The organism is Kluyvera intermedia, assembly GCF_034424175.1.
Lineage (GTDB): Bacteria > Pseudomonadota > Gammaproteobacteria > Enterobacterales > Enterobacteriaceae > Kluyvera > Kluyvera intermedia.
Genome location: NZ_CP139986.1, coordinates 2,933,612 through 2,990,318 on the forward strand (window position 1 = coordinate 2,933,612; position 56,707 = coordinate 2,990,318).

Here is a 56,707-nt window from a genome sequence, read left to right on the forward strand (position 1 = left end):
GATGGCTATCAAGCTTAACGCCTTCTAAATCAACACCACGTATATCCAAATCACCTATTTCGGAATTTGTTAGATCACAGTGGGTCACGTTAGCCGCACGCCAATCGAAGGAGGTAAATTCACCACCGGAGAGATCGGAACCACTGAAGGTGGCCCCGAGAACCTGCGTACCTATCCAGCGGTTTTCCCACAACTCGCACTTTTCGAGCACCACCTTCGAAAAGTTGGCATAGCTTAAATTGCTATTGGTGATATAGGCGCTGCAAAACCAGGTGCGGGTGGTAATCATATTCATGAAACTTGCCCCGCGAAAATCCGCGCCCTGAGCACGGCAGCCGCGAATTTCGATGCCCAGCGCGCTGGCGTTTCTGAAGTCTGCCATCGATAAATCACAATTTTTGAAAATGGCGTCTTTCAGCGTTGCCCGGCTAAAAGTGCATCCTCTCTGGCTTTCACGGTCATAAAACTGACAGTCGATAAATTCCGTTTCACTGAGATCTGCCGCAGAGAAATCACAGTGGTAGAACGTACTGTTCTCAATTTTTGCCCCGGTAAAACGGTTTTTCTCAATCTTTTCGCCAGTGAGCGCTAGAGCTGTCATAACACACCTGTTTTTTTATACAGTCAATTTATCCATGTTATGCGGTCTCGCAGGCAAGCGTCAAACGGTTCGTCCGCTATTAGGTATTTATTTAGAACCTATTTTCTGGTCAATCCGTTTAATCATATACGGGAAGAATGGGTTGGATGAGACACGCATTAATGTATCGAGATCAACCACCAGCACAGAGCGCTCCCCCCGGGCGGCAAAGGTGCCCAGACTGATGCCATATTGATTGCGGGGCTCGGGATAGCGTCCGTATAAGGAATCATTTAGCGGGAAAGGTAACGCAATATGAGAAAGAGAAAAAATATCGGCTGGATAATCGATCCCTAACGGCTCAACGTTCTCATTCACCCCACGTGCAGGAACGGTTCGAGCTTCCGTCCTCGTCGTTTCTGCCGTGATATTCGATACCACCGTCACACTGTAATTTCGCGGTGCAGGCGATAACATCTTTGGCAGCGCAACGGATGCCGACGCCCGGATTAACGGCGTCACGGTCGCCGCCTGGTTCAGGTCGAATAACACGACTTCACTGCCATTTGCCGGGAGCTTATCGTATAAGGCGGTGATCACCGCACGGCTGCTGACCGTAGAATCCACTACCGATTGGAAGGTCAGAACGGGCGGCAGTGCATCCAGCTTATGACGCTGGGAATCAGTCTGAATCTGCTTTTGCAGCGCCTGCGTTAATGCATAAGACTGACGCGCGGCATTCACCGGGAAAGAGTTGTATTTAAACGGATTAAACTCGGGAACAATACCGAGCCATGCGGCTTTGGCAAAAGCGGGAAATATCGCAGGCCATCCGGCAATACCGGTAAATCGCGCAAAGGACGTGATACCAATCATTGGCGAAATTAAAATGACGCGCTGAGGTTTTTCTAAAGCAGGATTATCCAGCGCATCCAGCGCGTATTTCAGTGCCAGCGCACCACCGTTGGAAAACCCCACAATATGTAACGGCAGATTCTTCTGCGTCAGCACTTTGGCTTCGCGTACCGCAAGGCGTGCCGCCGCCAACCAGTCTTGCCATTCCACATCCGTTAACGCGCCGGGTACCGTGCCGTGCGCAGGTAAACGAATACCGATCGCAACATAGCCATGTTGTTGATAATTTTCTGCAATATTATGCAGGCTGTATGGCCCGTCGGTAAGGCCATGAAGTAAAACAACGGCACCTTTCGGTTTCCCCTGCGGTTTCAGAATAAAGGAGCGATTCCAGTTTACTGAAAAATGGTCGGGATAGAGCGGGCTTTTGGCGTAATAACGATTAAGCGGCGTTTGTTGGCTGGGGTCTAACTTATCGGTGACATTCAGGCGAACAGCGTCAAAAATGCGGTCTTCAGCCGCGATATAGTCATTCCAGGTGGCTTTATCTATCTCACTCGTCTGCATTTCCTGCGGAACAAAGGTATGCCAGGGCTCCAGGTCCGGCTTGCGCTGGATATCATAAATCCGCGTCGCCACCACGCCAAGCAGGATGAAAATTGCGAAGTAAAAACACCGTTTAGCCCATTTTTTCAACATCAGTCTTTCTCCGCCCTTTCCGTTTTTCCATGTTAGCGTGCAAGGGAAGCCATGTAATAAACTCCCCCTAGCGCAATCACATTCAATATCACACTGATTATAAAATAGGTTTTAAACGGCTGCTTTTGGGTTTTATGGCGAAAGAGTTGTTGGCCGACAATCGCACCGGGCCAGCCTCCGACAATACCAAACACCAGTAAGGTGGATTCAGGCACTCTGCGCCAGGCCTTGCGCGCCGCCATCTTATCAGCGCCATAAATGATCAGAGTCAGGAGGTTGGCGAGCAGGAACCACATCAACGTGGAATGTAATGTCAACAGGCTGCTAATGGCCGCCAAAGCCAGAAGCAGATAACAAAAACGATTAAGATTCATACCCATAACCACAATTTTTTAGCGCACGTGAAAAACAAATTATACCCATGAAAAGCGACAATTACCCCAGATGCCCTTTGATGGCATCAAGAAACAGGCCAAGCGCGGCATGCTGATGATCGCGTGACTGATAAAGCCCATAAATACCGATCGGTTCAGGTTCGAGTTGCGGCAATACCCGTACTAGTCTGCCGCTGGCTAAAGCAACTCGCGCCTCGATTTCAGGCACCATCGCCAGACCAACATCCGCCTCAGCCATATCGCATAGCAGTGACGATATTCCAGCGCTGAAATTGCCGCGCACGGCCACCGATATCGCCCCTTTATCTTTATCGCGAAAAGACCACGACTGCCCGGAAAAACGGCTGTAATGCAAGCAATTATGCAATGTGAGATCTTCCACGGTGGTAGGCACTCCCGCACGTCGAAGATAGTCCGGTGACGCGCATAACACCGATTGGCATGTTCCGAGATAACGTGCAATTGCGCCCGGTTCTGGATCATTGGTGATACGAATCGCCAGATCGATTCGCTCCCCAACAAGGCTAACCGGATGATTATTAATATCAACCTCGATACGCAATGCCGGATATTGCGCCAGAAAAGAAGGGATAACCGGCCCAAGCAAGTGCGAGGCCGTAAAGTGTGCGCTGGCGATACGTAATGTCCCTGACGGCGTGATTCTGGTGGTATCCCCTTCTATGCCCTGTGATAACAAGGCCAGTTGCCGGGTTTTTTCCAGCGTTTTCTCGCCCGCTGGCGTGATGGTTAATCGCCGGGTTGACCGGTGAATTAGCCGCGCCCCGGCCCACTTTTCCATCTCATCAAGATAGCGGCTCACCATAGGGCGGGAGATACCCAGCGCACGCGCTGCTGCACTCAGGCTGCCAAGTTCACAGATACGATTGTACGTGATTGCCGCCATAATCCTGTCCATTGCATCCCCATCTGATCGTTTTACGAAACTCAGCATGTATTGTTTCAGGAATTCTAGCAGAAGCGCAAATCGGTAGAATACTGATGACACGAAACACACAAAACATTCAGGATTTCCCATGAACATAAAATCTCTCTCACTGGTCTTATCCCTGGCCGCCGCACCGGTATTTGCTGCCCCGCTCCACCTTGAGGTTTACAACCCTCAGGAAAAGGGGATTTTCCCGGTATCATCCACGCTGGTTTCCGGGCCTAAAGAGGCCGTCTTGTTCGATGCCCAGTTCAGCGTCAAAGATGGCGAGAAGCTGGTGCAGATGGTTAAAGCCAGCGGTAAAACGCTCAAAGAGATTGTGATAACCTCCGGCGATCCCGATTTTTATTTCGGTCTTGAGCCGCTGGTGAAAGCTTTCCCGCAGGCAAAAGTCGTAGCATCCCAGGCCGTGGTTGATCATATTAAGGCGACAAAAGACGCCAAGCTGGCCTTCTGGGGGCCGCAAATGAAAGACGGCGCACCGAGTAAAATCATCGTGCCGCAGGCGACAACTGCCACACGCTTTACCGTCGATGGTGAGCCGCTGGAGCTAAAACACGCGGGGGAATATGCCGCGTATGTGTGGATCCCAGCAAACAAAGCGATTCTGGGCGGTACCGGTATTGCGTCCGGTATCCATGTCTGGACGGCAGATACGCAAACGCCGGCGATTCGTCAGGGCTGGATGACGGTGCTGGGCGAAATGCAGTCTCTGAAACCGCAGCAGGTCATTCCGGGTCATTATTTAGGTGAGCGCCCAGCGCAGGATGAGGCTATCACCTTTACTCATCGCTATCTGCAAACGTTTGAGCAGGCACTCAAGAGCACCAAAGGGTCGGCAGGCGTTATCCAGACCATGAAAAAGGCCTACCCGGATCTTGCGGATGAGAGTTCGCTGGAATTGAGCGCAAAGGTCAATACCGGCGAGATGAAGTGGTAAAGCGGGGGCTGTCCTTTTAGTCAGCTTAGCTAAACAATAAGGGGAGATAATCCCCTTATTGATGCGTAAAGGACGAATTCCCAGAGAATTCCTCTCTTAACTTGCAACCTGAAACTGATGCTGAAAAGGGGTTTGACTAACCGCGCAAATCAAAGCGAGATTTTTGAAAGTCGCGGTATACCTCCTGATTAGTGAAGGCTGGAAATGTGGCTTTTTGGGCTGCTGATTTTACCGCTTCGCAATAAACTTTATTACCGTCGCTAGTTGAAATGTTTAAAAGCGTGCCATTCTGCGCAAATTCTAAATGCAACCTACACTTCTTCCCTTTCCAGTTTTGTGGCTCAGTAAGTTGTGCATTTATCGCTGCTCTTATCGCCCGCGCTTGAGTACCCCACTCATCCTGATCATCCCAGTTACCAGAACCGCAACTCCCCCTTGCAGTGGTCTTATGGCATGCGGATGGTTGTAACGGCGCGCACCCCGTTGCCAGAGTAGCCACAAATATCAGCATAAAAATTTTCGTTACCATTTCATTCGCACTCATTCCTTGCACTCTAATCACATTAAATTTGTCATAATAAGTGGCATATTATTCTACCATGACGGGTGCATTTTCAACTGTCTGCCTATAGCAAAGACGACAGTGAACAATCTTAGCGCAGATTTGAGCAAGAAATGGATGTCTTACGGTGTTTTATTGATAGGAAAGCCCTTATAGGTTGTACAATCTATTTTTATTATCTAATAGGTTAATTCCCCTCCTTTCCTCCCGTATAAAGATGCGCTACTCTGATAAAAACGTTCGCGACCAAAATAGTTTGCATCCTATCTGTTTTCTTACTTAATAAAAAACGCGGACCAACATCTAACGTGTAATTTATAACCAAAGGTTAAAAAATGAAAGAAACGCCCCTGGAATATACACCTGTTGACTTATCTCGTTGGGCAAGGAAAGAGCATTTTGAAGTATTTCAGTCATTTGCCCAATGCACATTTAACCAAACTGTCCTGTTAGATATTACCACACTGCAAAAACATATTAAGGAAGTTGGCTGGAAATTTTATCCTACAATTATTTCCCTGATTTCTAAAGCCATAAACAATCATGCGGAATTCCGCATGGCGATAAAAGACGATGAACTTGTCACATGGAATGAAGTTCACCCAAGTTATACAATTTTCCATAATGAAACGGAGACATTTTCATCATTATGGAGTCACTTCGATGGCAATATTCATCACTTCCAGGATGTTTATTCAGAAGACGTTGCACGCTATGGTCATAACCTGTCTTATTGGCCTAAGGGACAGTCTCCGGGAAATATATTTTTTATATCGGCTATTCCCTGGGTAAGTTTTACCAGTTTTAATATCAACGTTGCTAACATGCAGAATTTTTTTGCCCCCATGTTCACAATGGGTAAATACTACAATCAGGATGGAAAAATCTTATTGCCTCTCGCCGTTCAGGTACATCATTCCGTGTGCGATGGTTTCCATGTGGCAAGACTGATCAATGAGTTACAAGAGATGAGTGATGACATACAGCGTCTTTCAGAGGAGGAGTATAGATAAGGGGAAATGTTTCGGTGTATGCCCCTTCAGAATACACCGCAACGCTTAACTCGCGGGCAGGAGGATTACTTTCCTTTTAACCGTATCTGATTTTCCCATCAATATAAGGCTGAGGTTTACCAAAAAGATAACCTTGAATGAAATCACAACCCAGCATCTGAAGATTTTCCAACTGCTCCTGTGTTTCAACACCTTCCGCAATGGCCTTCATATTGAGGGATTTTGCCATGCCGGTAATGAGCTTGATGATATTAAGCGCGTCTTCCTGTGTTGATATCGAATGCACGAAGGACTTGTCGATTTTGATTTTATCGAAGGCAAGTCTGCTGAGGCGCGAAAGCGAAGAATAACCGGTACCAAAATCATCAATGGAGATTTTCACCCCCAAAGCCCGCAGCCTGTTAAGGGTATTCATCGGCGTATCATTCTCATTAAAGAGAGAGGACTCCGTCACTTCCAGTTCAAGACGCTCAGCGGGAAGTCCCGTTTCGTGCAGAATGGACAGCACGATTTCGGCAAAGGCATTGCTGCTAAGCTGCACAGGAGAGACATTGACTGAAATTTTTGCCGGAATCACCCATGAAGCGGCTTCCCGACAGGCAATTTCAAGCACCGATTTCCCCATCTCGTTAATCATTCCTGTTTTTTCAGCCACGGATATAAAGCTGTCTGGCGACAGAAGCCCCTTCAGAGGATGTATCCAACGAATGAGGGCTTCATAGCTGTAAATTTCCTGGCTGAATGAATCGACAATAGGCTGATAATAAACCACAAATTCTTTATTCACTAACGCCTGAGCCATATCATGCTCAAGCGTTCGGCTTTCCTGCAACTTTTCTAACATCCATTGCCGGAACACTTTTATCTTACCCGCACCTTCATTTTTGGCTTCATAAAGGGCCAGATCGGCAAATTTATAGAGATAGTCGGAGCGGCGTTCAGTGTCTGAGATGACGATGCCGACACTGGTGGTGATATGGATAATCGTATTATAAATCGTGTAGGGCTGGTTAATCGCATCGCATATATTTTGAGCTCGCAAAACGGCACAGTTCTCCGTCAGGCCACTTGAGAGAAACGCAAACTCATCCCCGCCTAAACGATAAAGGGTATCGTAAATCAGGCCCATCGAAATCAGACGCTGTGATATCTGGCGTAATAACATATCACCGGCATCATGACCGTACGTATCATTGACCTCCTTGAATCGATCTAAATCAAATAACATCACAGTCACAGCAGAATTGTTTTTTGCTGCGTCTTCGATGGTTTCGTTTAAATTACCCCAAAAAAAATGGCGGTTATTCATCTCTGTCAGAGAGTCATGATAAACGTCATACTCCAGCTTTGCATTCTGGTCTTGCAGCTGTTCTTTAGATTCCTGCAGCGCTTCAGCAAGGCTTTTTACCTGAAGGTGTGCCTTCAAAATATTCCTGTTTTGAAAAAATATCAGCACCCCAAGTATCGCACTCATGATGATCAGCAAAACAGACGTTGCTGAATAAATATAAAACAAGGTTTTAATTTTGAGGTTGGCGTCATTAATCGAGTTGATATCCCTATCCAAAGCACCGGACGACAAACGTCCCAGTTGAGCATCAAGCGCCTGCATTTCTTTCAGATATGACTGAAGTTGTGAGCGGTTCATTTTCTCAAGATGAACATCCAGATACTCAAGTGTCTTTGCAAGCTGTTGAGCCAGTGCGTGGTGGGTTTTACTACTTTCAATGAAATTCTTCAGATCACCTTCTTTCATGAGATCGCTCTGGCTGAGCATAATGTCGAGACGCATGCGTACATCATCCAGCGTGATCGTCTCATCAATAGTGTAAAGACCCAGTAACGCTTCAAACCGGTAATATTCTGAGACCATCTGTGCAGCTGACCACGAAGCAGTGTAGTGAGTCAGTTTCTGTAACTCTTGTTGCCTTTCATGCACGAGGAAAGAGATATATGCGGTAGATATAAAAAGAGAAAAAATGATGCCAGCCAGAATTCTGTTCATGTTGGTCTTGTGACCCCTTACTCAATATTCATTCTGCTGACCTGCCAGGCTGACCTTGAATAATAAATCTGGTTATTCAACTCCGGCAGGCTGTCATAGGGGTAAACAACAAACAATGGGCCTTTATCACGGATACGCATATATTCTCCGTTGATTTTTAAAGCAAGGATAACGTTGTATTTCTTAAAATCACTGAGAGGGATTTCGGTGGTGTAGTCATTGAGCGCAGTAACCTTAACAACAGAACCTTTTGCCCCAACATAATCCATCAGTTTTTGCAGTGGAACCCCCGTAAAAGTCGTGCGCCCGTCATACCAGGGAGAGGTGGTCTGAAAGCTAACCATACCGAGTTTCTCAAGGCTCGCGACATCAAAAACGGCTTTACCACCACCATTTGTATTTTCGATATTACCCGACAGCGTTAAAAGGACTTTACCGGCAGGTCTTGAAAGTTCACCCGCACAGACCAGTGTGGAGAGCGTAAAGCTTAACAGCATGACAATTAACCGCATTCTGACCTCGTATATCAACCGGATGTTAAAGAATTATAATTTAGTTACTGTGCTATTTACATATGCGTCAGAATTATTGTTGACCCCATCATTCCACAACTCAGGAACCCATTTAAAATCAATAAGTTAAAAAATTATTTTCTTTTAATATTGGCGAGATAAAGTCGATAACGATATTTGATATCTACAAAATAACGTTGCATCTGTGCAAAAATAAAGCCATAGATTGCCTCGACTAAAATAAACACACAGTAATATAAAGGTTTATTTTTTCGTAACCCAGCTGGAATTTACGCAAGCAAAGTCTGCTTCTGATACGAAGCAAACCATCTTAGTCTGTTATGATAGAACTGCACATATGCTGAGGATAGAGAACGCTCTTTGCATATGGGCTGTTGATTTCCCATATCATTTATTAGTTTCTCAGCAACAGTTTTGTTAACCTTCCATGCTTATCATCAGAATGGATATCAGGAAATGAGCGAACAGATAAAGATAGATATTCCTCCGCAAGAAGGTGGCGGCTTTTGGGTGGCAAAAGGGCAAACGTTCAGTGTTATTGATCCTGAAGGGCAGCAGGTTGCGGACTTATGGGCAATTTCTATCAATGCCGATGAGATTGACTGGCTAAGCACATCACAGACGAGAGACATAACAGAGCGGTTATTCCCTACAATAGGTGAGTCTTTTTACAGTGAGAATGCCAAACCCTTACTCACATTAGTGCAGGATAACTCACCCTGCCCGCATGATATGCTTTTCCCAGCCTGTAACCGTGGGCTTTACGAACGAGCAGGACTGCCTGACCATCCAAACTGTCGCGACAACATGCTTGGGGCACTTTTGAAAGCAGACATAACTCTTCCCATCGTTCCTGATCCGGTTAATTTTTTCCAACGCTCGGAACCGCAGGCTGACGGTAAGCTTGAGGTATTAGCCTCAAATAATCCACCCGGCGGGAATGTCGTATTACTGGCTGAAACAGACCTCTACGTGGTGGTTACAGCGTGTTCCGTTGACTTCCATCCGACCAATGGAGGCCATTGTACTGGCATCCAGATCATTATCGGCTGACATTTTGACGGTTCGGTGTGGAGTATTCGCCTGCTTACAGGGTAATAGAGAATGGCGGGCGAAATAGAATTATCCTCATCGCCTGCCTATCTTGCTAGATATATTTTATAACAAATATATAATTTGAAAAATCTGCCATAACGACAGATTCTTTTAATTTATAATTAGAGATTCGCAACGTTATGATATACTTTTTGAACATCATCGTCATCTTCAAGGGCATCAACAAGACCTTCAAAGATTTCTAAATCTTCTGGCGAAAGTTCAATTTCCGCTTGCGCAATCATTTCTAATTCTGTGGTTGAGAACTCAGTAATTCCAGCTGCTTTTAACGCTGCAATTCCTTTATGAAGATCGGTTGATTCAGTATAAATAATGATGCTTCCTTCTTCTTCGGTAACATCACGAACATCAACTTCAGCCTCAAGCAAAGTTTCGAAAACCTGGTCAGGGTCAGTACCTTTAAATACAATCACACCGGTATTGTCAAACATATAGCTGACAGAACCTGCCGCACCGATATTCCCGCCTTTTTTATTGAAAATCATGCGGACGTTAGCAATCGTACGGTTAACATTGGATGTCAATGTTTCAGCGATAAGCATTGAGCCATTTGGACCAAATCCTTCATAACGCCCCTGTACGAACGTTTCATCGCCGCCGCCTTTGGCTTTATCAATGGCTTTATCAATAACGTGCTTTGGAACCTGTGCTTGTTTCGCACGTTCAATAACGAATTTTAAAGCTGAGTTTGATTCTGGGTCTGGTTCGCCTTGTTTAGCCGCAGCATAGATCTCTACACCGAACTTTGCATAAACATTAGACGTTGCACCGTCTTTAGCCGTTTTTTTAGCAACAATATTGGCCCATTTACGTCCCACTGGAATGTTCTCCTGGCAAATTCATTTACATTAATGGCAGATGAATAATCCGCACAATTTTCCGCCATATTATATCATGGTATATAAAATCTCGTCTATGAAAATAAAAATCAACCTTTTTATAAAATGTTACTTTAATTTTACCAACAGTTAATATTTTGGATATGTTATCTAAGGTATTTATTCTGATTCTTTTATTTCTATTGTTAATAATTGAACGACAGTAACAATCAGGGTATCGCCTTTCCGCGATACCCGGTGCCCTTTAAATTAACGGCGCATTATGCAAGTACACCCCAGCATGGTGTACTTTTTCGCGGTGAATGGGTTATCAATAGGGTATTCACTCCCGCTAAGCATAAAAATACGTGGGATATCCATTATCCTTTCCTCAACGGTTATCACACTGAGCGCGGACATTGTTCAACCCTGTGGTGTTAATACGGTAGGGCTGCCCGTTAACGGACTTAATCAGTTTTTTAGTTTTGAGTTTTTTAAACACGGCGAGCGTGCAATCGGAAAGTAACAACCCTTCGCGGCTGAAGCATTCAACGGAAGTGACGCGGCCTGAAGTATCGCGAACGTGCGCAATACGTCCACCTTTGGCGAGAACGTGTAAGGTACGTTGTTCCTGACGGGATAAATTCATACTGGAAAACCTGTGTAATCATCATGAGCAAAACGTGCAAACACACAGCGGTGTCCGCATTCGATTTCGGCGCATTGATAATCAGTCCGGCCTGAAAAGGTCGGTAAGCTGATTATCGGATGATTACATTCTCCAGCATCAAAGCCTCGGGTTGAGTTGAAAGGTATTTATGAGGTGGATAGTAACACACAGTTTTTACCTGTGTATTTGAGAGGGAAAAAATGTGACCGGCCTCCAGAATTTGTTCCTGACCGTACGCCGCCTACACCGATGCCCGTTTGTCCCACAGAGGGCCACGCGTCATCAAATTGTCTGCTTATCACAGTATCGCTCGCTGCTCTAAGCAGACATCATCTGAAATCGTCTAGCGCAACAGCACTTTGCCAATAAGATAGGTTGTCGCCTGCCCGCCGATACGCACCCGATCACCCACTAGCTGACAGCGCAAATCACCGCCACGAGCGGACACCTGACGCGCCAGCATCTGCGTTTTATTCAGTTTATCCGCCCAATAGGGAATGAGCATACTGTGTGCAGAACCGGTAACCGGGTCTTCCGCAACCGCTTCGCCTGGACAGAAGAAACGGCTCACAAAGTCGTACTCCCCTTCCCCCGGCGCCGTAACACAGACCATTTTACCCAAAGGGATCATGGCATGAATGTCCGGGCGTAAGGCTTCAACCTGCTGCTGACTTTCCAGAACAACCATATAATCACGCGCCACCCGGACTTGCTGATAGTCGCTGATGCCCAGCCCCTCAAGGAGCAACGGCGGCGGCAAGACGGGTTCGCTATCCCAGCCGGGGAAATCCAGCGTTAGCCAATCACCGCTGCGTGTCACCGCCAGCGGCCCTACGAAACGGGTCTCGAAGCGGATGGTCGTATCCGGATAATCAAGGTATTCAAAAATGACGTGTGCGGCTGCAAGCGTTGCGTGGCCACAGAGATTAATTTCACCCTGCGTGGTAAACCAACGTAGTTCAAAGCCGCTATCAGTCGTGACAAAAAACGCGGTTTCTGACTGATTATGCTGCTGAGACATTTTCAATAAAGTCTCGTCGGGCAACCATTCGATGAGGGGACAAACCGCAGCGGCGTTCCCGCCAAAAGTCTCGGTGCTAAAAGCATCCACCATGTAAAAATCAATTTCTTTCATCACATAACCTTCGCATTTTTCTCGGGATAGCCCTCGCTCTACCATGACATGACAACGCGCAAAGTCGAATGCTTTTATGCACGAATTCCCCACACTCATTCCAAAAACCCTCGAACAGACTTCGTACTGCCGTCTCCATCGTCCATCCCACTCTCCTATTCATACGACGAATTGTGACCCCACACGCATTACCCACATTCACTTTGCGGACATCCCGTCCCATTTGATCGCTATCAAAAATGAACATACCGTCTGGTCGGTATGATCCCCTTATGAACATGGAAGCCCAACACCGCAAAAAAGATCCGGTTCGGTTGCATCAGCAACTGCTGGAGTCGGCCGCAATGATTGCCGGTCGGGATGGTATTGCCGCCCTGTCGCTGAACGCCGTGGCCCGTGAGGCGGGCGTCAGTAAAGGAGGGTTGATACACCACTTCCCCAATAAGCAGGCGCTTATCTTCGCGCTGTTTGCTCGCTTGCTGGCGATTATGGAAGAAGCCATCACCGCATTGATGCGAGATGACGGCGTCAGTTACGGTCGATTTACCCGCGCTTATCTGAACTATCTTGCCGACCTGACGGATACACATGAAAGCCGTCAACTGATGGTGTTGTCGCTGGCGATGCCCGATGAACCGGTGTTACGCCAATGCTGGCGCGACTGGATGCTGGACCATCTGGCGCGGGGAGATGCGCTGGACAACAGCCCAACCGGTACGCTGGTGCGCTATACCGCGGACGGTATCTGGCTATCTGAGTTGACGGAAGGGATAACCATGAGCGCCGAACATCGACAAGCGTTGGTGGTCTCCCTTAATAAGATGACGCTTCCCGCGTGAAGCACACAGGCTGAGGCCGCGATGCGCTACAACATCAATGCCCGTTTTATTTATGACGCCACCGATGGCACGCTGACGCTCCCGGAAAGCACCGAGCCGGATAGCCAACTGTCCATCACCGCCAGCACCCTGCTCTACTTCTTCCTGCGCAATACGGGCATCATCAGCCGGGAGGAAGTATTAAAAAAAGTCTGGGATGACAACGGATTAACATCATCCAACAGCAACCTGAATCAGTATCTGAGCATGCTGCGTAAGACCTTCCGACATTACGGCATCGATAATATTATCGTCACCGTTTCACGCGGTTATTTACAGCTTAACCCAGACGTAAGTATTGAGGCGGTTGATGAATCCCCGCTGCCGGAATCCCCGGAGCCCACGCCCGTGGAGACCATTACCAAACCGCTGCCGGTAGAGGAGAAACAACGCCTCCCGCACACGGCGCATGCTCGCGGTATGTGCTGGTACATTGCCGGTGCCTGTTTGCTCACCATCTCGCTGCTGTTGGTCGCTTTCAGTGTGGTGGGTATTAGCGAATCACACCCAATTGCGCTCACCCAGATAACACACAGCCAGTGTGAACTGCTGGCAAGTGACGACATGCTGCGTTCGGTTAACGCCAGCGCCTACGGTAAAAACTTCGACGAGGTACGCCAACGGTTAAACGTCGCCTGTAAACCGGGCGAACGCTTCCTGTTCTTCTACGGCGATAAGCTGGAAACCAACGGGCTGGGGCGCGTGTTCCTCGCTCACTGCGCGATGCATGAGGACAATCCGTTTAGCTACTGCGACAACTACTTTTACTACTCCTGGAAGCCGTAATGAGACTCGCACCGCGTCCGTTTTTTGCCCTTTGCGTTCTGGTATTCATTGCTGCCGTCGGATTCTGCGCCTGGCATTTGCTGCCAGCGGAAAATGACGGCGTGATGAGTTGCTCGACCAAAGGCATCATGCGTTTTGAAAACATGGATAAAGAGAACGTCAACGGCACCATCCACTTTACCTTTGGTAGCCAGGGTAAAGGGTCGATGGTAGTTGAAGGCTACACCGACTCCGCCGCTGGCTGGCTGTATCTCCAACGCTACGTCAAATTCACCTACAACAGCAAACGCATCTCTGCCACCGAACGCCACTACCTCATCAATAAATGGGAGTCGAGCGCCTCATCCATTGATGAGTCGCCGAACGTCATTTTCGATTACTTTATGCGTGAGATGTCCGATAGCCACGACGGACTGTTCTTAAACGCCCAGAAGCTTAACGAAAAAGCGATCTTACTCAGCTCAATCAATTCGCCGCTGTGGATCTGTACGCTGAAGTCCGGCAGCAAGCTGGATTGACCCATCACCCATCCTAAAAAATACATCCCTGGATAAGGCCGCTCTCGACGGGCGGCTAACCGCTGGGCAAACCTGCCCGCGTGCAGTTCGATGTGATGACCGCACCACGCACGGTGCTGGTTCGCCGATGACAAAGTAAGATGATTGAGTCCGTTAACCTTTCAACGTCAGAAGCTAACGCTCCAGAGTGTGATCTCCCACACACCACCTTTTCCCTCTCCACAAACCCCGCTCAAAAACCGCATCTTTTGCGTTTAGCCTTCACGACAAAACCTGCGCTTGCCCACAGTTAGCGCATCCTCTTGTTACCCGCATTTTGTAATATTTTAGCAATTAAGCAACATTTCAAACCTGCACTGACATCGCCAGAAAAACCACCTTATACAAGTCAAAATCACGCCCGCCACCTCAGCATAAAGAGATAAAAACCAAGTTAAAAAAGGCTAAATCACAGAGTAATAATCTAATTAAGCATCTCTTTCAGATTTAAATTCCACTCAAATTACCACGTCTTATAGTGACCTTCGAACGCCGCTGCCGTGGGTTAACGCCGTGACGCGGACGGTTTTCCTCAAATCCCACAACCTGTCCAAAGGAGAGAACCATGGGTGATGCATTAGGACTTATCGAAACCAAAGGTCTGGTGGCCTGTATTGAAGCCGCGGATGCGATGTGTAAATCCGCCAACGTCGAGCTTATCAGCTACGAGAACATCGGCTCCGGCCTCGTCACCGTGATGGTGAAAGGTGACGTCGGTGCGGTGAAGGCGGCGGTCGATTCCGGCGTTGAATCCGCGCAGCGCATCGGGGAAGTAGTGACGTCGCTGGTGATTGCACGTCCACATAACGACATCAACAAAATCGTCATTAAACACAAGGCGTAAAGGCCAGGAGAACGCAAATGGGTGATGCATTAGGTCTGATTGAAACCAAAGGTCTGGTGGCCTGTATCGAAGCGGCAGATGCGATGTGTAAAGCCGCCAACGTCGAGCTTATCGGTTATGAAAACGTCGGTTCTGGCCTTGTGACCGCAATGGTTAAGGGTGATGTCGGCGCGGTAAAAGCGGCGGTCGATTCCGGCGTCGAATCTGCGCAGCGCATTGGTGAAGTGGTGACGTCGCTGGTGATTGCGCGTCCGCATAACGACATCAGCAAGATTATCTCGCACTACAAAATTATCGAATAACCGGAGAGAACATGATGAAAGAAGCGCTTGGTCTGATTGAAACCAAAGGTCTGGTGGCCTGTATCGAAGCGGCAGATGCGATGTGCAAAGCGGCAAACGTCGAGCTGATTGGCTATGAAAACGTCGGTTCTGGCCTCGTAACCGCGATGGTTAAGGGCGATGTCGGCGCAGTGAATGCGGCGGTGGACTCCGGCGTGGAAGCGGCAAAACGTATCGGTGAAGTGGTGACCTCTCGCGTGATTGCGCGTCCACATAACGACATCGAAAAAATCGCGTCGCAGCACAAAGCATGACTGACCGGGTACGCCCCGTCTGCACTCTTTTAGTCTGATGAAGGATAGACTCATGATTGAACTGGATACCGATTTGCTCTCCCGCCAGAACGCGAGAGAACGGGTGCGCAACGCCAAAAAGGCGCAGGCAATTTTCGCCACCTTTTCGCAGCAGCAAATCGACGCCATCGTGAAGAACGTGGCCCAGGAAGCGGCGCACCACGCCGAATCGCTGGCGAAAATGGCCGCGGAAGAAACCGGCTTTGGCAACTGGCAGGATAAAGTCCTGAAAAACCGTTTTGCCTCGCTGCGCGTTTACGACGCCATCAAAGATATGAAGACCGTCGGCATCATTCATGACGATCAGGAAAAAAAAGTGATGGACGTGGGCGTGCCGCTGGGCGTGATTTGCGCACTGGTACCGTCAACTAACCCGACCTCAACCGTCATCTACAAAACGCTGATTGCGCTAAAAGCCGGTAATGCCATTATCTTCTCCCCGCATCCGGGCGCCCGTCAGTGCAGCTGGAAAGCGATTGAGATTGTTAAACGTGCGGCTGAAGCCGCGGGCGCACCGGCAGGGATTGTCGATGGCCTTACCGAACTGACGCTGGAAGCCACCTCTGAACTGATGCACAGCAAAGATGTGTCGCTGATTCTGGCGACTGGCGGTGAAGGTATGGTGCGCGCAGCCTATGCCTCCGGTACGCCAACCATCAGCGGCGGCCCGGGTAACGGCCCGGCGTTTATTGAACGCAGTGCTGATATCCACCACGCGGTGAAAGACATCATCACCAGCAAAACCTTCGATAATGGCGTCATTTGCGCATCTGAACAGTCGATCATCGTCGAACGTTGCATTTACGATGAAGTCTATCGCGAGCTCGAAGCCCAGGGCGCGCACTTTATGAGTGAAGGTGAAGCGGCGAAGATGGCGGCGTTGTTGCTGCGTCCAAACGGCACCATCAACCCAAAAGTGGTGGGCAAAAACGCGCTTTATTTAAGTCAGATGGCAGGTTTTTGTGTCCCAGCCAGCACCCGTGTGCTGATTGCGGAGCAGACCACCGTGTCATCGAAAAACCCCTACTCCCGCGAAAAACTGTGTCCAATCCTTGGCCTGTATGTCGAGGAAGACTGGAAAGCCGCCTGCCACCGCGTGGTGGAGCTGCTGACCAACGAAGGCCTTGGCCATACGCTGGTGATCCACACCCGTAACCAGGACGTTATCCGCCAGTTTTGCCTCGAAAAACCAGTTAACCGCATTCTGATTAATACCCCCGCAGCCCTTGGCGGCATTGGTGCCACCACCAATATCACGCCTGCGTTAACGCTCGGTTGCGGCGCGGTGGGCGGCGGTTCTAGCTCCGATAACGTCGGGCCGATGAACCTGCTGAATATCCGCAAGGTGGGTTACGGCGTGCGTTCCATTGACGAACTGCGGGCGCCAGGCAGCCGCGTAGAGCCGCAGCCTGTTATCACCGAACCCGCCGCCGATCCGCATCGCAGCATTCTTGAAGATGCCCGTTTCAACTCCCCAACACCGGCAAGCCACGCTGACGACCGCTTTGCAGCAACCGCCGAGGCCTGCGCAGAAGGTGAGATAAGCGAGCAGAACGTGGAGCGCGTCATCCGTCAGGTGCTGGAACGTCTTGGTAAGTAACACATTGATATAAGGCGATAAAAACAATGATTCTCGCAAAGGTAGTCGGACATGTCGTCGCCACGCAAAAGTGCGATGAGCTACGCGGAAGCAACCTGCTGCTTATCTGCAAGTTAGATGATAACCAGCAGCCGATGCAAAACCAGACCTGGGTCGCCGTCGATAGCGTGGGTGCGGGCATGCACGACATCGTCCTGGCCGAGGAGTATCTGGCGCTCAACAAAGACCGCTACAAGGCGATGTCGGTGGTTGCCATTGTCGAGAACGTGTTTCGGGACGCTTAGGAGTGAATAACCCAATGAGTGAATTTTTACTAAAACCGCGGATCCGCTTTGGTCAGGATGCCCTGTCAGTGCTTGCCGAGGTGCCCGCTCAAAACGTACTGCTGGTGACCGATCAGGCGATGGTCAAATTCGGCCTCGCCTCTCGTGTCACGCAGATCCTGCGCCAGCGCGGTGTCGCTTTTCAGGTCTGGGACGATGTGGTTGCTGACCCGGATATCGCCACCGTGGTGCGCGGAATGAAGCAGATGGATAGCCACTATCCCGATCTGGTGATCGCACTCGGCGGCGGTTCGGTGATTGATGCCGCCAAAGCAGTTATTTTCGCCCTGGCGCAAACCCGTCCGGACGATAGCCGCAAGCGCCCTTGCTTTGTGGCTATTCCGACCACCAGCGGCACCGGTTCCGAAGTGACCAGTTTCTCAGTGGTGAAAGCCCACGCCGAAAAACTGGTGCTGGTTGACCCGTCGCTGCTGCCGGATATCGCCATTCTCGACCCTACGCTGGTGGCCTCTGTGCCACCCGCGATTACCGCAGACACCGGGATGGATGTGCTGTGCCATGCGCTGGAAGCCTACGTTTCCCGTGCCGCCAGCGATTTTTCCGATGCGCTGGCTGAAAAGGTGGTGCAGCAGGTATTTCGCTATCTGCCGACCTGCTGGCGCGACGGTCAGGATCTGCTGGCGCGCGAAAAAATGCACAACGCATCCTGTATGGCGGGCATGGCCTTCACCAACGCGTCACTCGGTATCACCCATAGTCTGGCGCATGCGCTTGGCGGCGTGTTCCGCGTACCGCACGGTCGCGCTAACGCCCTGCTGATGGCGGAAGTGGTGGCGTGGAATGCGGATTATCAAGGGCTGTGCGATACCGACGCGGCACGCAAATATGCCCGCTTAGCCCATCTGCTGGATTTGCCGGCGCACACCCCGCGTGAAGGCGTCGCTAGCCTGCTGGTCGCCATTGTGACGTTAAAAGATGAAATGCAGATGCCTGGGGGAATTATCGATACCGGCGTAGACGCCGCCGATTTTGACCGCCGACTGCCGGAAATGGTGGGCCAGGCGCTACGTGACGGCTGTACCCCAACCAACCCACGCACACCGGACGCACAGTCATTAACCGAACTCTATCGCCAGGCATGGAGCGGCAGCGCCGCACACCGCCACGGATAACAAGAACTGGAGAAACCTTACCTATGGCACACTACAGCTTAACGCCGCGCGTCAAAGTGTTGGCAGAACGTTTACTCTCACAAAAAAGCACCCTGTGTACTGAACACGCGACGGTATTGAGCGCCCTTGATGGCGATATCGCGGGCATTCCCGCCGCCGTCAAACCGGCGCGCCGTTTCTATGAGCTGATGCGCCAGTTGCCGCTGACCATCAGCGCTGACGAACTGATCGTCGGCAACCAGACCCGCAAACCACACGGGGCGATTTTCCACGACGAAAGCGCCGCCCTGCGTCCGTCCGCATTCCAGTTCCTTAACCTCAATAGCGCTCTCGATTCACCGGACTACAAACTGGTGGTCGAAAAAGGCGTGCTGGCGATTAAACACCAGCTTGAAGAGAAAACCCGCGCTCTGGGCAGCGCCGTCAGCCGCAGCGGCATGGACGAAGTCAACGGCTGCCGCGCCGCCATTTACGCCTGCGACGCGCTGATGGCGCTGGCGCAAAATCTGGCAAACAGTGCCGAAACGCTTGCCGCTGCTGAAACCAATGCTTACCGCAAAAGCGAACTGCTAGACAGTGCAGCGATCTTACACCACGTTCCAGCGCACCCGGCGCGCAGCTTTAAAGAAGCCTGCCAGGCATTCTACCTGTTCCAGCTGGCACTCCAGTTGGATAACGGCAGCTACGCGGTGAACCCGGAAGGGGCAGATAAAGCGCTGCTGCCTTACTACCAGCACGATATCGCCAACGGCACATTGACCGATGCACAGGCCTATGAAATCGTCGAGTGCCTGTGGTTCAAACTGGCAGAACTGAGCGAAGTCCGCGCCGCCTGCACCATCGACGGCTACCCGATGTTCGATGCCCTGCTCCACGGTACAAGCCTTGAGAACGCCCGCATCAACGAACTCTCTGACATGTTCCTCTGCGCCCAGCAAAATCTCAGCGCCCTGCACCTGCCAGTCCGTCTGTTCAGCGGGGCAAAACCCGTATCTGTCGCGCCGTTTGCCGCCTGTAGCGAAACGCCAACCGCCGAGGGGTTAACCCCGCGTATGCAGCGCCTGCGCAACCACTACCTGACCGTGCGCCCAAGCGTTTCTATTTACCGTGCGCTGGCCTTTACCGAAGTAGTGAAAGCCAACCCAGGCATGCCAACCATTCTGCTGCGCGCCAAAGCGTTCCGTCACGCCTGCGAAACCGCACCAATTCTGATTCAGGATGATGAGCTGATCGTCGGCCATCCATGCGGCAAACCGCGTGCGGGTGCGTTCTCACCGGATATCGCCTGGCGCTGGGTCCGCGACGAACTCGACACCATGAGCACCCGTCCACAGGATCCGTTTGAAATCAGCGAAGCCGATAAAAAAACCATCCGCGAAGAGATCGTGCCGTTCTGGGAAGGCCGCTCGCTGGATGAGATCTGTGAAGCGCAGTACCGTGAAGCAGGCGTGTGGGCTTTTAGCGGCGAAACCTTCGTCAGCGACCTCTCCTATCACCAGATCAACGGCGGCGGCGACACCTGCCCGGGCTACGACGTGTTGCTGTTCACCAAAGGGATGAATGGGATTAAGGCCGACGCCGAGGCGCATCTCGCCAGCCTGAGCATGGAAAACCCGGAAGATATCGACCGCATTTACTACTACAAAGCGGCGATTGAAACCTGCGAAGGGGTGGTGAGCTACGCCCACCGCATCGCCGCGCGCGCCCGTGAACTGGCAGCTACTGAGCAGAATGCCCAGCGTCGCGCCGAGCTGCTGACCATCGCCGAAGTGAACCAAAACGTTCCAGCGAACCCACCGAAGACTTTGCAGGAAGCACTGCAAAGTATCTGGACCGTCGAATCGCTGTTTGAAATTGAAGAGAACCAGACCGGTCTGTCGCTGGGTCGCGTTGACCAGTACTGCTACCCGATGTTTGAAGCCGATATCCGCGAAGGCCGTCTGACGCACGACGCCGCGCTGGAGATGATGCAGGCCTTTATCATCAAATGTGCCGAACTGATGTGGATGTCCAGCGAACTGGGCGCGAAATATTTCGCTGGTTATCAGCCATTTATCAACCTGACCGTCGGCGGTCAGAAGCGTTCCGGCGGCGATGCCTGTAACGATCTGACCTACCTGATTATGGACGCCGTGCGCTTTGTGAAGGTTTACCAGCCGTCGCTGGCCTGCCGTATTCACAACCAGTCGCCGCAGAAGTACATGGAAAAAATCGTCGATGTGGTGAAAGCGGGCATGGGCTTCCCGGCCTGTCACTTCGATGACTCGCATATCAAGATGATGCTGCGCAAAGGCTTTGATTTTGAAGACGCGCGCGACTACTGCCTGATGGGCTGCGTGGAGCCACAGAAATCCGGCCGCATCTACCAGTGGACTTCTACCGGTTATACCCAGTGGCCGATTGCCATCGAGTTCGTCTTAAACCGTGGTCGCATGGTGCTGTTTGACAGCTATCAGGGGCTGGATACCGGCGACCTGCGCGACCTGCATACCTTCGAAGAGTTCGATGCGGCGGTGAAAAAGCAAATTGCCCATATTGTTCGCCTGTCGGCTATCGGTACGGTGATAAGCCAACGCGTGCATCGCGACGTCGCGCCAAAACCGCTGATGTCGCTGCTGGTGGAAGGCTGTATGGAGCAAGGTAAAGACGTCGCTGCCGGTGGCGCGATGGTCAACCACGGGCCGGGGCTGATCTTCTCCGGGCTGGCAACCTACGTCGACTCCCTGGCTGCCATCCGTAAACTGGTGTTTGAAGATAAAAAATACACCCTTGAGCAGATGCGCGATGCGATGCTGGCCAACTTCGAAGGCTTTGAAGGTCTGCGTCGCGACTGCCTGAACGCGCCGAAATACGGTAACGATGATAACTACGTTGACCAGTACGCGCTGGATATCACCGAGTGGACCGAGCGCGAGTGCCGCAAGTACAAGATGCTCTACTCCACCTTAAGCCACGGCACCCTGTCTATCTCCAACAACACGCCAATCGGTGAGCTGACCAACGCCACGCCGAACGGTCGTCTGGCGTGGATGCCGCTTTCTGACGGTATCAGCCCAACCCAGGGCGCAGATAAACAAGGCCCAACCGCCATCATCAAGTCGGTGAGCAAGATGAACGTGGAGACCATGAACATCGGCATGGTGCACAACTTCAAGTTCCTCAAAGGGCTGCTGGATACCCCGGAAGGACGCTACGGCCTGATTACCTTACTGCGCACCGCCTCGATTCTCGGCAACGGCCAGATGCAGTTCAGCTATGTCGATAACGAAGTGCTGAAAAAAGCCCAGCAGGAGCCGGAAAAATACCGCGACCTGATCGTTCGCGTCGCGGGCTACAGCGCCTACTTCGTGGAACTGTGCAAAGAAGTTCAGGACGAAATCATCAGCCGTACGGTGATTGAGAAGTTCTGATAGACGGACCGCAATGGGACAAGGACGTCCGCAGTTTTCAGGAGGCAAGCGTGATAAGCAACACACAAGAATTAACCGGACGCATTTTCAATATTCAGAAGTACTCGATCTACGACGGTGATGGCATTCGCACGCTGGTATTTTTCAAAGGCTGCAATATTCGCTGCCCGTGGTGCGCCAACCCGGAAGGGCTAAATAGCCAGTTTCAGGTGATGTTCTCGCAGGATAAATGCATTAACTGTGGCGATTGCGTCAACGTCTGTCCGGCGGGTATTCATTATCGCGCAGAAGAAAACGGCGAAATGAAGCACTTCGTTAACCGCAATAAAGACTGCATTGGCTGCCGCAAGTGCGAAGAAATCTGTACCCAGAGCGCCCTGGATATTATGGGTAAAGACGTCACCGTCAGCGAGCTGATGGAGATCATCATGCAGGATTATGATTTTTACATTTCCTCCGGCGGCGGCGTGACCATCGGCGGCGGCGAAATGAGCCTGCAAACCGATTTTGCCGTCGCGTTATTTAGTGAATGCAAAAAGATGATGCTCAACACCGCCGTGGAAACTCAGGGCACCACCCCACTGGCGAACTACCAGAAGCTGGCGCCGGTCACCGACACCTTCTTATTCGATATCAAACAGATCGACAGCGACCACCATAAAGCACTGTTTGGTATCGGTAATGAAGGCGTTCGCCGCAATCTGGAATGGCTGGTGGATTCAGGCGCTAACGTGATTGTGCGTATGCCGCTGGTACGCGGTTACAACGATTCGTGGGAAGCCATTACCGGAGCCATTGACTACGTCCAGAAGCTGGCGAAGCGCGGCAATATTCGCCGCATCGACATGCTGCCGTACCACCAGCTAGGGCGTAAGAAATATGAGCGACTGGAAATGCCTTATCCGATCTTAAAAGACCCGACCTACAGCGTGGAAGAGCTGGACAAGCTGGAAACCTTTTTCACGCAATTTGATTTTGATATTCGCTTAGTTCGTCACTAAAGGAGCCGATTATGAAAAGTTTAGGCGTCATTGAAACGCGAGGGTTAGTCGCCGCCATTCAGGCCGTGGATGCAGCTTGTAAAGCCGCGGGCGTCACCTGCATCGGCTATCGTAAGGTCGGTTCGGGGCTGGTCAGCGTCTGTTTTGAAGGGGAAATTAGCGCCATTCACACCGCCATTGAACGCGGTGTTGCGGTCGCCTCAGCTACCGACACGCAGGTTCACTCGCTGGTGATTGCCCGCCCGGAACGCTGCATCGTCGATGCACTCAGTAATCTGAAGGGGCATCCACCACGGGCAAAAGCGCCGGTCGACGTCGCGTTGGAGACCGTTGTCGACGCACCGATTGTCGAACCCGCTCTCGCACCGCTGCCCCCCGCCCCGGTCAGCGATGACAAAAACGCCACGCACAAAAAAGGGAAAAAGGCATGATTGACACCCTGCTACAGGAAAAAATCACCGCCCGACTGAGCGAAGCGGCACCGGCGATCCCGGTCGGCATCTCTAACCGCCACGTACATCTGGCACAGCAGGACGTGGAAGCGCTGTTTGGCAAAGGCTACACCTTAACGCCGCTGAAGCCGTTGCGTCAGCCGGGGCAGTTTGCCGCCGAGGAGTGCGTGACCATCGTCGGGCCCAAAGGCTCGCTGAAAAACGTCCGCGTACTGGGGCCAACCCGGCCTGTTACGCAGCTTGAGGTGTCGCGCGCCGACTGCTTTACGCTGGGGATCAAGGCACCGGTTCGCGAATCAGGACAGTTAGAAAAAGCCGGCGATGCGCTACTGGTCGGCCCGAAAGGTCATGTCGATTTGCATTCGCAGGTGATCTGCGCCTGGCGGCATATTCATCTGTCGCCGCAGGACGCCCGCCGGTTAAACGTAATCAATGGGCAAAAGGTGAGCGTTCGCAGCACCGGCGAGCGTCAGCTCACCTTTGATGAAGTGGTGGTGCGGGTTCGCGATGATTTCGCCCTCGAGTTCCATATCGATACCGAAGAAGCAAACGCCGCCGGGCTGAAAAATGGCGCGCAGGTGACGCTCGTTCGCTAAGGGAGGCCAGCATGACCGATGCACAGACAGACCGCCTGGTCACATTGATTCTTGCACGTTTACAGCCGCCGGTATTGGTGATGGTGACGCCCGCAAAGGGGTATCGCCATGCCATTCGCCAACGGCTAGCAGGCTGCGGCGAGCGGCTGCATCTGGCGCTGGATAGCGGTATTGATGACGGTGAACAGTGGCAAGCTCTCGGTGATACGCAGCCTGACTGGCAGCACGCGCTACCGCAAGCACCCTATAAAGCGCTGCTGCTGCCGTTTCTTGATTACCCGCTGGCGGCAGAGGTGGTGAACGGTACGCTGCAAAGCCCGGTGGCATGTCGGCTACACGATGCGCTGCTGGCCGGTATTCCGGTACTGGCTTTGCGCTATCACGCTGACCCGCACAGCGAGTTAAACCAGCTGTGCGGTACAGTTGGCGACAGCCAGTATGCTGCGCATGTTAAGGCCACGCTTGTGCGGCTTGCGGATCTGGGCGTAACACTTTGCACCATGAATGAAATGCTGGAAAAACTGGCGCTGGGCGCAGGCATAAGTCCCCCGCACGCCTCCATGACGTCTCGTCGTTATCTGACTGTCACAGATATCGTCAATAATCCGTCGCTGGCCGGGGCGCCCGACGCCGTATTGACCGATGCCGCCGTCGATTTTATCAAAGCACAGAAAAAGAACTGACCTCGATAATTAACCCTGGAGTTTAGATTATGTCTTCTAAAACAAAATGCTGGCTATGGATGCTGCTGGTTATCGTCTCTGAAACCTCTGCGACGTCCACTCTCAAGATGTTTGGTAGCAGTGAGGGAATGACCAAAATGCTGCTGTTGGCGTTGTTGGTTGTCCTGTATTGCACTTGCTACTACTCGCTTTCACGCGCGGTAAAAGATATTCCGGTCGGTCTGGCGTACGCCACATGGTCTGGTACCGGTATTCTGGTTGTCTCGACGTTAGGTATGGCCTTTTACGATCAACATCCTGACACCGCCGCCGTTATCGGCATGGTCATTATTGCCAGCGGCATCGTCATCATGAATCTGTTCTCAAAAATGGGCAGCGAAGAAGCGGAAGAAACCCCGCCGACGCCGGTTTCCACCCTCGATAAAAAAATCGCCAACTAACGGACAAGGAATAGCATATGTTTAATCTCGGATTTTTATGGCTGGCGCTGTCTATCGGTTCCGAAATCACCGGCACCTCAATGATTAAAAAAACCAACGGTTTTAGCCGACTGTGGCCATCGGTGCTGGTGGTGTGCGCCTATTCGCTGTGCTACTTCGCGCTAACCCGTGCAATGAGCACCATTCCGGTGGGCGTCGCCTACTCGCTGTGGTGCGGCTTTGGCATCGTTGGCGTGACGATCTGTTCAATGATCCTCTACAAGCAAAAGCCAGACTTACCGGCTATTTTCGCGATGGTTTTGATTATTAGCGGCGGCATTATCATGAACGTCTTCTCAGGGATGTAAGCCTGGCGCCCCCTTTCTCATCGTTCAAGGGAGAGGGGGTAATTAGCATGAATACACTGTTTTAAAAGACCATTTCCTCACTTCATTCCCCCGTCAACTTCCATCACCAACATTTATATTAACGTTACTAATAAATATTATGATTAATGCATAACTGATTATTTTTGTTTTATTTTTAATGAAACAAAAATAAGTGACACCACTCACATCACCGACCATTCCATTTGCTTTTTTTTATCAAAAACCCGAACCCAGCAACACTTTTGAAACACCGTACCATTTTTAAAGTTATCATTTCGTTTTTTGTGAAGAACATCATCGCAATAACTTGTTACACCTATTAACCTAGCCCGGTAACATCGTTAAAGTCACTGTTCACCGTCTTCTCACCCGGGCGGTTATTACTCTGAATATGATTTTCATTAATGGATATTAATAAGTGTCTGGAGACGGAAAAATGAAATTGACGAAGACCCTGTTAAGCTTGTGTATTGGTACCACCCTATTACTGAGTGCCCAGGCAACCGTGGCACAAACGCTTCGCGCCGCCGACGTCCATCCTGCTGATTACCCTAACGTTGTCGCCGTCAAACATATGGGTGAAAAACTCAACACCGCCACCGAAGGTCGCCTGGATATCAAAACCTTCCCCGGGGGCGTGCTGGGTGATGAAAAACAGATGATCGAGCAGGCCCAGCTTGGCGCCATCGATATCATTCGCGTTTCAATGGCCCCGGTGGCGGCGATTTTGCCGGAGATCAACATCTTTACCCTGCCCTATATCTTCCGCGATGAAACGCATATGCACCACGTACTGGACGGTATGATTGGCCAGGAAATCGGTGACCGACTGACCGGTAACAGCAAGTCCCGCTTGGTCTTCCTCGGCTGGATGGATGCCGGTACCCGTAACCTCATTACCAAACAACCGGTGATAAAACCTGAAGACCTGAAGGGCATGAAAATTCGTGTCCAGACCAGCCCGGTTGCGCTAGATACCCTAAAAGCAATGGGCGCAAATGCTATCGCCATGGGCACCAGTGAAGTGTTCAGCGGCATGCAAACCGGCGTCATTGACGGCACCGAAAATAACCCGCCAACCTTTGTTGCCCACAACTATTTACCGGTGGCAAAAAACTTTACCTGGAGTAAACACTTCATCATGCCTGAACTGTTCCTGTTTTCTAAACCAAAATGGGACAAGCTGAAAAAAGAAGATCAGCAGTTAATTCTAAAACTGGCTAAAGAAGCACAGGTTGAACAGCGTACATTATGGGAAGCCTATAATGCTAAAGCCCTCGAAACCATGAAGGCCAACGGCGTTCAGTTCCATGATATCGATACCAAACCTTATTATAATGCCACCCAATCCGTGCGTGATAAATACGGCAAAGACCACCAGGACTTAATTAAAAAAATTCAGGATGTGAAGTAATACTTTAGTTGGGCGAATTAATTCGCCCAACCAAGTCTTCGTATTAATTCGAGGTCATTATTATGGATGAACGCTATTCGTCAGTCATGGATATTATCTACCGGATCTCCATGTGGATTGCCGGAATTGCATTGTTAGTGATGGTGGCGGTTATTCCCGTCGGTATTTTCGCCCGTTATGTGATGAACAGCGCGCTCTCCTGGCCCGAGCCGGTGGCTATTTTATGTATGGTGACATTCACCTTTATCGGCGCCGCCGTAAGCTACCGTGCGGGTTCCCATATCGCGGTCAGCATGGTGACCGACCGCCTAAGCGAAGGTTCTCGCCGCCTTTGTTTAATTCTGGCTGACATCACGATGATGGCCATCAGCCTGTTTATTCTCTGGTACGGCAGTCTGCTGTGCTATGAGCTGTGGGAGCAACCGGTCGCCGAATTTCCGCTGTTAACCGCCGGAGAAAACTACCTTCCGCTGCCTATCGGTTCTGCTATCACCGTACTTTTCATCATCGAAAAGCTCTGGCGTGGTCCGCAGTACCAACGTCCTGTCGTGATGCTGGGTTCCACCAGTTAACCCCCTATTTTTGAGAAAAGGAAAGCAGATGGACGCATTTATTCTCGTCTTTACGCTGGCAATTATGCTGGCGATTGGGGTGCCGGTGGCCTTCGCGGTCGGCATTAGCGCCATTGTCGGTGCCTGGTATATTGATATCCCGCTGGAAGCAGTCATGATCCAACTCACCAACGGGGTCAACAAATTCTCACTGCTCGCTATTCCGTTCTTTATTCTGGCTGGGGCAATTATGGCGGAGGGCGGTATTGCCCGCAGATTGGTGAACTTTGCCTATATCTTTGTCGGGTTTATTCGCGGCGGGCTATCACTGGTCAATATCGTGGCCTCCACCTTCTTTGGCGCCATTTCCGGGTCGTCGGTCGCCGATACCGCGTCCATTGGCTCGGTGATGATCCCGGAGATGGATAAAAAAGGCTATCCACGCGACTTTGCCGCCGCCGTCACCGCCAGCGGTTCCGTCCAGGCCATCCTCACCCCACCTAGCCATAACTCGGTGATTTACTCGCTAGCGACGGGCGGTACGGTTTCCATCGCCGCGCTGTTTATTGCCGGAATTCTGCCAGGATTGCTGCTGAGTTTTTCACTGATGGTGATGTGCGTATGTTTCGCCCACAAACGCGGCTATCCGAAAGGTGAACGCGTGCCATTCCGTCAGGCGCTGAAGATTTTCGTCGATACCCTGTGGGGGCTGATGACCGTGGTCATCATCATGGGCGGGATCTTATCCGGCATCTTTACCGCCACCGAATCGGCTGCCATCGCCTGTCTGTGGTCGTTCTTTGTCACCATGTTTATCTATCGCGATTACAAATGGTCTGAACTGCCGAAACTGATGTACCGCACGGTAAAAACCGTCACCATCGTGATGATTCTGATCGGCTTTGCCGCCGCGTTTGGCGCCATCATGACCTACATGCAGTTGCCGATGCGTATCACCGAAGCCTTCACCAGCATCTCTGATAATAAGTATGTGATCCTGATGTGCATTAACATCATGCTGCTGCTTATCGGCACGCTGATGGACATGGCGCCGCTTATCCTGATCCTCACCCCGGTACTGCTGCCCGTCACCAACGCGTTGGGTATCGACCCGGTACACTTCGGCATGATTATGCTGGTTAACCTCGGCATTGGTTTGATTACCCCGCCGGTCGGTTCCGTGCTGTTTGTCGCCAGTGCCGTCAGTAAGCAGAAAATTGAGCAGGTGGTGAAGGCGATGCTGCCGTTCTACGCCGTGCTGTTCCTGGTATTGTTGCTGGTTACCTATATCCCTGCTATCTCGCTGTTCCTGCCGAAATTCTTCGGCGTGCTCTGACAGCCCTCATCGCCCCTTTAGTTAATTCTGAAGGGGCGTTTTTTGCACAATGACAATTCGAAAAGTCTGATAATAGGTATAATCTTTATGTTGATATAGCCTGAGGGTTTACTCAGGGATATAATTTGTTTCCCAGTTTTTCCCACCCTGCTCAATGCTTTTGTTAAGGATTATTGATGACGACACAGCGCCTGGTGAGACTTATCACATGCGTGCTGATTGTCTCGATCCTTCTGCCTATTCTTCTCAGCCTGTGGCTGGCTCACCGCCAGGCCAATCAGCTCTTCAATCAGGAAATGGACGGCTATGCCGAACGGGTGCTGGCACGCACGCAGCGTGTCAAAGATCAAACCCGTACCGCGCTTGACGAGGTAAACCGTTTTAACGGGGAACCCTGTAGTGTGGAACATCTGCGGCAGATCCAGAAAGTGTCTTATATTCACCCGTATATTCAGGGCATCTTTTATCTGGATAACGCCAACACGTCCTGCGACTTGTTAAGAAATACGCTATCGAAGAAAGTCCCTGACTCAGAATTCGTCACCCCCGGCGGCTACCGCGTGTGGTTAACATCACGCTACGATCTCCAGACCGATGACAATAAGATTGCCGTAAGCCACGGTAATTATATGGTGATGATTGATCCAGACTCGATGATTGACGTGCTCCCCCACCCCGCTTACCCCATTTATGCGGCCATTATCAGCACCCGTAGCTATCAGGTGATTGCCACTAATCATGACATTGACCGGGACATCTGGCACAACGTCCTGCAAACCTTCAAGCCCACTCTGGAGCGTGATGGCGTGGTGTATAAACAGCAGCTTTTGCCACCGGTTGGCGGCATCCTGTTAACCTGGTCTACGACGAAACCGATTGATGACAGTTGGTTTCACCAATTGCTCATTTGGCTACCGGTAGGACTGGCTCTTAGCGTACTGGCGACGTTCCTGATGCTACGGATTTTGCGCCAGCTCCGGTCGTCCCACTACCGTATTCTGGACGCAATAAAGGCCGGTGAAATTACCGTTCACTATCAACCTATCGTGACGCTGGAAAATGGTCGAATTATCGGTGCCGAGGCGCTGGCCCGCTGGCAACAACCCGATGGACACTGGCTGCCACCAGATATTTTCATCCCTCTCGCGGAACAGACAGGGGTTATTACCCAACTTACCGAATATATTGTCAGAAGCGTCTTTGATGAGATGGGGCGCTGGCTGGCGCAAAATCCAGAGCAACATATTTCCATTAATATTGCCGCAAGCGACCTTTATTCACCTACATTGCCGACATTAATTAAACAGCAGTGCGCACACTGGGGAGTGGAACCCAAACAAATTGCTATTGAGTTAACCGAACGCGTTCTGGTCGCCCCCGAAAAAGCGATGCCGGTACTCCAGGCTTACCGCCAATTAGGTCATTCCATTTATATTGATGACTTTGGTGTCGGTTATTCCAGCCTGAGTTACCTGCAAGAGCTGGAGGTGGATACGCTCAAAATCGACAAATCCTTCGTTGATTCACTGGCGTGTAATCCGGTGACCGCCCATATTATTGAGATTGCCAAATCGCTTAATTTGTCGATGGTGGCTGAAGGCATTGAAACCGAGTGCCAGCGCGACTGGCTGCTCGCGCACGGCGTGCAATCGGGGCAAGGCTGGCTGTTTAGCCAGTCATTGCCGAAAAAAGCGTTTATTGCCTGGGCCCAGGATAATTTGCGTCAGACAGAGGTCGAACGATAGTAAGGTATGGACCGCACATTGACCGGGTTTTCCGACAGTTTTTGGCAGTGCCGTAGGTTTTTCTCACCAACATAACGGAACAGAAACTCATCGGAACTGCTTTGATGAATAAGCAGATCGCCGTTAATAAATTTCACCAGTTCCATGCCATTATGTGAGCGATGTCCAGCGCCCACTTCAAAGTGACCGTTCCACAACTCAGAAACATGGCCATAGACATGCAGGGTGATTTCCACGATGCCCCGCGATGGGCAATTTAAGCGCAAATACGTTGAGGTAAAGTTCAATGCCCAACCGGGCGCAGAAAGAAAAGCTAGCAGGAGTAGTGCGTATTTCATTATTTCAGGTAAATCCGTCATTCAACTTTGACGATGACTATACCAGATTGAGACATATTTTTTTTGCGTCAACACAATAATAATAAATGATGTTCAGATAGTGTACTCTCAACCCGGAATAACAACTTCCGCATCGAAGCGCCAGCAAGGTAAATAAGGGAAACGATACTCCCCTCCTGTCAACTTATAAGGCGCTGCGCTACCGCTATAATGTCGCGACACGTCAGGAAAATCGCAGTTTCATTTATCGTATATTTTTTCCGCCAGCCAAATGGTATGACCGGCACACTCAGGGTCTTCTGGCTTCATCTCTACCACCGCAAAACCGTGTGTCGCCAGTAACGCCCGGTACTCCTGCGGCGCAAGGCTTGCGTGAAACAGCGGTTCGCCTTCAAACTGCCCCATGGCAATGCCATCTGCGGGACCACTGGTGAACATCAACGCACTGCCGACTTTACTGTGGCGAGCAAAAATCCCAAACATGCTGCGCTGGTCGTCCTGAGTAAGGTGAAAAAAACTGTCCCAGGCAATCAGGCCCTCAAAGGTTTCGTCCAGCGCCAGTTGGCGCATGTCCTGTTGGATCCAGCGCTGATCTGGCAAATGCGCCCGGGCATGCTCGAGCATCGCAGGCGTGCCATCCACACCCGTCACCTGAAGCCCCTGGTCAATAAAATACGCCGCTATTGGCTGACCGGTACCGCAGCCGATATCCAGAATATGTCCCGGTTTGCCGGCGATTCGTATGAATTTGTCGAGCCACGCTTTTTCGAATAATGAGCAGGAGCGCAGGCGGGCAAAAGCCTCGGTATGACGCTGGTAGAGCGACAAAATCTGCTGGGCAGCTGGGTTATCCATAGGGCCTCACGATTGCTTACTTATCTCAGTGAATGAAAAGGTTAGGGTAATTTAGCCCCCGCACCACTCTGCGAAAATTGTATGTTTTCTGTCACGGCGGGCGACCCGTCACTGTAGGCCGGATAAGGCGCAACCGCCATCCGGCAATCAGCACCGTTGTGCCTGACGCGCGCAGCGTTAAGGCCTACACGTAAAAGCGTCTACGCCAATGTCTCACTTAAACAATCAATCAATGGAACGCTAATAGTTTCAGTATTGAATTGATAAGCATTATCACTTTTTATATCGTCGCCAGCTCTCTCCAGGATATTGGATATCTTGCAGTTTTCGCCACGGAACGGGCGGGAGGTCTTTTGACTTTACCGTGTTCCATAAGGTTATCCAATGAATTCCAGCCTTGACTCCAGCGTGCAATCTGATGCGCTGACTATTACGAGTCGCTATCGCCAGATAGTCGTGCAGCGTTATCTGCTGGCCGCTGCGGTGCTGTTTTGCATTCTCTGCTCGCTGCTGCTCGATTTTACCCTCGGCCCCTCTGGTCTTTCCGTCCAGACGCTATGGCATACCCTGTTCCACGCGGCCTCAGCGGATGCAGGCACTCGGGTGATCGTCTGGGATCTGCGCCTGCCCTTTGCCCTGATGGCTATCATGGTCGGTATGGCGCTGGGACTGGCGGGAGCAGAAATGCAAACAATCCTCAATAACCCGCTCGCCAGCCCGTTTACGCTGGGTGTTTCGTCTGCCGCATCAGTTGGTGCTGCGCTGGCGATTATCCTCGGGTTAGGCATCCCCGGCGTGCCAGACCAATGGTTTATCTCGGTCAACGCCTTCGTCTTTGCCCTGATGGCCTGTTTTGTTCTCGACGGTATCAGCCGCTGGACGCGCGTCGCCACCTCCGGGGTGGTGCTGTTTGGCATCGCACTGGTCTTCACGTTCAACGCGCTGATTTCCATTTTGCAGTTTGTCGCCAGCGAAGACACCTTGCAGGGGCTGGTATTCTGGACCATGGGCAGCCTGGCGCGCGCATCGTGGGACAAGCTGGCTATTCTGGCGGTGGCGCTGCTGATTATCGTGCCGCTCTCGCTAAAAAATGCCTGGAAACTCACCGCCTTGCGTCTGGGTGAAGACCGCGCCGTTAGCTTCGGTATTAACGTGCGCAAGCTGAGGCTGGCATCTCTGTTGCGGATTAGCATTATCTCGGCGCTGACCGTGGCGTTCGTCGGCCCTATCGGCTTTATCGGTCTTGTGGCCCCCCATATTTCACGCATGATGTTTGGCGAAGATCACCGCTTTTACCTGCCGGGCAGTATGTTGATTGGCGCGTTGGTGCTGTCACTGGCTTCGGTGGTCTCCAAAAATATCGTTCCCGGCGTCATCATTCCGGTGGGCATTGTCACCTCGCTGGTCGGTGTGCCGTTCTTCCTGAGCATTATTATTCGCCATCGAGGGACGCTGTAATGGACGGGCTTGTCATTCGCGATCTCCACACCGGTTATCGCCACAAGAAGATCATTGACGGCTTAACCACGCCTCAGCTGCCTCGCGGCCAAATTACCGCCCTGCTCGGGCCAAACGGTTCGGGAAAATCCACGCTGCTACGCGCGTTGGCAGACCTTAACCCCGCGCAGGGTTCCATCAGGTTAAACGGTGAAGAACTGACGACCCTGCCCTCAGTCAAGCGCGCGCAAAAGGTGGTTTATCTGCCGCAGTCACTGCCTGCTGGTGTCCATTTACATGCGCTGGAATCGGTGATTGTTGCCCGCCGCGCCAGCGGTAACAGCCACGGTGATGCCCAGACAGAGGCTTTGGCGATACTTGAAAAACTCGGCGTCGGCCATCTGGCGATGCACTACCTCGATCAGCTCTCCGGCGGCCAGAAACAGCTGATTGGCCTCGCCCAGTCTCTGATTCGCCAGCCTGACCTGCTGCTGCTCGATGAACCGCTAAGCGCCCTCGACCTCAACTACCAGTTCCACGTGATGGATATCGTCGCCCGCGAAACCCGGCTGCGCAATATCGTCACCGTGGTGGTGATCCACGATATCAACATCGCCCTGCGCCATGCGCAGTACGCCGTCATGTTAAAAACAGGCGCGCTGATTGCCAGCGGTATACCTGACGAGGTGGTAACCCCGCCAAATCTGGCGACGGTCTACGGCGTGCGCGGGCGTGTCGAGCGCTGTTCACAAGGGCTGCCCCACGTGGTGGTCGATGGTTTAACAACATAACGATAAAAGGTAAGACGGGGAAAAATGACGATGAAGAAGGCAATACTGGGCGCGGCTTTGCTGCTGTCACCGCTGCTGGCGCTGGCGCAGAACTGGCCGGTGACGGTGAAAGATCTGGATAATCGCACCATCACCATTGAACAAGAGCCACAGCGCATTATCTTGCAGGACGGGCGCGATATTCTCACTCTGGCGGTGCTGGAACGCGAAAATCCGTTCGCCAAAGTGGTGGCGTGGAATAACCTGCCGAAGAGACAGGACACGCAAACCTGGAACGTGTTGAAAAAGAAATGGCCCGAGGCGGATAAGATCCTCGACATGAAGTTTTCCGACCAGGGTAATGTCGACCTGGAGACGGTGCTCTCACGCCATCCCGATTTAATGATAGCCCAACTGCGTGCCAAACCTTCTTTGGTGCAAAGTGGCGTACTCGCACAGCTTGAAGCATTGCATATCCCGGTGGTTTTTGTTGATTACGAACTGCATCCGGTAGAAAACACGCGGCCAAGCATCGCCCTGTTGGGCAAAGTACTGGGCCAAAACCAACGCGCGCAGGCTTACCTCGACTTTTATCAACAGCGCCTGGATACCCTCCACCAGCGCCTGGCAGACGAGAAGAAAAAACCGTTAGTGTTTATTGAACCCATTGCCGGGGTCGCCGGTCTGGATAACGGTTGCTGCTTTACCCATGCGCGAAACGGTTGGGGTGGGCTGGTGGAAGCCGCAGGCGGCGTGAATATCGGTTCACAACTGCTGCCGGGCGCCACCGGGAATATTGCGGTCGAGAAGATAATCTCGATGAACCCGGATTACTACCTGATGACCGGCTCAAAACGTCCGGGCAAAGGCACGGCGATCATTCCGTTTGGCTATAACGTTGAGGAACATGAGGTGGCGAGCGCCTTTAATGCCTTACTGGGCCGCCAGGGTGTGAGCAGTATTCCGGCAGTGGTCGCGGGACATACAGGCGCGCTCTACCACCACTTTTACAATAATCCGTATAATATTATCGCGATTGAAACGTTGAGTAAGATGTTCTATCCAAACGCATTTAAAGACGTTAATCCATTGGCGGATTACCATACTTTAATTACCCGCTTTACCGATATTCCGGATGATAAGGTGATTCTTAGCTATACCCCATCCAAGTAGAGTCTGACACTCGCCGGGTCATGCTTTGACCCGGCAAATCCACGTAATTTCTCCTGCTATTCGCCAGCCCCTTCACAAAAAGGTATGATGTCCGGAAAATATCGGATAACAGGCGATAGATAGCCCTGGGCATCACGCTAGAATGATGACCATGCTCTACTTTTGTTTTATGAAATTAATATTGAACTTACCATGGCAACATTGTTGAGTCGCTCCCTGACCAATGTCAGGGATATACACATTATGGCTAATATGCCGTGCGTATTTAATTCATATATCATTATAAAAAAGACGCCATAACACGCCATGGCTTTCACCAGTAGATGACAGACCTTCGTTGATGAAATTTACAATTAACATTATCGACTGGCAGGCGATGGCCCCAGGATTGAGCGATACAACCCAATGGCTGGCATGGGCCCAGCAACCGTATGCTATCGATCCTACCGCTCCACAGGCGAAGCTTACCGAGCTTCCAATGATGACCGCTCGCCGTTTGAGTTCCGGCAGTAAACTGGCCGTCGAATGCGGGCTAGCGTTGTTGCGTCGCCATGAGATTGATGCCGTCCTCTACACCAGCCGCCACGGTGAGCTGGAGCGTAATTTCCGTATTTTGCAGGCGCTGGCAACCGAGCAAGCCGTTTCGCCCACCGATTTTGCTTTATCCGTACATAATGCCGCCGTCGGGAACCTGACCATCGCCGCCAAACAGCCGATAGTCTCCTCCTCCTTGTCCGCTGGCAGAGATAGCTTCCAGCAGGGTTTATGTGAAGTGATGGGTATGCTGCAAGCAGGTTTTCAGCGGGTGTTAATGGTGGATTTCGACGGCGCACTGCCTGCGTTTTATCATCCGCACCTTCCCCCTGAAATGCCGGTCTGGCCCTATGCTGTCGCGCTGGTGATTGAGCGCGGCTTTACGTTGTGCTGCGAAACCCAGCCGCTGCCCTCCCAACAGGAAACCGCACTGCCGCAAAGCCTGCTGTTTTTACAGCACTACCTGCAAGGTGCCGCGACGTTTACCCTGCCCGGTGAGCGCGTTGCATGGCAGTGGAGCCAGCCATGAATACCGTATTCTCAAAGCTGAACCGCTTATGGCGAGGGGCCATGACCGGTTTTTGCTTCTCCCTGTTTGGCTTAGGCGGACTCTTTCTGTCGGTTGTCTGGTTTAACCTGTTACTTTTGGTGATACGCGATAAACCCCGTCGCCGTCGCATGGCACGCCGCTCGATTTCGGCCAGTTTTCGTCTTTTTCTGAGCGTAGTAAGACGCGTCGGTGTGCTCGATTACCATATTGATAATCAAGATATTTTACGTCAGGAACGCGGATGTCTGGTGGTCGCCAATCATCCCAGCCTGATTGATTACGTGATGCTGGCTTCGGTGATGCCTGAAACCGACTGCATGGTGAAAAGCACACTGCTGAAAAATCCTTTTCTCAGCGGTGTTATCCGCGCCGCTGACTACTTAATAAACGACAGTGCCGATGCCCTGCTCTCAACCTGTCGGCAACGTTTACAACAAGGTGACACCGTCTTGATTTTCCCCGAGGGCACCCGTAGTGTTCCCGGCGAAAAAATGACGCTTCAGCGCGGCGCAGCCAATATTGCGGTGCGCTGCGGCAGCGATTTGCGGATCGTGGTGATTCGCTGTACCGAACATATGCTGGGTAAACACAGCCAATGGTACAACCCGCCCCTCACCAAACCTCATTTCACCGTCACGGTGGGTGAACGGGTCAAAATAGCCCCCTTTTACGATGCAAAGACACAAGAACCGGCGCTGGCTGCACGCCAATTAAACCGGCATCTTTTACATCAATTACAATCAGGTTCTACCCCTGGCACAGGAATTAATGATGCAAGCGCTCTGCCTTGAAATAAAAAATCTCATCATCTCGACATTGAATCTGGATGAACTGTCTGCGGATGATATTGATACCGACGCGCCGCTGTTTGGCGACGGTTTAGGACTGGACTCCATTGATGCGCTGGAACTTGGGCTGGCGGTAAAAAATCAGTACGGCATTGTGCTGTCGGCTGAAAGCGAAGAGATGCGCCAGCACTTCTTTTCCGTCGCCACATTAGCCGCCTATATCCAATCTCAGCGCGCCTGAGGGAGTCCGTTATGACCGATCAAAACGCCATTTATCAAGAAGTCTCTGCCCTGCTGGTGAAGTTGTTTGAACTCGACCCGCAGGATATTCATCCCCAGGCGCGTCTGTATGAAGACCTGGAGCTGGACAGCATCGATGCCATCGACATGATTGTGCATCTGCAAAAGAAAACCGGCACCAAGATAAAGCCTGAGGAATTTAAAGCCGTGCGCACCGTGCAGGATGTCGTTGATGCCGTTGAACGCCTGATCAAAGAGGCCTGATTCGGCGTGTCGGGCATTCGCTCACGATCCTTAATCCCCCTGTTAACAGGGCTGTTACTGCTGACCTGGCCGATTCTGATTTGGTTTGGTCTGCGGCATAACGGCTTGCAGGTGTTGTTACCGCTGCTGGCTCTGGTGCTGTTGCTGCGCTTACAGCAGACCCGGCGACTGGCAGGGCCGCTGCGTGGCGTGACCCAAGTGGTGGCGGCGGTAGGCATCACGCTATGTACTGCCAGCTACTTGCTTAAAACGCATCAACTGCTGCTATTTTATCCGGTGGTGATTAACATCGTGATGCTGGCCGTGTTTGGCGGTTCGCTGTGGTCAGCGATGCCGATTGTCGAACGTCTGGCACGTTTGCAAGAACCCGATCTCAACGACGCCGCCATACGCTACACCCGACGGGTGACGCAGATCTGGTGCGCCTTTTTCATCGTCAACGGCAGCATTGCGTTATTGACCGCACTGTATGGCGACATGGCGCTTTGGACACTGTGGAACGGAATGGTGGCTTATCTGCTGATGGGCACATTAATGGCCGTCGAATGGCTGGTACGCCAACGGGTAAAGAGACAACATAACCGATGACTCCACCGCTCACGCTCGCCAGGTGGCTAACTGCCCCGCGCCCCGCCTCTACGCCCATTGCGTGGCAGGATGACTGCATCTGGACACTGGGCCATCTGCGCCATGATGTCGCCCGGTTGATTCCTCAGTTACAGCAGCACGAAGGCTCGCGCTGGGCGCTGTGTCTTGAGAACAGCTATCTGTTTCTCGTCGCGCTGCTGGCAACGCTGCATGCGGGCAAAACGCCGGTGTTGCCGGGACACAGCCGTCAATCCTTGCTCAGTGAGCAGCGTGCGCTGTTCGACGGAGTCATCAGCGATAGCGCACTAGACGGGTCATGGCCGCAGCTGATTATCACCTCCGCCATGACGATAGCCCCACACACTCCCCCGCTGCTTGCACTTCGCGATGATGCAACGATTGAACTCTACACCTCCGGCACCACCGGTCAGCCTAAGCGGGTGATAAAAACCGTGCGCCATCTGGACTGCGAAGCCGCCCTGTTGGCCGACCGTTTTGCCACGCGGCTGGCAGGAACGCGCGTGGTGAGTTCCGTGACACATCAGCATTTATATGGTCTGACGTTTCGCATCATTCTGCCCATGGCGCTAGGGTTACCGCTGCATGCGGGGATGCTCTGGTACAGCGAACAGTTGGCGGCGTTAGCGGCTGAGGAACGTTATACCTTTGTCAGCAGCCCGGCGTTTTTAAAACGCCTCGATCTACAGTTGCCTGCCCCGCCGATGGCGATGATCGTCTCCACCGGTGGCGAGTTAAGCTTGCAGAGCGCGGCGCAAACTGCCGCATGGCTGAAAGTCTGGCCGGATGAGATCTATGGCAGCAGCGAAACCGGCATTGTCGCTTGGCGACAGCGGCAGTCTGAAGAGACTCACTGGCAACCGTTTCCCGGGATCTCATTTCGTGAGGAAGAGGCGGAAGTTCGCGTCTTTTCTCCGCTGTTCGCCGATGATCTTGGCCTGGTGCTTGATGACAGGCTCGAGTTTGACGCCAACGGTCACTTCCGTTTGCGAGGACGCCGTGACCGGGTGGTCAAAATTGAAGAGAAGCGAATTTCACTGCACGAAGTCGAACAGCGTCTGCTGGCGCTCACCGGCGTTCGCGAGGCCGCCGCCGTGCCGCTGTTACGCGGCGACAGGACGGCAATAGGCGTGCTACTGGTTCTCGACGACGCAGCGCGTGCCAGTTGGGGGAAAAACCAGGAGCGGACGTGGCGACGGACGCTGCGTGCATGGCTTGAACCCGTTGCTATTCCTCGCCACTGGCGCGTGGTGGATGCCATCCCGGTCAACAGCATGAACAAGCGTATTGATGCACAATTACAGGAGTTGTTCGATGAAACCCCGCGAAACTGAGCGCCGGCATACCGAGTCTCAGCAGCTTGACGTGGTGCTCTGCCTGGATCCTGACTTGTTGTGGTTTCGCGGACATTTTGCCGTGCAACCCCTGCTGCCCGGCGTCGCGCAGATCGATTGGGTGATGCACTATGCCACCACCATCCTGCTCCCCGGCTGGCGTTTTCAGCAGCTTCAGAACGTAAAATTTCAGTCGCCGCTGTTGCCCGGCGCCACGGTTACGCTGACGCTGAACTGGCACGCAGAACGTCAGATACTCAGCTTCAGCTATCATCGCCACGACGGCGATGCCCGGCATATTGCCAGCAGTGGAAAAATCCGTCTATGTAGCTGACCTTTGCCCCTTGCGTACTGATCCCCTGCTACAACCACGGTGCAATGATGGCGGGCGTGCTGGCACGCCTCCAGCCGTTTGGCCTGCCCTGTATTGTGGTGGACGATGGCAGCGACACCGCCACGCGAGCGGCGCTGGCCTCTCTGGCCGCAGAACATTCGCATCTGACCTTAATTCGCCTGCCGGAGAATATGGGCAAAGGGGCGGCGGTGATCGCGGGTTTACAGGCCGCAGCAGAGGCCGGTTTTAGTCATGCCGTACAGGTGGATGCCGACGGGCAGCACGCCATTGAAGATATCCCGGCGCTGCTTGCGCTTTCGCAAAAACATCCGGATGCGCTGATTTCCGGACAGCCGATTTATGATGACTCCATTCCCCGTTCGCGTCTTTACGGACGCTGGGTCACTCACGTCTGGGTATGGATTGAAACGCTTTCACTACAGCTTAAAGACAGCATGTGCGGTTTTCGCGTCTATCCCGTTGAGCCCACGCGACAACTGGCGGAGCGCGTGGCGCTTGGCAAACGGATGGATTTTGATACCGAAGTGATGGTGCGCCTCTACTGGCAGGGCAATAACAGCTATTTTGTGCCAACCCGCGTCACCTATCCGCCCGACGGACTCTCGCACTTTGATGCGCTAAAAGACAATCTGCGAATTTCATGGATGCACACACGGCTATTTATGGGAATGCTGCCACGCATTCCGTCGCTGCTGTTGCGCCGTACCTCATCGCACTGGGCACGTCAGCGGGAAGTCAAAGGGTTGTGGGGGATGCGTCTGATGCTGTGGGTGTGGCGGTTACTTGGCCGCCGGGCCTTTTCCCTGCTGCTCTACCCCGTGGTGGGCGTTTACTGGCTGACGGCGGCTACCGCCCGCAAGGCTTCGCAAAACTGGATTGTCCGGGTACGTGCGCAACTCAACGCCCGCCATCAGCCAGTGCCGGAAAACCTGACCAGCTATCAGCACTTCCTGCGTTTTGGTCATGCCATGCTGGATAAAATCGCCGGTTGGCGCGGTGAGCTACGCTTAGGTCGCGATGTGATGTTTGCCCCTGGTGCTGAGGCAGCGCTTAACGTCAACTCGCCACGCGGCAAGCTGCTGCTGGCCTCACACCTGGGCGATGTTGAAACCTGCCGGGCGCTGGCTCAGTTGCAAGGCAGTAAAACCATCAACGCGCTGGTGTTTAGCGACAATGCCCAGCGCTTTAAACAAATTATGCAGGAGATGGCTCCGCAGGCGGGATTAAACCTGCTGCCGGTGACCGATATCGGCCCGGATACTGCCATCTTACTAAAAGAGAAACTGGATCGCGGCGAGTGGATCGCTATCGTCGGCGACCGAATTGCCGTGAATCCGCAGCGCGGCGGCGAATGGCGCGTCTGCTGGAGCCGCTTTATGGGGCAACCCGCGCCGTTCCCACAGGGGCCGTTTATTCTCGCCTCAATTTTACGCTGCCCGGTGGATCTCCTTTTCGCCCTGCGCCAACAGGGAAAGCTGCATATTCACTGCGAGCCGTTCGCAGAAGTGCTGCTGTTGCCACGCGCTGAGCGGCAACAAGCGTTACAGCAAACCATCGACCGTTATGCCGAACGTCTGGAGCACTACGCGCTACAGTCACCGCTCGACTGGTTTAATTTTTTCGATTTCTGGCAACTGCCGGATACCAAAGACAAGGAGTAAGGGTGCTTAACGATCCCCGCTTTACGGCTGAAGTCGAGCTAACCATTGCGTTCCACGACGTCGATATGATGGGCGTGGTGTGGCACGGAAACTACTTCCGCTATTTCGAGATTGCGCGTGAAGCGCTGTTGAATCAGTTTGACTACGGTTATCGCCAGATGAAGGAATCCGGCTATCTGTGGCCGGTGGTCGATACCCGCGTGAAGTACCGTCACGCCCTGACTTTTGAGCAGCGTATTCGCGTGCGCGCCCGCATTGAGGAGTTCTAAAATCGCCTGCGTATAGGCTACGAAATCTTCGACGCGGAAAGCGGCAAGCGCGCCACCACCGGCTATACCATCCAGGTGGCGGTGGAAGAAAAAAGCCGCGAAATGTGCTTTGTCAGCCCGGATATTTTGTTTGCCCGCATGGGGGTGACGCCATGAGATGGCTGCCGCTCCTGATGCTGCTGTTAAGCCCACTGGTCAGCGCGCTAACGCTTGACGACGTCCAGCAGCGTTTTACCGAACAACCGGTGGTTCGCGCCCACTTCGCGCAAAGCCGCACGATCAAGGATCTGCCGCAGCCGCTGCTGTCTCAGGGCAACATGTTGATCGCCCGCGATCGAGGTTTGCTGTGGGATCAAACCGCCCCTTTCCCGATGCAGTTACTGCTCGACGACAAGCGGATGGTACAGGCCGTCAATGGTCAGCCACCGCAAACCATCACCGCGGATAACAATCCGCAGATGTTCCAGTTTAATCATTTGCTGCGCGCGCTCTTTCAGGCTGACCGTAAAGTGCTGGAACAGAACTTCCGCGTGGAGTTTGCCGACAAAGGCGAAGGTCGCTGGACGCTGCGTCTGACGCCGACCACCACGCCGCTGGATAAAATTTTTGCCACCATTGATCTGGCGGGAAAAACCTATCTGGAGACGATTCAACTCAACGATAAACAGGGCGACCGCACCGATATCACCCTTTCCCAACACCAATTGACGCCCGCACAGCTGACCGATGACGAACGCCAACGTTTTGCCGCCCAGTAAGCGCCCCGCGCTGTTATGGGCTATTGCCTGCCTGCTGATGCTGGGCGTGTTGCTGACGCTGCTGCCACAGGCGCGGCTGAACAGTAGCGTGCTGGCGATGCTGCCTAAACAAACGTTGGGCGCCATTCCGCCGAGCCTTAACGACGGATTTATGCAGCGCCTCGACCGTCAGATGGTCTGGCTGGTCAGCCCCGGGAAACAGCCGGATCCGACGGTCGCCCGCGACTGGCTGACGCTACTGCAAAAATCGCAGGCGCTGGCAGAAGTGAAAGGCCCAATGGATGCGGAAAGCCAACAGGCCTGGGGCACTTTCTTCTGGCAGCACCGCAACGGGTTAGTTGACGATGTCACCCGCACCCGTCTGCAAAACGGCGGCGAGGCACAGGCGCAGTGGATCCTCTCCCAGCTTTATTCTGCCTTCTCCGGGGTCAGCGGCAAGGAGTTGCAAAACGATCCGCTGATGCTGATGCGGGGATCGCAGTTGGCGATGGCGAAAAATGGTCAGCGCCTGCGCTTGATGGACGGCTGGCTGGTGACCCAGGACCAGCAGGGTAACTACTGGTATCTGCTGCACGGCGAGCTAGCCGGTTCGTCGTTTGATATGCAGCAAACGCACACGCTGGTGACCACCCTCGGCACCCTTGAAAAGACGCTCAAATCGCACCATCCGCACGCTCAGCTACTCTCTCGCGGTACGGCGTTCTATAGCGATTACGCCAGCCAGCAGGCCAAACGGGATATCTCCACCCTCGGCGTTGCCACCCTGCTGGGGGTGATTTTGCTGATTGTGGCAGTGTTCCGCTCACTGCGCCCGCTGCTGCTGTGCGTGCTGTCGATTGGCACCGGCGCGCTGGCGGGTACGGTGGTGACGCTGTTGGTATTTGGCGAACTGCATCTGATGACGCTGGTGATGAGCATGAGCATTATCGGCATTTCCGCCGACTATACGCTCTACTATCTGACGGAACGAATGGTGCATGGCGAGGCAACATCACCATGGCAAAGCCTGACTAAAGTGCGCAACGCCCTACTGCTGGCGCTGCTCACCACCGTGGCTGCGTACCTGATTTTGATGCTCGCGCCCTTCCCCAGCATCCGCCAAATGGCGCTGTTCGCCGCCGTTGGCCTGAGCGCCTCCTGCCTGACGGTGATTTTCTGGCATCCGTGGCTGTGTCGTGGCCTGCCGGTGCGCCCGGTTCCGGCGATGGTGCTGATGCTGCGCTGGCTTGCCGCCTGGCGACGCAATAAAAAGCTTTCCGTGGGCCTACCGGTGGCGCTGGCGCTGTTCTCACTGGCGGGGCTTGCTACGCTGCGGGTGGACGATGATATTTCGCAGCTCCAGGCACTGCCTCAGCACATTCTGGCGCAGGAAAAAGCGATTACTGCATTGACCGGGCAAAGCGTCGATCAGAAGTGGTTTGTGGTATACGGCAAGTCTGCACAGCAAACGCTGGCGCGGCTGGAACGGTTTACCCCCGCGCTGGAACAGGCGAAAAAAGAGGGATGGCTCGGCGGGTATCGCACCATTCCATTGAATTCACTCGCCCGCCAGCAGCAAGATTTAGCGTTACTGAAAAATGCTGCTCCTGCGGTGGCTAAAGCGTTACAAAACGCCGGAATAACAACGATAAATCCTGACCTCAGCGCCATGCCGGTGACGGTCGATGACTGGCTTGCCAGCCCGGCCAGCGAAGGCTGGCGGCTGCTGTGGCTCACCCTGGCCGATGGCGAAAGCGGCGTGCTGGTACCGGCTGAAGCGGTGAAAAACAGTGCTGCATTAAACGCGCTCAGCACGAAATACACCGGCGTCGCGTGGGTGGATCGTAAGAGCAGCTTCGACGAACTGTTCGCGCTGTATCGCCATATCCTCACCGGCCTGCTGTTGGTAGCGCTGGCGGTGATTGCCTGCGGCGCAGTCGTGCGTCTGGGCTGGCGCAAAGGATTAATCAGCCTGGTTCCTTCAGTGTTATCGCTAGGCTGCGGGCTGGCGGTACTGTCACTTGGCGGTCATACGGTCAACCTGTTCTCGCTGCTGGCGCTGGTGCTGGTGCTTGGGATTGGCATTAACTACACGCTATTTTTCAGCAATCCGCGCGGGACGCCATTAACCTCATTTTTAGCGATTACGCTGGCAATGCTGACCACCTTGTTGACCCTCGGCATGCTGGTTTTCAGCGCCACCCAGGCCATCAGCAGTTTTGGCATTGTGCTGGTCAGCGGCATTTTCACCGCCTTCCTGCTGTCACCGCTGGCGATGCCCGGTAAAAAGAGAAAAAAACGATGAGTAAATCGATACTTCGTGGGTTGAGTAGCCTTTTGCCGGATGGCGGCGTTGCCTTATCCGGCCTACGCCAGCACATCAATTGTAGGCCGGATAAGCGCAGCGCCATCCGGCGGTGTCTGCTGGTTGCCACGTTGCTGCTAGCCGGTTGTAGCCATTCGCAGCCGGAACAAAAAGGTCGCCCACAGGCGTGGCTGGAGCCAGGCGCACGGGTCACGCTACCGGCGCCGGGCATCTCTCCGACGGTCAGTTCCCAGCAGCTTCTTACCGGCAGTTTTAACGGCAAAACGCAGTCGCTGCTGGTGATGCTCAATGCCGACGATAAGAAACTCACCCTGGCCGGGCTGTCATCCGTCGGTATCCGCCTGTTCCTTGTGACCTACGATGAAAAAGGGCTGCACGCCGAACAATCGATCGTGGTGCCGCAACTGCCGCCAGCCAGCCAGGTGCTGGCAGACGTGATGCTCAGCCACTGGCCGATTAGCGCCTGGCAGCCACAGTTACCGAAGGACTGGGCGCTCACCGACCGTGGCGACAAGCGCGAACTGCGCAATGCCCGCGGCAAACTGGTCACCGAAATCACCTATCTGAACCGTAAAGGCAAGCGCGAGCCCATCAGCATCGAACAGCACGTGTTTAAATACCACATCACCATTCAATATCTGGGTGACTGAGATGATCTACATTTCTGCCGTTGGCATGATTAACGCGCTGGGCAACAACCAGGATGAGATTGCCGCCAACCTGACGCGCGGCGAAGCCCCCGGAATGCGTCCGCGCACCGGCTGGCTTCAGGGCCACCCGCACGCAGTATTAGCCGGTGTGGATGGCGAACTGCCGACGATCCCCGATGAATTTAGCGCCCACCGTTCACGCAATAATCAACTGCTGCTGGCGGCACTGGCGCAAATCCAGCCGCAGGTGGATGACGCTATTGCACAATTTGGTCGCGATCGCGTTGCGATCGTGCTCGGCACCAGCACCTCCGGGCTGGACGAAGGTGACGCGCATGTTGATCTCACGCTTAACGGCAATACGAGCAGCGCCTGGCAGTATCCGCAACAGGAGCTGGGCGACCCGTCGCGCTTTCTCAGCCACTGGCTGGCATTAGATGGCCCAGCATTTACGCTCTCTACTGCCTGCTCCTCCAGCGCTCGCGCGATCATGAGCGGACGCCGCCTGATTGAATCCGGGCTGGCGGACGTAGCGATTGTCGGCGGGGCGGACACGCTCAGCCGGATGCCCATCAACGGCTTTCACAGCCTGGAGTCGCTCTCGCTGACGCGCTGCCAGCCATTCGGCCGCGACCGCTGCGGCATTACCATCGGCGAAGGGGCTGCGCTGATGCTGCTGACCCGCGAGCCGCAGCCAATTGCGCTGCTGGGCGTCGGTGAATCCAGCGATGCATACCATATTTCGGCCCCGCATCCGCAGGGTGAAGGGGCGATTCGCGCCATTCAGCAGGCGCTGAACGACGCAGGAGTCACCCCGGATCAGGTGGGCTATATCAATCTGCACGGCACCGCCACGCCGCTGAATGACCAGATCGAATCCCATGTGGTGAGCGAGCTGTTTGGCGAGCGCGTGCCATGCAGCTCTACCAAGCACTTGACCGGACACACGCTGGGTGCCGCGGGGATTACTGAAGCCGCCATCAGCATGCTGATTTTGCAGCGAAACCTGCCGCTGCCGCCGCAGGATTTTAGCACCTCGCCGCGCGATGAAACGCTGCCCGCCTGCGGGATCATCGCGTGCACGCAGCCGTTGGCGCGCCCGGTTATCCTGTCCAACTCATTTGCCTTTGGCGGCAATAACGCCAGCATCCTGCTCGGGAGAATGTCATGAGCTGTTATTTAACACCCGGTGATTATCTGCCGCACGATGCACCGATGCTGCTGCTGGAAGAGGTAATAAGCGTGACGGACGACACCGCCACCTGTCGCGTCACGGTATCGCCCGATGGCGTATTGGCTCCGTTTCTCGATGCCCAGGGCAATCTGCCCGCTTGGTTCGCCCTTGAACTGATGGCGCAAACCGTGGGCGTATGGTCAGGCTGGCACCGCGTTGCACATCAACAAGAGAGCCTTTCCCTAGGCATGGTGCTAGGTGCGCGTGAATTAGTCTGCGCGACAGGCAGGCTGGCTGGCGGGCTGACGCTATCGATTACCGTCACATTGCTGATGCAGGACGCACGCTTCGGCAGCTTTGAATGCATCATCGAGGCCAACGGCGAGACGGTATCAAGCGGTCGCATAAACACTTTCCAACCCACATCGGAAGAACTTAACACCCTATTTCAACAAGGAGCGTCTGCATGAGTCGTTCAGTTTTAGTGACCGGCGCCAGTAAGGGCATCGGTCGTGCCATCGCCTGCCAGCTGGCAGCGGATGGTTTTGTGGTCGGCGTCCATTATCACCAGGATGCCCAAGGGGCACAGCAGACGTTAGATTCCATCGTTGCCGCAGGCGGCGCGGGACGTTTACTGACGTTTGACGTCGGCAACCGCGAGCAATGCCGTGAGGTGCTGGCGCAAGATAACGATGCACACGGCGCGTGGTACGGTATCGTCAGCAACGCCGGGATCACCCGCGACGCGGCCTTTCCGGCACTCAGCGACAACGACTGGGATGCGGTGATCCACACCAATCTCGACAGCTTCTACAATGTGATTCAGCCCTGCATGATGCCGATGATTAGCGCCCGCCAGGGTGGGCGAATTATCACCTTATCATCGGTTTCCGGCGTGATGGGTAATCGTGGCCAGGTCAATTACAGCGCCGCCAAGGCGGGCATTATCGGTGCCACCAAAGCGCTGGCAATTGAGCTGGCAAAACGCAAAATCACCGTCAACTGTATCGCACCGGGGCTTATCGACACCGGGATGATTGAGATGGAAGAGACTGCGCTCAAAGAAGCGATGTCGATAATCCCGATGAAACGAATGGGCCAGGCCGAGGAAGTGGCCGGGCTTGCCAGCTATTTGATGTCTGATATTGCAGGCTATGTCACCCGTCAGGTGATTTCTATCAATGGGGGAATGCTATGACTCGCCGCGTAGTCATCACCGGCATGGGCGGCGTGACCGCTTTTGGTGAAAATTGGCAGGCGGTGTCTGCTCGGCTTCTGGCGTATGAAAATGCGGTGCGCCAGATGCCAGAATGGCAGGTTTATGCGGGGCTGCACACGCTGCTCGGGGCTCCCATCGACGATTTCACCCTCCCGGAACACTATACCCGCAAGCGTATTCGCGCCATGGGCCGCGTCTCACGGCTGTCGACCCGCGCCACCGAACTGGCGCTGGAACAGGCCGGGCTTATCGGCGATGCGGTGCTGACCAACGGGGAAACCGGTATTGCCTACGGTTCGTCAACCGGCAGCACCGATTCGGTGAGCGAGTTCGCCACCATGCTGACCGAAAAGCACACCAATAATATTACCGGCACCACTTATGTGCAGATGATGCCGCACACTGCCGCCGTCAATACTGGCCTGTTCTTTGGTCTGCGGGGGCGAGTTATCCCTACCTCCAGCGCCTGCACCTCAGGCAGCCAGGCGATCGGTTACGCGTGGGAAGCCATTCGCCATGGTTATCAAACGGTGATGGTCGCAGGTGGTGCAGAAGAACTCTGCCCATCGGAGGCAGCGGTGTTTGATACCCTGTTCGCCACCAGCCAACGTAACGATGCTCCCAAAACCACCCCTGCCCCGTTCGATGTCAATCGTGACGGTTTGGTGATTGGTGAAGGTGCAGGCACGTTGATTCTGGAAGAGCTTGAGCACGCGAAAGCGCGCGGCGCGACCATTTACGGTGAGATTGTCGGTTTTGCGACCAACTGCGATGCGGCCCATATCACCCAACCACAGCGCGAGACGATGCAAATTTGCATGGAACAGTCGCTGAAAATGGCGGGAATAAGCGCGCGGGACATCAGCTATATCTCCGCCCACGGCACGGCGACCGAGCGCGGTGATATTGCGGAAAGTCAGGCTACCGCAGCGATTTACGGCGAAAGCGTGCCGATCTCCTCGCTGAAAAGTTATTTTGGTCACACGCTCGGTGCCTGCGGTGCGCTGGAAGCGTGGATGAGTTTGCAGATGATGCGCGAAGGCTGGTTTGCCCCGACGCTAAACCTGCAACAGCCGGATGGCAACTGCGGCGCACTGGATTACATCATGGGTGAAGCGCGCAAAATTGAGGGTGAGTTCCTGCAAAGCAATAACTTTGCTTTTGGCGGAATCAACACCTCAATAATCATTAAGCGCTGGCCGTAGCATGTATCGGCTGCTTTTGGGGAAAGTGTCGGAATTAAGCGCGCAGTCGCTGCCCTGCGCCTTAATCAAGCACGCCCCAGAGGGTGCCCGACGCGCACGCTGGCTGGCCGGTCGCGTGCTGCTTTCTTATGCCCTGTCACCGCTGCCGGAGATCGTCTACAGCGCACAGGGCAAACCGGCTTTCGCCGCTGGCCTGTCGCTTTGGTTCAACCTAAGCCATAGCGGTGACCATATTGCGCTCCTGCTGAGTGACGAAGGTGAAGTGGGATGTGATATTGAAGTCATACGCCCGCGTAAAAACTGGCCCGCTTTGGTAGACAAGATTTTCAGCATGGGCGAACAGGCAGAAATCACCTGTGTCGGGGAAGAACAAAAGCTAACAAGCTTTTGGCAAATCTGGACACGTAAAGAGGCTATCATCAAGCAACGTGGGGGTAACGTCTGGGAAATGGCCTCGGTTGATAGCACACACTTTACCGACGGTTTTATCGCCCATTACCAGCGCGGTGCGCTGAGTCTTTCCCTCTGCACGCCTACGCCTTCTCCCCATATCGAGATTATTTTTGCGGCGGTAAACAATCAGGGCGAGTTGATGTTCACCCGCTCGCCCGATTAGCCCCCTTTCCGCACGCTACGGCCGTGGGCCAAACATGTCTATTAGCTGTTTCTCATCCGGCATGCCCACCACCTGCTGTAGCTCATTACGTTCGTTCATGTAATAGATAGCTGGCGTGGCATTCGCCCCAAGAGAGTCCATCAGCGTTTGGTGATGTTGCAGGAGATTAAAGGTTTCCCGCGGCGTTGCACCATCAAAGCGCGGCAGTTTTTTCCCGCCCGATAACTCATATTCACGCCAGGCACTTACCGGATCAGGCGCATTAAGGATCGCCGTGGCATTGCGCCCACTTTTCGGGTTTAAAAATGCCACCATCAGAGTATTAAGCTGCACCTTACCCGCAGCGACCCACGGCTGTGCCTCCGACCAGAATGCTTTACAGTACGGGCAGAACGGGTCGGCGAAGACGAACACTTTGCGCGGTGCAGTATCAGCGCCCTCTTTAAGCGGTTTGGTCTTGTTGAGGGTCTGCCACATTTCCCGGCCAAGGGGGATGTAAATCTGTTGGGTGAAATAGCCTTCGCTGAGGTTTTTCCCCTTATCGTCATATAAATAGCCCGAGATTACGTGTTTACCGTCTGGGGTTAAAAACAGATTTACCCCCATATCCTGGTACTGACCGACCCAGCTTTTCACGCCGCCGGGCGCCTCAACGGGTTTCAGATTGGTGATATTTTGCTGCTCGCCAAAGCGTTTAACGATATCGGGAATGGTGTCCTGAGCGGAGGCCAGAACGGGTACCATCAATAGAGCAGATAAAAGAATACGTTTCATCGTCGCCTCTTGTTAGACGGGGGATCGCTCCCCCGAATGCCGGTTTACTGTTTTTTCAGCGCGTCGCTGACCATAGCATCAAATTGTTCGAAGGGGACCCAGCCGGAAAGCATTTCGTTGCCGATAAGCGTTGCTGGAGTGCCCTGAATTCCTAGCTCTTGCGCCAGCGCGAGGCTCTTCTTCAGCGTCTGCATGCTCTGGTCATCCGGCTTGTTTACCGTCACTCCGGCTTTCTTTTTCGCCTCTGCAATGCTGGCATCATCGTGATAGCCCTTTTTTGCCATCAGGATATCGTTAAATTTCATAAATTGTTCCGGGTGTTCCCGCCAGATGGTCAGCGCGTCACGTGCGGACGTCACCGAACTTTCCGAACGGTACGGCAGGAATTTGAACTGCACCGCCACATCAGGATATTTGGCGACGATCTTTTCCAGGTACGGATCAAATTTCTTGCAGTACGGACAGTTGTAGTCGGTAAACACCACCAGCGTCAGCCGCGGATGTGTTGCGCCAATACGCGGGGAGTTGGGATCGCGAAACAGAAAATCGGCGTTTTGTGCAATCACTTTGTCCAGCTGTTGCTGGTTGGCTTGCGCATCCTGTTGATCAAGTTTTTCAGCTGCCGCCGCCAGGATTTCCGGGTGCTTTAGCAACGTCTCTTGTACCAATTCCTGCACGCGGGCTTCCTGTGCCGCCGTAAGGGCGGGCGCGGCTAACACCGGGGTACAAAGTGAAAACAAAATCAGGGTGAGTAGTGTCTTTTTCATAGTGAGTTAACCTTTAGCATTCTTTAGGGCAGTCAGGACGGTGTGCTGAGTCAGTAGCGGCGGTAATATTTCGCCGTCAGTCAGTGCGGGGCCATAAACCTGATTAAAAGGGATCGCGTAGCTGTGACGTTTTTGCAAAAACGCGGTGATAAGATCGGACGGTTTACTCCAGTCGCCGCGCAGGGCGACAACGTCAGGCTGGTTAAGCGCCGCAATGATCTCTGGTTGATTTAACACCCGGTGCTCGTTCACCTTGCAGGTCACACACCAGTCGGCAGAGATATCAACGAACACCCGTTTGCCGTCCGCCAGCGCACGCGTGATGGCCTCTTCGCTGAGCGGTTGCCAGGCAATGTGCTGGCCGCTCTCGACGGTTGATGCCGCGGTATCATCATCCTGCACAACGCCGCGTATTTGGTATCCACCAAAGGCCGCAAGCGTAATCACCACCAGCCAGAATGCAGTTCCTGTGCGCTTTCCGGTACGGATAAACGCGATCAGCGCGATGACCGTCAACACCAGCGTCACCAGACTACTGAGCATGTTACCAAGGTGCTGATTAAGCAGTGTCGCCAACCATAGGCTGGAGGCCAGCATCATCAGGGCCAGAATCACTTTTAAGGTATTCATCCAGCGGCCGGGACGCGGCAGCAGCTGCGCTGTTTTCGGGATCAGCGCGACAAACAGCCAGGGTAGCGCCATACCCAGTCCTAATAGCATGAAGATGAGCCACAATTCCCCAAGCGGAGCCGCCAGCGCGAAGGCCACGGCGGTGCCGAGGAACGGCGCGGAGCACGGGGTCGCTAATAGCGTGGCAAACACACCTTCGCAGAAGCTCCCCACCAGCCCATTTCCGCCAGCCGTTGCCATACGTCCGGTCATTGATGACGGCAACAACATCTCAAAAGCGCCGAACAGATTGAGGGCGAAGATAAAGGTGACGACAACCATCAGGCCGATAAACCACGGATTTTGGAACTGAATTCCCCATCCTAAGGATGCGCCGGTCAGTTTCAGTACGGTTATCATCGCCGCTAACAGAGCAAACGAGGTCAGAATACCGGCGCTGGTGGCCAGAAAACGTAGCCGGATACGGGCACTGTCGGTACCGCAATGCAGCACCGAATTAAGCTTCATCCCCATCACCGGCAGGACGCACGGCATCAGGTTTAAGATAAGCCCGCCCAGCAGGGCAAACAGCAGCATTTGACCGACGTTGACCGGCGAGGTATCAGGCACGGGTGATGCCGTTTTATCAGCGCCAACCGTGAGCGTCGTTTGCTGCGCTTTACCGTGATTGGTGAGGACAAAGGAGAGTGTTTTCCCCGCCAGACTTGCAGGTTTTTCACCCCACTCATCGGTGACTGGCGCGGTGATAACCACCGTTTCCCCACGACTTTTGATCTGCGGATCGCCGGGGATGATGCCGCCTTCCAGCGGATCAAAGTAAATCTGCGCGTCGCGCCACTCGCCCGCCGTGGTGCCGGTCAGCACCAGATTACTGCCGACAAGGTGCGCCGACAGATCGTCGGAAATGCCGCTATCAGCCGGGATGGCACGCATTGCCTGCTCAAACGCATCCTGGAAACCGCTATCCACCGGCTGATTGAAATCCAGATGCAGCGGGTAATCCGTCAACAGACAGACGTTGCTACAGGTGGACAGCGTCAACGTCCCTTCAAGGACATCGCCCGGGTTCCCGGTGATAATCATCGGGATGACCACTTTTTTATGGTAGCCCTGAGTGGTCAGCCCTGAAATCTCAAACCGCGAGGGAACCGGCCAGTACCACTGCGCCTTCTCACCATTTTTCCAGGTAATTTCCGGCGCAACACCGCCTTCTCCCGGCGAGCGCCAGTAGGTTTTCCATCCCGATTGCAGCTCAACGGTGAGTAGCCCATAGAGATGATTCTGACTCTTTTCCGCCTGGAAGCGTATCCGGGCGTGATCGTTTTGCGGGGCGGTCAGCCACTCGCTATCTGCCGCATGAGCCACGCTCATGCACGACAGCAACAGGAGGACGAATCCCCTGAAGATTTTCAACATTTGTTTTCTCCGTAAATTGAATAATAAATCGTACTAACGACGATTATTCATTCACGGAAGACGCAGTTTTTGAGATGGATGCGAAGCGTGGGTGGCCTGACGGGGGTATCCCGAAAGACGAAAGTACGTACCGCCGTCAGCAGTTGCAGCAGAGCCAGAAAGAGAATAACGGCGGGCAGCGCGCCATCAAAGAAGACGGGTTGCGCACAGAGCAGTGAATTGGCGCTGAGCTGACACGGTGACGGGCCAACCGGCGCGTCATCGGGTGCTGGGGAAGAGAGAATCTGAACCGGGCTGGCAGCTTCTTGTAAAAAATGGTGCAGATAGACCGTCCGCTGAGCCAGGCAGATAACCATAGCAAAGCAGGCCAGTATCAAAAACCATTTCGCGAGAAGCTGACGATTACGCATAATTTACCAGACGATTCAGAACAGCCGAATCATAAACAATACAAATCATTGTGCAAGTCTTTGCATGTAATGATTTGTCTGCACGCATCGTGTGGAGAGAGCGTCGGCTTGAATCTATAGTTAGAGCATCTCCCACTTTGAGGCTGCACCTCCGATGATTGCAGCAATGCCCCGCCTCACCTGTCTGATTGCCGCCGCGTTAACGTTCAGCCTTGATGCCTGGGCGGCGGACGGCCATCGCATTAAACAACGCGCAGATGCCGTAATGACATTGATGAGCTTTATGATTGTGCCGGATATTACCGCCAGCGATCTGAATATTGGCTCCGGTACGGATGATAAAAGCGAGCTGGCGATCACCCAGTTTGGCGGCGGCGCGACAATGGGCGAATCCTTCCCGCTGTATCTGGAGGGGGCGTTGGGGTATAGCCGCTACGATCCGCAATTTGTGATAAGCGATGGTGACCAGAGCCGACGTATTCCGACCAAGTGGAACAGCCTGACGACCACCGGCGGTATTGGTTGGGACTTTAGCCTTCACCGTGACCGCTGGGGCGGTAATCTGGTGCTGCGGCCTATCGCTAACGTCATGCTGGGTACGATGGCCAGCGACCTACGCATCGGGGCATGGGCGCTGGAACGGCATAAGAATGCCGACTACGACTTTCTTGATGGCGGTAGACTCAACGCCTATGGGCTGGGAGGGTCGTTGATGCTCGATTATGAGCTGCTGTCTAAAAGTCAGGATATTGATATTGAGCTACGGTATACCGGCATGAGCCTGCAAACCTTCGGCAATACCTCAAGCGCCGTGGCCGGTAGCGCGACCGCGCAAAACCTGGGGCTGTATCTGCGCCGCCGAGCGCCAATTTTTGACTGGACGCTCTTAAAAAGCCCGGTGCGCTATGTGCTGGAGGGCGCGCATACCGAATATCTTGGCGATCAGCGCGGTAAACTCGGCTTCGACAGTCTGAGCTCGGTGGGCATGGGGATTGAAATGGACAGCAGCAAGTATCCGGTGTTTATCACTCGTACACGCCTGGTGGCGCGCTATATGTTTGGCAACAGCACCAGCGGGTATGGCGTGGGGTTAGCGATGAGCTTTTGAAATACCGGCAGCGAGGTGGGTTGCCGGATGGCGGCGTAAACGCCTTATCCGGCCTACGTCTACGACAATTTTATGTAGCCCGGGCAAGGCGCTAGCCGCCCCCGGGGAAGTTCGGTGCGAACCCCGGCGGCGCTGCGCTTGGCCGGGCTACAGGGTTTACGGCGCGGTGCTCTGAATTTCGGCGACGCGTTTACGTACGCCATACCAGCCAGCCACCAGCAGGATGGCAATCAGCGGTAACGAACCGATGGTGAAGGTGCCGTTCGGGTAATCAAAGGCCATCAGCACCAGCACGCTCAGTAAGAACAGCAGCGTCAGCCACGAAGTAAACGGCGCGCCCGGCAGCTTGAAGCTGACGTCGGCAGCCTGTCCGGCTTTGATAGCCTTGCGCAAACGCAGCTGGCAAACCATGATAAATGCCCAGGATGCAATAATCCCCAGCGACGCAAAGTTGAGAACAATTTCAAACACCTGCGCAGGCACCAGATAGTTGAGGAACACCCCAACCACATACACCACCAGCGTCGCCATGATCCCCGCGTACGGGACGTGCTGACGGCTCATCTTACTCATGAATTTCGGTGCGGAACCGCCCATCGCCATGGATCGTAAAATACGGCCAGTGCAATAGAGCCCCGAGTTCAGGCTGGAGAGCGCCGCAGTCAGTACCACGATATTCATAATGCTACCGATATACGGCATGCCCAGCTTCGAGAAGAAGGTGACAAACGGGCTCTGCCCTGCCTGGTAAGCATTCCACGGCAGCAGCAGTACCAGCAGTACCACGGAGCCCACGTAGAACAGGCCAATACGCCAGATAACGCTATTAATCGCTTTTGGCACCATAGTCTGCGGATCTTTACATTCCCCCGCCGCCGTGCCGACCAGTTCGATAGAAGCAAAAGCAAAGACCACGCCCTGAACCAGCACCAGCGCAGGCAGCAGGCCGTGCGGGAAGAAACCGCCGTTATCGGTGATCAGGTGAAAACCGGTGGCGTTACCATCCAGCGGTTTGCCGCTGCCCAGATAGACCGTCCCGACCACGAGGAAGACAACAATCGCCAGCACCTTGATAAGCGCAAACCAGAACTCCATTTCGGCAAACCATTTCACGCCGATCATGTTCATGGTGCCGACAATCGCCAGCGCCCCTAGCGCAAACACCCACTGTGGTACATCGCCAAAGGCGCCCCAGTAGTGCATATACAGCGCCACGGCGGTGATATCCACGATCCCGGTCATCGCCCAGTTGATGAAATACATCCAGCCCGCCACGTAGGCGGCTTTTTCACCGAGGAATTCACGTGCATAGGAGACAAAGCTGCCGCTGGAAGGCCGGTGTAAAACCAGCTCGCCAAGCGCGCGGAGGATAAAGAAGGAGAAGATACCGCAGACCAGATAGACCAGCGCCAGCGCCGGACCCGCCATCTGTAAGCGCGCACCGGCGCCTAAGAACAGCCCGGTACCAATAGCGCCACCAATG

The 56,707-nt window shown here is 53.4% G+C and carries 60 protein-coding genes and 1 pseudogene (2 of these 61 cut by a window edge); 44 read left to right on the top strand and 17 right to left on the bottom strand.

What is annotated here, in order from left to right:
* The 4 genes from U0026_RS14265 to U0026_RS14280 all read right to left on the bottom strand — a co-directional run.
* Positions 1-601: the 5' portion of a Qnr family pentapeptide repeat protein gene (locus tag U0026_RS14265; RefSeq protein ID WP_062778357.1), read on the bottom strand. Its footprint begins 47 nt before the window's first position; 601 of the gene's 648 nt are visible here — the first part of the coding sequence; it begins with the start codon at positions 599-601; its stop codon lies off the left edge, out of view.
* A gap of 87 nt (positions 602-688) precedes the next feature.
* The gene (locus tag U0026_RS14270) at positions 689-2,134 is read right to left on the bottom strand and encodes an alpha/beta hydrolase (RefSeq protein ID WP_062778359.1); all 1,446 of its coding nucleotides are present in this window, start codon (positions 2,132-2,134) and stop codon (positions 689-691) included.
* Positions 2,135-2,166: 32 nt separating this feature from the next.
* Positions 2,167-2,508: a DUF1294 domain-containing protein gene (locus U0026_RS14275; protein ID WP_062778361.1), complete on the bottom strand. Its 342-nt coding sequence runs from the start codon at positions 2,506-2,508 to the stop codon at positions 2,167-2,169.
* Between the two features lie 61 nt (positions 2,509-2,569).
* Positions 2,570-3,445: a LysR family transcriptional regulator gene (locus tag U0026_RS14280; protein ID WP_062778363.1), complete on the bottom strand. Its 876-nt coding sequence runs from the start codon at positions 3,443-3,445 to the stop codon at positions 2,570-2,572.
* Between the two features lie 118 nt (positions 3,446-3,563).
* Here U0026_RS14280 and U0026_RS14285 point away from each other — a divergent pair, with 118 nt between their 5' ends.
* Positions 3,564-4,415: a Vmh family MBL fold metallo-hydrolase gene (locus U0026_RS14285; protein WP_062778365.1), complete on the top strand. Its 852-nt coding sequence runs from the start codon at positions 3,564-3,566 to the stop codon at positions 4,413-4,415.
* A gap of 136 nt (positions 4,416-4,551) precedes the next feature.
* On the opposite strand, the gene U0026_RS14290 is transcribed toward U0026_RS14285, so the two are convergent.
* Positions 4,552-4,944, bottom strand: coding sequence for a cell envelope integrity TolA C-terminal domain-containing protein (locus U0026_RS14290; RefSeq protein ID WP_228552216.1), 393 nt, complete (start codon positions 4,942-4,944; stop codon positions 4,552-4,554).
* A gap of 368 nt (positions 4,945-5,312) precedes the next feature.
* Here U0026_RS14290 and catA point away from each other — a divergent pair, with 368 nt between their 5' ends.
* Positions 5,313-5,990: a type A chloramphenicol O-acetyltransferase gene (gene catA, locus U0026_RS14295; protein WP_062778367.1), complete on the top strand. Its 678-nt coding sequence runs from the start codon at positions 5,313-5,315 to the stop codon at positions 5,988-5,990.
* A gap of 76 nt (positions 5,991-6,066) precedes the next feature.
* Here the strand turns inward: catA and U0026_RS14300 are convergent, their stop codons facing one another.
* Positions 6,067-7,995, bottom strand: coding sequence for a putative bifunctional diguanylate cyclase/phosphodiesterase (locus tag U0026_RS14300; protein WP_062778369.1), 1,929 nt, complete (start codon positions 7,993-7,995; stop codon positions 6,067-6,069).
* A 17-nt stretch (positions 7,996-8,012) separates the two neighbouring features.
* Positions 8,013-8,507, bottom strand: coding sequence for a putative pterin-binding protein (locus U0026_RS14305; RefSeq protein WP_062778371.1), 495 nt, complete (start codon positions 8,505-8,507; stop codon positions 8,013-8,015).
* Between the two features lie 477 nt (positions 8,508-8,984).
* Between U0026_RS14305 and U0026_RS14310 the strand changes: the two genes are divergently transcribed.
* Positions 8,985-9,581 (top strand): DUF1989 domain-containing protein, encoded by a 597-nt coding sequence (locus tag U0026_RS14310; protein ID WP_073971210.1) that lies wholly within the window; start codon positions 8,985-8,987, stop codon positions 9,579-9,581.
* Positions 9,582-9,745: 164 nt separating this feature from the next.
* Here U0026_RS14310 and U0026_RS14315 read toward each other — a convergent pair whose 3' ends face one another.
* The 3 genes from U0026_RS14315 to U0026_RS14330 all read right to left on the bottom strand — a co-directional run bounded on the left by U0026_RS14315 (position 9,746) and on the right by U0026_RS14330 (position 12,267).
* Complete coding sequence (locus U0026_RS14315; protein ID WP_062778373.1) at positions 9,746-10,462, bottom strand: YebC/PmpR family DNA-binding transcriptional regulator; 717 nt, start codon at positions 10,460-10,462, stop codon at positions 9,746-9,748.
* A gap of 391 nt (positions 10,463-10,853) precedes the next feature.
* A complete protein-coding gene (locus U0026_RS14325; RefSeq protein ID WP_062778375.1) occupies positions 10,854-11,111 on the bottom strand; it encodes a YjhX family toxin in 258 nt (85 codons plus the stop codon).
* Positions 11,112-11,475: 364 nt separating this feature from the next.
* Complete coding sequence (locus tag U0026_RS14330; RefSeq protein WP_062778377.1) at positions 11,476-12,267, bottom strand: PhzF family phenazine biosynthesis protein; 792 nt, start codon at positions 12,265-12,267, stop codon at positions 11,476-11,478.
* 272 nt (positions 12,268-12,539) lie between these two features.
* Between U0026_RS14330 and U0026_RS14335 the strand changes: the two genes are divergently transcribed.
* The 20 genes from U0026_RS14335 to U0026_RS14430 all read left to right on the top strand — a co-directional run bounded on the left by U0026_RS14335 (position 12,540) and on the right by U0026_RS14430 (position 31,018).
* Complete coding sequence (locus tag U0026_RS14335) at positions 12,540-13,106, top strand: TetR/AcrR family transcriptional regulator (RefSeq protein WP_062778379.1); 567 nt, start codon at positions 12,540-12,542, stop codon at positions 13,104-13,106.
* A 21-nt stretch (positions 13,107-13,127) separates the two neighbouring features.
* Positions 13,128-13,931, top strand: coding sequence for a winged helix-turn-helix domain-containing protein (locus tag U0026_RS14340; protein ID WP_062778380.1), 804 nt, complete (start codon positions 13,128-13,130; stop codon positions 13,929-13,931).
* Positions 13,931-14,449: a FidL-like protein gene (locus tag U0026_RS14345; RefSeq protein WP_062778382.1), complete on the top strand. Its 519-nt coding sequence runs from the start codon at positions 13,931-13,933 to the stop codon at positions 14,447-14,449. Before U0026_RS14340 ends, U0026_RS14345 begins: the two co-directional genes overlap by 1 nt.
* 604 nt (positions 14,450-15,053) lie before the next feature.
* Positions 15,054-15,332 (top strand): BMC domain-containing protein, encoded by a 279-nt coding sequence (locus U0026_RS14350; RefSeq protein WP_010634659.1) that lies wholly within the window; start codon positions 15,054-15,056, stop codon positions 15,330-15,332.
* Between the two features lie 17 nt (positions 15,333-15,349).
* Positions 15,350-15,634 (top strand): BMC domain-containing protein, encoded by a 285-nt coding sequence (locus U0026_RS14355; RefSeq protein WP_062778384.1) that lies wholly within the window; start codon positions 15,350-15,352, stop codon positions 15,632-15,634.
* A gap of 14 nt (positions 15,635-15,648) precedes the next feature.
* Complete coding sequence (locus tag U0026_RS14360; protein ID WP_015585230.1) at positions 15,649-15,927, top strand: BMC domain-containing protein; 279 nt, start codon at positions 15,649-15,651, stop codon at positions 15,925-15,927.
* Between the two features lie 52 nt (positions 15,928-15,979).
* On the top strand, positions 15,980-17,566 hold the full coding sequence (locus U0026_RS14365) for an acetaldehyde dehydrogenase (acetylating) (RefSeq protein WP_062778386.1): 1,587 nt from the start codon (positions 15,980-15,982) through the stop codon (positions 17,564-17,566).
* Positions 17,567-17,592: 26 nt separating this feature from the next.
* Positions 17,593-17,850 (top strand): EutN/CcmL family microcompartment protein, encoded by a 258-nt coding sequence (locus tag U0026_RS14370; protein ID WP_062778387.1) that lies wholly within the window; start codon positions 17,593-17,595, stop codon positions 17,848-17,850.
* Positions 17,851-17,864: 14 nt separating this feature from the next.
* Positions 17,865-19,022, top strand: coding sequence for a 1-propanol dehydrogenase PduQ (locus U0026_RS14375; protein ID WP_062778389.1), 1,158 nt, complete (start codon positions 17,865-17,867; stop codon positions 19,020-19,022).
* A gap of 23 nt (positions 19,023-19,045) precedes the next feature.
* Positions 19,046-22,432: a choline trimethylamine-lyase gene (gene cutC / locus U0026_RS14380; protein ID WP_062778390.1), complete on the top strand. Its 3,387-nt coding sequence runs from the start codon at positions 19,046-19,048 to the stop codon at positions 22,430-22,432.
* 53 nt (positions 22,433-22,485) lie between these two features.
* Positions 22,486-23,433, top strand: coding sequence for a choline TMA-lyase-activating enzyme (gene cutD / locus U0026_RS14385; protein ID WP_062778465.1), 948 nt, complete (start codon positions 22,486-22,488; stop codon positions 23,431-23,433).
* 11 nt (positions 23,434-23,444) lie between these two features.
* Positions 23,445-23,864, top strand: coding sequence for a BMC domain-containing protein (locus U0026_RS14390; protein ID WP_062778392.1), 420 nt, complete (start codon positions 23,445-23,447; stop codon positions 23,862-23,864).
* Positions 23,861-24,481 (top strand): phosphate propanoyltransferase, encoded by a 621-nt coding sequence (locus U0026_RS14395; RefSeq protein WP_062778393.1) that lies wholly within the window; start codon positions 23,861-23,863, stop codon positions 24,479-24,481. The genes U0026_RS14390 and U0026_RS14395 overlap by 4 nt, the downstream gene beginning before the upstream one ends.
* Positions 24,482-24,492: 11 nt before the next feature.
* Entirely contained in the window at positions 24,493-25,164 is a 672-nt protein-coding gene (locus U0026_RS14400; protein ID WP_062778395.1) for a hypothetical protein, read from the top strand.
* Positions 25,165-25,193: 29 nt separating this feature from the next.
* Entirely contained in the window at positions 25,194-25,604 is a 411-nt protein-coding gene (locus U0026_RS14405; RefSeq protein ID WP_062778397.1) for a DMT family transporter, read from the top strand.
* A 17-nt stretch (positions 25,605-25,621) separates the two neighbouring features.
* Complete coding sequence (locus U0026_RS14410; RefSeq protein ID WP_062778399.1) at positions 25,622-25,951, top strand: DMT family transporter; 330 nt, start codon at positions 25,622-25,624, stop codon at positions 25,949-25,951.
* A gap of 457 nt (positions 25,952-26,408) precedes the next feature.
* Positions 26,409-27,386 (top strand): TRAP transporter substrate-binding protein, encoded by a 978-nt coding sequence (locus U0026_RS14415; protein WP_062778400.1) that lies wholly within the window; start codon positions 26,409-26,411, stop codon positions 27,384-27,386.
* A 62-nt stretch (positions 27,387-27,448) separates the two neighbouring features.
* Complete coding sequence (locus U0026_RS14420) at positions 27,449-27,958, top strand: TRAP transporter small permease (protein ID WP_062778402.1); 510 nt, start codon at positions 27,449-27,451, stop codon at positions 27,956-27,958.
* Between the two features lie 28 nt (positions 27,959-27,986).
* Entirely contained in the window at positions 27,987-29,273 is a 1,287-nt protein-coding gene (locus U0026_RS14425) for a TRAP transporter large permease (RefSeq protein WP_062778404.1), read from the top strand.
* Between the two features lie 176 nt (positions 29,274-29,449).
* Complete coding sequence (locus U0026_RS14430; RefSeq protein WP_062778406.1) at positions 29,450-31,018, top strand: EAL domain-containing protein; 1,569 nt, start codon at positions 29,450-29,452, stop codon at positions 31,016-31,018.
* On the opposite strand, the gene U0026_RS14435 is transcribed toward U0026_RS14430, so the two are convergent.
* Both U0026_RS14435 and U0026_RS14440 read right to left on the bottom strand, forming a co-directional pair.
* On the bottom strand, positions 30,997-31,356 hold the full coding sequence (locus U0026_RS14435) for a hypothetical protein (RefSeq protein WP_062778408.1): 360 nt from the start codon (positions 31,354-31,356) through the stop codon (positions 30,997-30,999). The genes U0026_RS14430 and U0026_RS14435 overlap by 22 nt on opposite strands.
* Before the next feature lie 240 nt (positions 31,357-31,596).
* Positions 31,597-32,211, bottom strand: coding sequence for a class I SAM-dependent DNA methyltransferase (locus U0026_RS14440; protein WP_062778410.1), 615 nt, complete (start codon positions 32,209-32,211; stop codon positions 31,597-31,599).
* 384 nt (positions 32,212-32,595) lie between these two features.
* Here U0026_RS14440 and U0026_RS14445 point away from each other — a divergent pair, with 384 nt between their 5' ends.
* The 20 genes and pseudogenes from U0026_RS14445 to acpT all read left to right on the top strand — a co-directional run bounded on the left by U0026_RS14445 (position 32,596) and on the right by acpT (position 50,119).
* Positions 32,596-33,669 carry a FecCD family ABC transporter permease gene (locus U0026_RS14445; protein WP_062778411.1) on the top strand — a complete coding sequence of 358 codons (1,074 nt, stop codon included), beginning with the start codon at positions 32,596-32,598 and terminating at the stop codon, positions 33,667-33,669.
* The gene (locus U0026_RS14450) at positions 33,669-34,439 is read left to right on the top strand and encodes an ABC transporter ATP-binding protein (protein WP_062778413.1); all 771 of its coding nucleotides are present in this window, start codon (positions 33,669-33,671) and stop codon (positions 34,437-34,439) included. The genes U0026_RS14445 and U0026_RS14450 overlap by 1 nt, the downstream gene beginning before the upstream one ends.
* 24 nt (positions 34,440-34,463) lie before the next feature.
* A complete protein-coding gene (locus U0026_RS14455) occupies positions 34,464-35,591 on the top strand; it encodes an ABC transporter substrate-binding protein (RefSeq protein ID WP_062778415.1) in 1,128 nt (375 codons plus the stop codon).
* 340 nt (positions 35,592-35,931) lie between these two features.
* A complete protein-coding gene (locus tag U0026_RS14460) occupies positions 35,932-36,654 on the top strand; it encodes a beta-ketoacyl synthase chain length factor (protein ID WP_062778417.1) in 723 nt (240 codons plus the stop codon).
* The gene (locus U0026_RS14465) at positions 36,633-37,466 is read left to right on the top strand and encodes a lysophospholipid acyltransferase family protein (protein ID WP_174525778.1); all 834 of its coding nucleotides are present in this window, start codon (positions 36,633-36,635) and stop codon (positions 37,464-37,466) included. The genes U0026_RS14460 and U0026_RS14465 overlap by 22 nt, the downstream gene beginning before the upstream one ends.
* Entirely contained in the window at positions 37,447-37,704 is a 258-nt protein-coding gene (locus U0026_RS14470; RefSeq protein ID WP_062778420.1) for a phosphopantetheine-binding protein, read from the top strand. Before U0026_RS14465 ends, U0026_RS14470 begins: the two co-directional genes overlap by 20 nt.
* 11 nt (positions 37,705-37,715) lie before the next feature.
* On the top strand, positions 37,716-37,967 hold the full coding sequence (locus U0026_RS14475) for an acyl carrier protein (protein ID WP_062778422.1): 252 nt from the start codon (positions 37,716-37,718) through the stop codon (positions 37,965-37,967).
* Positions 37,968-37,973: 6 nt separating this feature from the next.
* Positions 37,974-38,555: a COG4648 family protein gene (locus U0026_RS14480; RefSeq protein ID WP_062778424.1), complete on the top strand. Its 582-nt coding sequence runs from the start codon at positions 37,974-37,976 to the stop codon at positions 38,553-38,555.
* Positions 38,552-39,907, top strand: coding sequence for an AMP-binding protein (locus U0026_RS14485; RefSeq protein WP_062778426.1), 1,356 nt, complete (start codon positions 38,552-38,554; stop codon positions 39,905-39,907). The genes U0026_RS14480 and U0026_RS14485 overlap by 4 nt, the downstream gene beginning before the upstream one ends.
* Positions 39,888-40,241, top strand: coding sequence for an ApeI family dehydratase (locus U0026_RS14490; RefSeq protein ID WP_062778428.1), 354 nt, complete (start codon positions 39,888-39,890; stop codon positions 40,239-40,241). Before U0026_RS14485 ends, U0026_RS14490 begins: the two co-directional genes overlap by 20 nt.
* A 44-nt stretch (positions 40,242-40,285) precedes the next feature.
* Entirely contained in the window at positions 40,286-41,923 is a 1,638-nt protein-coding gene (locus U0026_RS14495; RefSeq protein ID WP_062778429.1) for a glycosyltransferase family 2 protein, read from the top strand.
* Positions 41,924-41,925: 2 nt separating this feature from the next.
* Positions 41,926-42,348 (top strand): annotated as a pseudogene (locus tag U0026_RS14500) (acyl-CoA thioesterase).
* A complete protein-coding gene (locus tag U0026_RS14505; protein ID WP_062778431.1) occupies positions 42,345-42,950 on the top strand; it encodes a LolA family protein in 606 nt (201 codons plus the stop codon). Before U0026_RS14500 ends, U0026_RS14505 begins: the two are co-directional and overlap by 4 nt.
* The gene (locus tag U0026_RS14510) at positions 42,919-45,234 is read left to right on the top strand and encodes an MMPL family transporter (protein WP_062778433.1); all 2,316 of its coding nucleotides are present in this window, start codon (positions 42,919-42,921) and stop codon (positions 45,232-45,234) included. The genes U0026_RS14505 and U0026_RS14510 overlap by 32 nt, the downstream gene beginning before the upstream one ends.
* The gene (locus U0026_RS14515; protein ID WP_082806338.1) at positions 45,231-45,905 is read left to right on the top strand and encodes a DUF3261 domain-containing protein; all 675 of its coding nucleotides are present in this window, start codon (positions 45,231-45,233) and stop codon (positions 45,903-45,905) included. Before U0026_RS14510 ends, U0026_RS14515 begins: the two co-directional genes overlap by 4 nt.
* Position 45,906: 1 nt before the next feature.
* Complete coding sequence (locus U0026_RS14520) at positions 45,907-47,076, top strand: beta-ketoacyl-[acyl-carrier-protein] synthase family protein (RefSeq protein ID WP_062778434.1); 1,170 nt, start codon at positions 45,907-45,909, stop codon at positions 47,074-47,076.
* A complete protein-coding gene (locus tag U0026_RS14525; protein WP_062778436.1) occupies positions 47,073-47,549 on the top strand; it encodes an ApeP family dehydratase in 477 nt (158 codons plus the stop codon). Before U0026_RS14520 ends, U0026_RS14525 begins: the two co-directional genes overlap by 4 nt.
* Complete coding sequence (locus U0026_RS14530) at positions 47,546-48,277, top strand: 3-ketoacyl-ACP reductase FabG2 (RefSeq protein ID WP_062778437.1); 732 nt, start codon at positions 47,546-47,548, stop codon at positions 48,275-48,277. The genes U0026_RS14525 and U0026_RS14530 overlap by 4 nt, the downstream gene beginning before the upstream one ends.
* Complete coding sequence (locus tag U0026_RS14535) at positions 48,274-49,503, top strand: beta-ketoacyl-ACP synthase (RefSeq protein WP_062778439.1); 1,230 nt, start codon at positions 48,274-48,276, stop codon at positions 49,501-49,503. The genes U0026_RS14530 and U0026_RS14535 overlap by 4 nt, the downstream gene beginning before the upstream one ends.
* A 1-nt stretch (position 49,504) precedes the next feature.
* Entirely contained in the window at positions 49,505-50,119 is a 615-nt protein-coding gene (gene acpT, locus U0026_RS14540; RefSeq protein WP_062778441.1) for a 4'-phosphopantetheinyl transferase AcpT, read from the top strand.
* Between the two features lie 15 nt (positions 50,120-50,134).
* Here acpT and dsbG read toward each other — a convergent pair whose 3' ends face one another.
* From dsbG to U0026_RS14560, 4 genes are read right to left on the bottom strand one after another with little or no spacing between them, the layout of a single operon-like run.
* Positions 50,135-50,893 (bottom strand): thiol:disulfide interchange protein DsbG, encoded by a 759-nt coding sequence (dsbG, locus tag U0026_RS14545; protein ID WP_062778443.1) that lies wholly within the window; start codon positions 50,891-50,893, stop codon positions 50,135-50,137.
* Between the two features lie 44 nt (positions 50,894-50,937).
* Positions 50,938-51,660, bottom strand: a complete 723-nt coding sequence (locus tag U0026_RS14550) for a DsbA family protein (RefSeq protein WP_062778445.1) — start codon at positions 51,658-51,660, stop codon at positions 50,938-50,940.
* A gap of 6 nt (positions 51,661-51,666) precedes the next feature.
* Entirely contained in the window at positions 51,667-53,706 is a 2,040-nt protein-coding gene (locus U0026_RS14555; RefSeq protein WP_062778447.1) for a protein-disulfide reductase DsbD family protein, read from the bottom strand.
* 47 nt (positions 53,707-53,753) lie between these two features.
* The gene (locus U0026_RS14560; protein WP_062778449.1) at positions 53,754-54,116 is read right to left on the bottom strand and encodes a hypothetical protein; all 363 of its coding nucleotides are present in this window, start codon (positions 54,114-54,116) and stop codon (positions 53,754-53,756) included.
* A 166-nt stretch (positions 54,117-54,282) separates the two neighbouring features.
* Here U0026_RS14560 and U0026_RS14565 point away from each other — a divergent pair, with 166 nt between their 5' ends.
* On the top strand, positions 54,283-55,224 hold the full coding sequence (locus U0026_RS14565; RefSeq protein ID WP_174525779.1) for a hypothetical protein: 942 nt from the start codon (positions 54,283-54,285) through the stop codon (positions 55,222-55,224).
* A 156-nt stretch (positions 55,225-55,380) separates the two neighbouring features.
* Here U0026_RS14565 and ansP read toward each other — a convergent pair whose 3' ends face one another.
* Positions 55,381-56,707, bottom strand: partial view of an L-asparagine permease gene (gene ansP, locus U0026_RS14570; protein ID WP_062778453.1) — the 3' portion only. It continues 116 nt past the right edge of the window; the window shows 1,327 of its 1,443 coding nt (coding positions 117-1,443); its start codon lies beyond the right edge, outside the window; the stop codon is at positions 55,381-55,383.

Bases quoted from the DNA above. Each gene is read 5' to 3' on its own strand.
- U0026_RS14270 (WP_062778359.1), bottom strand. From the start codon at position 2,134: ATGTTGAAAAAATGGGCTAAACGGTGTTTTTACTTCGCAATTTTCATC.
- U0026_RS14275 (WP_062778361.1), bottom strand. From the start codon at position 2,508: ATGAATCTTAATCGTTTTTGTTATCTGCTTCTGGCTTTGGCGGCCATT.
- U0026_RS14280 (WP_062778363.1), bottom strand. From the start codon at position 3,445: ATGGACAGGATTATGGCGGCAATCACGTACAATCGTATCTGTGAACTT.
- U0026_RS14285 (WP_062778365.1), top strand. From the start codon at position 3,564: ATGAACATAAAATCTCTCTCACTGGTCTTATCCCTGGCCGCCGCACCG.
- U0026_RS14290 (WP_228552216.1), bottom strand. From the start codon at position 4,944: ATGGTAACGAAAATTTTTATGCTGATATTTGTGGCTACTCTGGCAACG.
- catA (WP_062778367.1), top strand. From the start codon at position 5,313: ATGAAAGAAACGCCCCTGGAATATACACCTGTTGACTTATCTCGTTGG.
- U0026_RS14300 (WP_062778369.1), bottom strand. From the start codon at position 7,995: ATGAACAGAATTCTGGCTGGCATCATTTTTTCTCTTTTTATATCTACC.
- U0026_RS14305 (WP_062778371.1), bottom strand. From the start codon at position 8,507: ATGCGGTTAATTGTCATGCTGTTAAGCTTTACGCTCTCCACACTGGTC.
- U0026_RS14310 (WP_073971210.1), top strand. From the start codon at position 8,985: ATGAGCGAACAGATAAAGATAGATATTCCTCCGCAAGAAGGTGGCGGC.
- U0026_RS14325 (WP_062778375.1), bottom strand. From the start codon at position 11,111: ATGAATTTATCCCGTCAGGAACAACGTACCTTACACGTTCTCGCCAAA.
- U0026_RS14330 (WP_062778377.1), bottom strand. From the start codon at position 12,267: ATGAAAGAAATTGATTTTTACATGGTGGATGCTTTTAGCACCGAGACT.
- U0026_RS14335 (WP_062778379.1), top strand. From the start codon at position 12,540: ATGAACATGGAAGCCCAACACCGCAAAAAAGATCCGGTTCGGTTGCAT.
- U0026_RS14340 (WP_062778380.1), top strand. From the start codon at position 13,128: ATGCGCTACAACATCAATGCCCGTTTTATTTATGACGCCACCGATGGC.
- U0026_RS14345 (WP_062778382.1), top strand. From the start codon at position 13,931: ATGAGACTCGCACCGCGTCCGTTTTTTGCCCTTTGCGTTCTGGTATTC.
- U0026_RS14350 (WP_010634659.1), top strand. From the start codon at position 15,054: ATGGGTGATGCATTAGGACTTATCGAAACCAAAGGTCTGGTGGCCTGT.
- U0026_RS14355 (WP_062778384.1), top strand. From the start codon at position 15,350: ATGGGTGATGCATTAGGTCTGATTGAAACCAAAGGTCTGGTGGCCTGT.
- U0026_RS14360 (WP_015585230.1), top strand. From the start codon at position 15,649: ATGAAAGAAGCGCTTGGTCTGATTGAAACCAAAGGTCTGGTGGCCTGT.
- U0026_RS14365 (WP_062778386.1), top strand. From the start codon at position 15,980: ATGATTGAACTGGATACCGATTTGCTCTCCCGCCAGAACGCGAGAGAA.
- U0026_RS14370 (WP_062778387.1), top strand. From the start codon at position 17,593: ATGATTCTCGCAAAGGTAGTCGGACATGTCGTCGCCACGCAAAAGTGC.
- U0026_RS14375 (WP_062778389.1), top strand. From the start codon at position 17,865: ATGAGTGAATTTTTACTAAAACCGCGGATCCGCTTTGGTCAGGATGCC.
- cutC (WP_062778390.1), top strand. From the start codon at position 19,046: ATGGCACACTACAGCTTAACGCCGCGCGTCAAAGTGTTGGCAGAACGT.
- U0026_RS14390 (WP_062778392.1), top strand. From the start codon at position 23,445: ATGAAAAGTTTAGGCGTCATTGAAACGCGAGGGTTAGTCGCCGCCATT.
- U0026_RS14395 (WP_062778393.1), top strand. From the start codon at position 23,861: ATGATTGACACCCTGCTACAGGAAAAAATCACCGCCCGACTGAGCGAA.
- U0026_RS14400 (WP_062778395.1), top strand. From the start codon at position 24,493: ATGACCGATGCACAGACAGACCGCCTGGTCACATTGATTCTTGCACGT.
- U0026_RS14405 (WP_062778397.1), top strand. From the start codon at position 25,194: ATGTCTTCTAAAACAAAATGCTGGCTATGGATGCTGCTGGTTATCGTC.
- U0026_RS14410 (WP_062778399.1), top strand. From the start codon at position 25,622: ATGTTTAATCTCGGATTTTTATGGCTGGCGCTGTCTATCGGTTCCGAA.
- U0026_RS14415 (WP_062778400.1), top strand. From the start codon at position 26,409: ATGAAATTGACGAAGACCCTGTTAAGCTTGTGTATTGGTACCACCCTA.
- U0026_RS14420 (WP_062778402.1), top strand. From the start codon at position 27,449: ATGGATGAACGCTATTCGTCAGTCATGGATATTATCTACCGGATCTCC.
- U0026_RS14425 (WP_062778404.1), top strand. From the start codon at position 27,987: ATGGACGCATTTATTCTCGTCTTTACGCTGGCAATTATGCTGGCGATT.
- U0026_RS14430 (WP_062778406.1), top strand. From the start codon at position 29,450: ATGACGACACAGCGCCTGGTGAGACTTATCACATGCGTGCTGATTGTC.
- U0026_RS14435 (WP_062778408.1), bottom strand. From the start codon at position 31,356: ATGAAATACGCACTACTCCTGCTAGCTTTTCTTTCTGCGCCCGGTTGG.
- U0026_RS14440 (WP_062778410.1), bottom strand. From the start codon at position 32,211: ATGGATAACCCAGCTGCCCAGCAGATTTTGTCGCTCTACCAGCGTCAT.
- U0026_RS14445 (WP_062778411.1), top strand. From the start codon at position 32,596: ATGAATTCCAGCCTTGACTCCAGCGTGCAATCTGATGCGCTGACTATT.
- U0026_RS14450 (WP_062778413.1), top strand. From the start codon at position 33,669: ATGGACGGGCTTGTCATTCGCGATCTCCACACCGGTTATCGCCACAAG.
- U0026_RS14455 (WP_062778415.1), top strand. From the start codon at position 34,464: ATGACGATGAAGAAGGCAATACTGGGCGCGGCTTTGCTGCTGTCACCG.
- U0026_RS14460 (WP_062778417.1), top strand. From the start codon at position 35,932: ATGAAATTTACAATTAACATTATCGACTGGCAGGCGATGGCCCCAGGA.
- U0026_RS14465 (WP_174525778.1), top strand. From the start codon at position 36,633: ATGGCAGTGGAGCCAGCCATGAATACCGTATTCTCAAAGCTGAACCGC.
- U0026_RS14470 (WP_062778420.1), top strand. From the start codon at position 37,447: ATGCAAGCGCTCTGCCTTGAAATAAAAAATCTCATCATCTCGACATTG.
- U0026_RS14475 (WP_062778422.1), top strand. From the start codon at position 37,716: ATGACCGATCAAAACGCCATTTATCAAGAAGTCTCTGCCCTGCTGGTG.
- U0026_RS14485 (WP_062778426.1), top strand. From the start codon at position 38,552: ATGACTCCACCGCTCACGCTCGCCAGGTGGCTAACTGCCCCGCGCCCC.
- U0026_RS14490 (WP_062778428.1), top strand. From the start codon at position 39,888: ATGAAACCCCGCGAAACTGAGCGCCGGCATACCGAGTCTCAGCAGCTT.
- U0026_RS14495 (WP_062778429.1), top strand. From the start codon at position 40,286: ATGATGGCGGGCGTGCTGGCACGCCTCCAGCCGTTTGGCCTGCCCTGT.
- U0026_RS14505 (WP_062778431.1), top strand. From the start codon at position 42,345: ATGAGATGGCTGCCGCTCCTGATGCTGCTGTTAAGCCCACTGGTCAGC.
- U0026_RS14510 (WP_062778433.1), top strand. From the start codon at position 42,919: ATGACGAACGCCAACGTTTTGCCGCCCAGTAAGCGCCCCGCGCTGTTA.
- U0026_RS14515 (WP_082806338.1), top strand. From the start codon at position 45,231: ATGAGTAAATCGATACTTCGTGGGTTGAGTAGCCTTTTGCCGGATGGC.
- U0026_RS14520 (WP_062778434.1), top strand. From the start codon at position 45,907: ATGATCTACATTTCTGCCGTTGGCATGATTAACGCGCTGGGCAACAAC.
- U0026_RS14525 (WP_062778436.1), top strand. From the start codon at position 47,073: ATGAGCTGTTATTTAACACCCGGTGATTATCTGCCGCACGATGCACCG.
- U0026_RS14530 (WP_062778437.1), top strand. From the start codon at position 47,546: ATGAGTCGTTCAGTTTTAGTGACCGGCGCCAGTAAGGGCATCGGTCGT.
- U0026_RS14535 (WP_062778439.1), top strand. From the start codon at position 48,274: ATGACTCGCCGCGTAGTCATCACCGGCATGGGCGGCGTGACCGCTTTT.
- acpT (WP_062778441.1), top strand. From the start codon at position 49,505: ATGTATCGGCTGCTTTTGGGGAAAGTGTCGGAATTAAGCGCGCAGTCG.
- dsbG (WP_062778443.1), bottom strand. From the start codon at position 50,893: ATGAAACGTATTCTTTTATCTGCTCTATTGATGGTACCCGTTCTGGCC.
- U0026_RS14550 (WP_062778445.1), bottom strand. From the start codon at position 51,660: ATGAAAAAGACACTACTCACCCTGATTTTGTTTTCACTTTGTACCCCG.
- U0026_RS14555 (WP_062778447.1), bottom strand. From the start codon at position 53,706: ATGTTGAAAATCTTCAGGGGATTCGTCCTCCTGTTGCTGTCGTGCATG.
- U0026_RS14560 (WP_062778449.1), bottom strand. From the start codon at position 54,116: ATGCGTAATCGTCAGCTTCTCGCGAAATGGTTTTTGATACTGGCCTGC.
- U0026_RS14565 (WP_174525779.1), top strand. From the start codon at position 54,283: ATGCCCCGCCTCACCTGTCTGATTGCCGCCGCGTTAACGTTCAGCCTT.